The organism is Amazonocrinis nigriterrae CENA67 (assembly GCF_016056305.1).
GTDB lineage: Bacteria > Cyanobacteriota > Cyanobacteriia > Cyanobacteriales > Nostocaceae > Amazonocrinis > Amazonocrinis nigriterrae.
The window spans coordinates 14831-72501 of record NZ_JAECZC010000024.1; the positions used below are offsets into that span (position 1 = coordinate 14831).

At 42.3% G+C, this 57671-nt stretch carries 45 protein-coding genes and 2 pseudogenes (1 of these 47 cut by a window edge); 29 read left to right on the forward strand and 18 right to left on the reverse strand.

Annotated features, from left to right (window positions below):
• The 4 genes and pseudogenes from I8748_RS14350 to I8748_RS14365 form a co-directional block, all read left to right on the forward strand.
• On the forward strand, window positions 1–359 hold a 359-nt coding region (locus I8748_RS14350; protein ID WP_198125260.1), incomplete at its 5' end, for a transposase.
• A gap of 308 nt (window positions 360–667) precedes the next feature.
• Window positions 668–1996 carry an Nramp family divalent metal transporter gene (locus I8748_RS14355; RefSeq protein ID WP_198125261.1) on the forward strand — a complete coding sequence of 443 codons (1329 nt, stop codon included), beginning with the start codon at window positions 668–670 and terminating at the stop codon, window positions 1994–1996.
• 265 nt (window positions 1997–2261) lie between these two features.
• Window positions 2262–3378 (forward strand): annotated as a pseudogene (locus I8748_RS14360) (IS4 family transposase); the annotation flags it as partial.
• A gap of 179 nt (window positions 3379–3557) precedes the next feature.
• Complete coding sequence (locus I8748_RS14365; protein ID WP_225896408.1) at window positions 3558–3656, forward strand: tetratricopeptide repeat protein; 99 nt, start codon at window positions 3558–3560, stop codon at window positions 3654–3656.
• A gap of 87 nt (window positions 3657–3743) precedes the next feature.
• Here the strand turns inward: I8748_RS14365 and I8748_RS14370 are convergent, their stop codons facing one another.
• Together I8748_RS14370 and clpB are read right to left on the reverse strand one after the other, a co-directional pair.
• Window positions 3744–4112, reverse strand: coding sequence for a cupin domain-containing protein (locus I8748_RS14370; protein ID WP_198125262.1), 369 nt, complete (start codon window positions 4110–4112; stop codon window positions 3744–3746).
• A 114-nt stretch (window positions 4113–4226) separates the two neighbouring features.
• A complete protein-coding gene (gene clpB / locus I8748_RS14375) occupies window positions 4227–6845 on the reverse strand; it encodes an ATP-dependent chaperone ClpB (RefSeq protein ID WP_198125263.1) in 2619 nt (872 codons plus the stop codon).
• 288 nt (window positions 6846–7133) lie between these two features.
• On the opposite strand from clpB, the gene I8748_RS14380 reads away from it, so the two are divergent.
• The 4 genes from I8748_RS14380 to I8748_RS14395 all read left to right on the forward strand — a co-directional run bounded on the left by I8748_RS14380 (window position 7134) and on the right by I8748_RS14395 (window position 11319).
• Entirely contained in the window at window positions 7134–7403 is a 270-nt protein-coding gene (locus I8748_RS14380; RefSeq protein WP_198125264.1) for a TIGR02450 family Trp-rich protein, read from the forward strand.
• Window positions 7404–7960: 557 nt separating this feature from the next.
• Entirely contained in the window at window positions 7961–8827 is an 867-nt protein-coding gene (gene bchL / locus I8748_RS14385) for a ferredoxin:protochlorophyllide reductase (ATP-dependent) iron-sulfur ATP-binding protein (RefSeq protein WP_318781223.1), read from the forward strand.
• A gap of 30 nt (window positions 8828–8857) precedes the next feature.
• Window positions 8858–9598, forward strand: a complete 741-nt coding sequence (locus tag I8748_RS14390; protein WP_198125265.1) for a DUF5331 domain-containing protein — start codon at window positions 8858–8860, stop codon at window positions 9596–9598.
• Window positions 9599–9915: 317 nt separating this feature from the next.
• Window positions 9916–11319 (forward strand): ferredoxin:protochlorophyllide reductase (ATP-dependent) subunit N, encoded by a 1404-nt coding sequence (locus I8748_RS14395; protein WP_198125266.1) that lies wholly within the window; start codon window positions 9916–9918, stop codon window positions 11317–11319.
• A 327-nt stretch (window positions 11320–11646) separates the two neighbouring features.
• Here I8748_RS14395 and I8748_RS35090 read toward each other — a convergent pair whose 3' ends face one another.
• On the reverse strand, window positions 11647–12126 hold the full coding sequence (locus I8748_RS35090; RefSeq protein ID WP_225896409.1) for a hypothetical protein: 480 nt from the start codon (window positions 12124–12126) through the stop codon (window positions 11647–11649).
• A 102-nt stretch (window positions 12127–12228) separates the two neighbouring features.
• Window positions 12229–13050 carry a hypothetical protein gene (locus tag I8748_RS35095; RefSeq protein ID WP_225896410.1) on the reverse strand — a complete coding sequence of 274 codons (822 nt, stop codon included), beginning with the start codon at window positions 13048–13050 and terminating at the stop codon, window positions 12229–12231.
• A 286-nt stretch (window positions 13051–13336) separates the two neighbouring features.
• Here I8748_RS35095 and I8748_RS14405 point away from each other — a divergent pair.
• The 8 genes and pseudogenes from I8748_RS14405 (at window position 13337) to I8748_RS14435 (ending at window position 19031) form a co-directional block, all read left to right on the forward strand.
• Window positions 13337–13963: pseudogene (locus I8748_RS14405) on the forward strand (Uma2 family endonuclease).
• Between the two features lie 206 nt (window positions 13964–14169).
• Window positions 14170–14409: a type II toxin-antitoxin system Phd/YefM family antitoxin gene (locus I8748_RS35100; protein ID WP_318781226.1), complete on the forward strand. Its 240-nt coding sequence runs from the start codon at window positions 14170–14172 to the stop codon at window positions 14407–14409.
• Window positions 14384–14560, forward strand: coding sequence for a hypothetical protein (locus tag I8748_RS35105; protein ID WP_225896411.1), 177 nt, complete (start codon window positions 14384–14386; stop codon window positions 14558–14560). Before I8748_RS35100 ends, I8748_RS35105 begins: the two co-directional genes overlap by 26 nt.
• Window positions 14553–14915, forward strand: a complete 363-nt coding sequence (locus I8748_RS14415) for a hypothetical protein (protein ID WP_198125267.1) — start codon at window positions 14553–14555, stop codon at window positions 14913–14915. Before I8748_RS35105 ends, I8748_RS14415 begins: the two co-directional genes overlap by 8 nt.
• Before the next feature lie 4 nt (window positions 14916–14919).
• Complete coding sequence (locus I8748_RS14420; RefSeq protein WP_198125268.1) at window positions 14920–15351, forward strand: HNH endonuclease; 432 nt, start codon at window positions 14920–14922, stop codon at window positions 15349–15351.
• 122 nt (window positions 15352–15473) lie between these two features.
• Entirely contained in the window at window positions 15474–15863 is a 390-nt protein-coding gene (locus I8748_RS14425; RefSeq protein WP_198125269.1) for a glutaredoxin family protein, read from the forward strand.
• Between the two features lie 32 nt (window positions 15864–15895).
• Window positions 15896–17386, forward strand: coding sequence for a UDP-N-acetylmuramoyl-L-alanyl-D-glutamate--2,6-diaminopimelate ligase (locus I8748_RS14430; RefSeq protein WP_198125270.1), 1491 nt, complete (start codon window positions 15896–15898; stop codon window positions 17384–17386).
• Between the two features lie 241 nt (window positions 17387–17627).
• Window positions 17628–19031, forward strand: coding sequence for a DICT sensory domain-containing protein (locus I8748_RS14435; RefSeq protein ID WP_198125271.1), 1404 nt, complete (start codon window positions 17628–17630; stop codon window positions 19029–19031).
• Window positions 19032–19189: 158 nt separating this feature from the next.
• On the opposite strand, the gene I8748_RS14440 is transcribed toward I8748_RS14435, so the two are convergent.
• From I8748_RS14440 to I8748_RS14475, 8 genes are all read right to left on the reverse strand, one after another.
• Window positions 19190–20659 carry a sensor histidine kinase gene (locus I8748_RS14440; RefSeq protein ID WP_198125272.1) on the reverse strand — a complete coding sequence of 490 codons (1470 nt, stop codon included), beginning with the start codon at window positions 20657–20659 and terminating at the stop codon, window positions 19190–19192.
• 358 nt (window positions 20660–21017) lie between these two features.
• Complete coding sequence (locus I8748_RS14445; RefSeq protein ID WP_198125273.1) at window positions 21018–22862, reverse strand: alkaline phosphatase family protein; 1845 nt, start codon at window positions 22860–22862, stop codon at window positions 21018–21020.
• Between the two features lie 461 nt (window positions 22863–23323).
• Window positions 23324–23713 carry a response regulator transcription factor gene (locus I8748_RS14450; protein ID WP_198125274.1) on the reverse strand — a complete coding sequence of 130 codons (390 nt, stop codon included), beginning with the start codon at window positions 23711–23713 and terminating at the stop codon, window positions 23324–23326.
• Between the two features lie 230 nt (window positions 23714–23943).
• On the reverse strand, window positions 23944–26964 hold the full coding sequence (locus I8748_RS14455; protein ID WP_404800315.1) for a PAS domain S-box protein: 3021 nt from the start codon (window positions 26962–26964) through the stop codon (window positions 23944–23946).
• A 95-nt stretch (window positions 26965–27059) separates the two neighbouring features.
• Window positions 27060–29093: an ATP-binding protein gene (locus tag I8748_RS14460; protein ID WP_198125275.1), complete on the reverse strand. Its 2034-nt coding sequence runs from the start codon at window positions 29091–29093 to the stop codon at window positions 27060–27062.
• The gene (locus I8748_RS14465) at window positions 29080–31428 is read right to left on the reverse strand and encodes a GAF domain-containing sensor histidine kinase (protein WP_198125276.1); all 2349 of its coding nucleotides are present in this window, start codon (window positions 31426–31428) and stop codon (window positions 29080–29082) included. Before I8748_RS14465 ends, I8748_RS14460 begins: the two co-directional genes overlap by 14 nt.
• Window positions 31429–31667: 239 nt before the next feature.
• Window positions 31668–33662, reverse strand: a complete 1995-nt coding sequence (locus I8748_RS14470; protein WP_198125277.1) for a potassium channel family protein — start codon at window positions 33660–33662, stop codon at window positions 31668–31670.
• 385 nt (window positions 33663–34047) lie between these two features.
• Window positions 34048–34269, reverse strand: a complete 222-nt coding sequence (locus tag I8748_RS14475; protein ID WP_198125278.1) for a hypothetical protein — start codon at window positions 34267–34269, stop codon at window positions 34048–34050.
• A 649-nt stretch (window positions 34270–34918) separates the two neighbouring features.
• On the opposite strand from I8748_RS14475, the gene I8748_RS14480 reads away from it, so the two are divergent.
• Both I8748_RS14480 and I8748_RS14485 read left to right on the forward strand, forming a co-directional pair.
• A complete protein-coding gene (locus I8748_RS14480; RefSeq protein ID WP_198125279.1) occupies window positions 34919–35101 on the forward strand; it encodes a hypothetical protein in 183 nt (60 codons plus the stop codon).
• A 260-nt stretch (window positions 35102–35361) separates the two neighbouring features.
• On the forward strand, window positions 35362–36078 hold the full coding sequence (locus I8748_RS14485; RefSeq protein ID WP_225896413.1) for a pentapeptide repeat-containing protein: 717 nt from the start codon (window positions 35362–35364) through the stop codon (window positions 36076–36078).
• Window positions 36079–36181: 103 nt separating this feature from the next.
• Here I8748_RS14485 and I8748_RS14490 read toward each other — a convergent pair whose 3' ends face one another.
• The 3 genes from I8748_RS14490 to I8748_RS14500 all read right to left on the reverse strand — a co-directional run bounded on the left by I8748_RS14490 (window position 36182) and on the right by I8748_RS14500 (window position 38407).
• Window positions 36182–36496 (reverse strand): hypothetical protein, encoded by a 315-nt coding sequence (locus I8748_RS14490; protein ID WP_198125281.1) that lies wholly within the window; start codon window positions 36494–36496, stop codon window positions 36182–36184.
• Complete coding sequence (locus I8748_RS14495) at window positions 36497–36706, reverse strand: hypothetical protein (protein WP_198125282.1); 210 nt, start codon at window positions 36704–36706, stop codon at window positions 36497–36499.
• 372 nt (window positions 36707–37078) lie between these two features.
• Window positions 37079–38407: a tRNA nucleotidyltransferase/poly(A) polymerase family protein gene (locus I8748_RS14500; RefSeq protein WP_198125283.1), complete on the reverse strand. Its 1329-nt coding sequence runs from the start codon at window positions 38405–38407 to the stop codon at window positions 37079–37081.
• A gap of 85 nt (window positions 38408–38492) precedes the next feature.
• Here I8748_RS14500 and I8748_RS14505 point away from each other — a divergent pair, with 85 nt between their 5' ends.
• The 8 genes from I8748_RS14505 to I8748_RS14540 all read left to right on the forward strand — a co-directional run bounded on the left by I8748_RS14505 (window position 38493) and on the right by I8748_RS14540 (window position 46968).
• Window positions 38493–38741, forward strand: a complete 249-nt coding sequence (locus I8748_RS14505) for a Ycf34 family protein (RefSeq protein WP_198125284.1) — start codon at window positions 38493–38495, stop codon at window positions 38739–38741.
• Between the two features lie 115 nt (window positions 38742–38856).
• Window positions 38857–39540: a tRNA (adenosine(37)-N6)-threonylcarbamoyltransferase complex dimerization subunit type 1 TsaB gene (tsaB, locus tag I8748_RS14510; protein ID WP_198125285.1), complete on the forward strand. Its 684-nt coding sequence runs from the start codon at window positions 38857–38859 to the stop codon at window positions 39538–39540.
• Between the two features lie 427 nt (window positions 39541–39967).
• The gene (gene nifV / locus I8748_RS14515) at window positions 39968–41098 is read left to right on the forward strand and encodes a homocitrate synthase (protein ID WP_198125286.1); all 1131 of its coding nucleotides are present in this window, start codon (window positions 39968–39970) and stop codon (window positions 41096–41098) included.
• A 499-nt stretch (window positions 41099–41597) separates the two neighbouring features.
• The gene (locus I8748_RS14520; protein ID WP_198125287.1) at window positions 41598–42734 is read left to right on the forward strand and encodes an NF038130 family PEP-CTERM protein; all 1137 of its coding nucleotides are present in this window, start codon (window positions 41598–41600) and stop codon (window positions 42732–42734) included.
• 650 nt (window positions 42735–43384) lie between these two features.
• The gene (locus tag I8748_RS14525) at window positions 43385–43933 is read left to right on the forward strand and encodes a hypothetical protein (RefSeq protein WP_198125288.1); all 549 of its coding nucleotides are present in this window, start codon (window positions 43385–43387) and stop codon (window positions 43931–43933) included.
• A gap of 269 nt (window positions 43934–44202) precedes the next feature.
• Complete coding sequence (locus I8748_RS14530; RefSeq protein WP_198125289.1) at window positions 44203–44652, forward strand: hypothetical protein; 450 nt, start codon at window positions 44203–44205, stop codon at window positions 44650–44652.
• 134 nt (window positions 44653–44786) lie between these two features.
• Window positions 44787–45506 (forward strand): class I SAM-dependent methyltransferase, encoded by a 720-nt coding sequence (locus I8748_RS14535; RefSeq protein ID WP_198125290.1) that lies wholly within the window; start codon window positions 44787–44789, stop codon window positions 45504–45506.
• 379 nt (window positions 45507–45885) lie between these two features.
• Window positions 45886–46968, forward strand: a complete 1083-nt coding sequence (locus tag I8748_RS14540; protein ID WP_198125291.1) for a M4 family metallopeptidase — start codon at window positions 45886–45888, stop codon at window positions 46966–46968.
• Between the two features lie 133 nt (window positions 46969–47101).
• Here the strand turns inward: I8748_RS14540 and I8748_RS14545 are convergent, their stop codons facing one another.
• Complete coding sequence (locus I8748_RS14545) at window positions 47102–48028, reverse strand: cobalamin-binding protein (RefSeq protein WP_198125292.1); 927 nt, start codon at window positions 48026–48028, stop codon at window positions 47102–47104.
• A 1134-nt stretch (window positions 48029–49162) separates the two neighbouring features.
• Here I8748_RS14545 and I8748_RS14550 point away from each other — a divergent pair.
• Entirely contained in the window at window positions 49163–51511 is a 2349-nt protein-coding gene (locus tag I8748_RS14550; RefSeq protein WP_225896414.1) for a PAS domain S-box protein, read from the forward strand.
• A gap of 23 nt (window positions 51512–51534) precedes the next feature.
• Here I8748_RS14550 and I8748_RS14555 read toward each other — a convergent pair whose 3' ends face one another.
• Both I8748_RS14555 and pruA read right to left on the reverse strand, forming a co-directional pair.
• Complete coding sequence (locus I8748_RS14555) at window positions 51535–51969, reverse strand: GNAT family N-acetyltransferase (RefSeq protein ID WP_198125293.1); 435 nt, start codon at window positions 51967–51969, stop codon at window positions 51535–51537.
• 113 nt (window positions 51970–52082) lie between these two features.
• Complete coding sequence (gene pruA / locus I8748_RS14560; protein ID WP_198125294.1) at window positions 52083–55067, reverse strand: L-glutamate gamma-semialdehyde dehydrogenase; 2985 nt, start codon at window positions 55065–55067, stop codon at window positions 52083–52085.
• Between the two features lie 398 nt (window positions 55068–55465).
• On the opposite strand from pruA, the gene I8748_RS14565 reads away from it, so the two are divergent.
• Together I8748_RS14565 and I8748_RS14570 are read left to right on the forward strand one after the other, a co-directional pair.
• The gene (locus tag I8748_RS14565; RefSeq protein WP_198125295.1) at window positions 55466–56290 is read left to right on the forward strand and encodes an SDR family NAD(P)-dependent oxidoreductase; all 825 of its coding nucleotides are present in this window, start codon (window positions 55466–55468) and stop codon (window positions 56288–56290) included.
• Window positions 56274–57671, forward strand: partial view of a flavin-containing monooxygenase gene (locus I8748_RS14570; RefSeq protein WP_318781224.1) — the 5' portion only. The gene runs 78 nt beyond the window's last position; the window shows 1398 of its 1476 coding nt (coding positions 1–1398); the start codon lies at window positions 56274–56276; its stop codon lies beyond the right edge, outside the window. The genes I8748_RS14565 and I8748_RS14570 overlap by 17 nt, the downstream gene beginning before the upstream one ends.

Genomic DNA, 57671 nt, shown 5'->3' on the forward strand with positions numbered 1-57671 from the left:
TAGATGTAGACTATCCCCACGCGCGCAAAGTCAAGTTAGTTTGTGACAATCTCAATACTCATCACATTGCCTCACTGTATGAAGCTTTTCCTGCAACTGTTGCTCATCGATTAGCTCGCCGCTTAGAAATTCACTATACCCCTCGTAACGGTAGTTGGTTGAATGTTGCCGAGATTGAGTTAAGTGTCCTTTCTCAACAATGTCTTGACCGTCGTATTTCCTCTGCCACCGAGTTAGAAAAGGAGTTATCTGCCTGGCAGAACCAGCGTAATCGCACGAATAGCCAAGTTCAATGGCGCTTCACAACAGAGGATGCCCGTATTAAACTCAAACACCTCTATCCTATTGCACTATTTTAGCCCGGTCGTGCTAGTAGGGTGTGTTAGGCGCATATTTTCGATATGATTGCCAGGAAAAATTATCAAAGCGCCTAACGCACCACCACGCCACTACTTAAGATTTACTTTGCGGGAGATTGGGTAGGTGCAAGATCTGAGTTGATCGGTAACTCCTTTATAGGCAAAGATTGTTAATATTATCTCCTAGAGCGATCGCCTTCTTTTCTCTGCCTATATGCATATAGGAATATCTATATTGAGGATATTGATATTTCTGCCAGATTTTCGGACATTATGAGAAAATTATGAAAAGGTTTTCGGCAGAATAGATGACTATCCCAAACAACAAACCCAGCTTACCAGAGGTTCACCGCAGCATCAGAGTCCCTAACAGCAAGAGCTTTTGGCGCAAAATGCTGGCTTATGCAGGGCCAGGATATCTGGTTTCAGTGGGATACATGGATCCAGGAAACTGGGCAACAGACATCGCTGGGGGAGCTAAGTTTGGCTACACCCTGTTGACAGTAGTTCTGCTGTCGAACCTGATGGCAATCTTGCTGCAAGCGCTATGTGTGCGTTTGAGTGTTGCCACAGGGCAAGATTTGGCACAGGCTTGTCGAGACTATTTCAGTCCAAGGGTAAGTTTTTGTTTGTGGGTATTGTGTGAAATTGCGATCGCAGCTTGTGACTTGGCAGAATTATTAGGAAGTGCGATCGCATTGCAACTTTTATTCGGTATTCCCTTGATATGGGGTGTGTGCATCACTGCGCTAGATGTCCTATTCTTACTATTCTTGCAGCAAAAAAGCTTTCGCTATACAGAAGCTCTGGTAATAATTTTGGTAGCAACCGTAGGCATCTGTTTCACGGCAGAAATACTGTTCTCTCGTCCTGATACAGGTGGGATTTTGTTGGGATATCTTCCCAATAAAGAAATTTTACAAAACTCAGAAATGCTCTACATTGCCATTGGCATTTTAGGCGCAACAGTGATGCCTCACAACTTATATTTACACTCTTCTATTGTGCAGACCCGTGATTGGCAACCTAGTACTGAAAAAAGATGGGAAGCAATTAAGTTTGGCACAATTGATTCAACCTTTGCTCTATCGTTGGCACTATTTATCAACTCAGCCATTTTAATTGTGTCTGCCGCCACATTTCATTTTTCTGGGAATCAGAATGTGGCAGAAATTCAAGATGCTTACAAACTGCTTTCACCATTGTTAGGCGTTAGTGCTGCTAGTGCTATTTTTGGTATCGCCCTACTTGCTTCCGGCCAAAGTTCAACACTGACTGCAACCTTAGCTGGACAGATTGTGATGGAAGGTTTTTTGCAATTTCGCCTTCCTTCTTGGTTACGGCGTTTAGCTACCCGTCTGCTTGCTATCATTCCAGCGTTGATTACAATTATTATCTTTGGAGAACATAGCACAAGCAATCTCATCGTTCTCAGTCAAGTTATCCTCAGTTTGCAGTTACCGTTTGCAGTGATTCCCTTGGTGATGTTTACTAGTAATCGCCGCTTGATGGGTGAGTTTGTTAATCCCGTGTGGTTAAAATTTTTAGCTTGGTTAGTTGCTCTTGTGATCGTTGGCTTAAATGCTTGGCTGCTATTACAAAGTCTTTTGGGCTGGCTGTTACAAGTTCCCAGTTAAAATGCTAGCACTGCGGTTAAATCCCAAGCATACGGATGCTTATAATGCAATACGGTTCAGTTAAGGCTCAAATGTGTGTAGATTAAGGATTGTAATCAAGACCCAAAAGAAACTGTAGTGCATCTCAAAGATTTCAACTTGTTGTCTCCAAAGATACAAAGTAATGATTTGCTAAAAGCGATAGAGATAGCCATACCTGCAACTGCTGTAGAGCGAGCGATGCCTTCGGCAAGCCGCTAAGAGCGTCTACGCAAGCACTAAGGCTAATGAAGAAAGAAATCGTTCTTTACCAGCAGATTTGGTAGTTTGCTTGGTAATAGCAATGAGTCTGTGGTCAAGAGATTCGATGCGAGATGTACTCAAAAACTTAGTTGATGGTCTTTCTGTGGGATGGGTAAAAGTTGGTAAAAAAAGCGCGAGTACCTTGTAAATCAGCAATTACACAAGCTCGGCAAAGATTAGGGGCTAGGGTGATGAGCCAACTGTTTCATCAGTTGGTAAAACCGATGGCAAATAGCGAAACATTGGGTGGATTTTTAAATGGATTACGAATAGTGGTAATCGATGGTAGCTGTTTTGATGTTCCAGACAGCGAAGAAAATGCTAGAGTTTTTGGTCGTCCAAGTAGTCGTCCTGGAACAATTGCAGCATTTCCTAAAGTCAGGTTAGTAATCTTAGTAGAAGCAGGAACACACATAATCTTTGATGCTTTCATGTGTCCATATCGTATTGGAGAACGAGCGCGAGCATTAAAATTATTACGCTCTGTACAATCAGGAATGTTATTGATGTGGGATAGAGGATTGCATTCCTATGAAATGGTACAGAAAACTGTGTACAAGAGCTGTGATTATTTAGGAAGAATCCCGTTCAATGTGAAATTCTTAGCAGAAAAACCGTTAGAAGACGGCTCCTATTTATCGTGGATAAATCCTTCAGGAAAGTTACGAAAGAAAGGCTGTCAGCCAATTATGGTGAGAGTTATCGAGTACACAATTGAGCATCCCCAAAATCCGGCTGAACAACTTAGTTATCGCTTAATTACGAGTTTATTAGATATTGATAAATTCCCAGCAGAATTATTAGCAAAAGAATATCATCAACGATGGGAAGTAGAAAATATCATTGATGAATTGAAAATACATCTTTTGGGGCGTAAAACTCATGTTCGTTCCCAAAAACCGCGTGAAGTTGTGCAAGAAATTTATGGTTGGTTGTTGGGGCATTGGTCAGTACGAGTATTAATGTTTCAAGCTGCCACCAATAGTGGAGTTCCACCATTACGTCTGAGTTTTACAGGCACGTTACGAGTTATTCGTCGTGCTATTCCTAAGTTTCAAGACTTACAGCCAGAAGAGTTTCCTTTTTTTTCGATTGGTTAATTGTCGAGATTTTAGATACGTTGTTACCTGAACGTGTTCACCGTATTAATCCCAGAGTTGTGAAAAAGCCTGTATCAAAGTTTCGCTCTAAAAAACCGCAACACAGAGGTACTGGACAACGAGTAGAAGCTCCGAAATTTCACATCACTAATCAGCTTTCTAGGCTTAACTGAACCGTATTGGCTTATAATGGTCGGGGAATTTCTTATGTAGAACTAGGAGATTTTCAGAAAGCTATTGCTGACTTTAACCAAACAATAAAAATTGATTGCTACTAGCCTTGAAATAACTGGGTTTCCACTCAGCACGAGCGCACTTTGCTATAGAAGAACGCGAAAAAAAGGACTTTTGCAAGAAATCTAATGTTAGGTTGATGGTTGAGATGTAATATGTATTGTCTGGGGATTGAGGTCACTTACTTGCACCATGATCACGGTCATCCCCGTATCGCTTCCTTTTGAGTGAAATTCTCCTCGCTCAAAGTAAGCACCTTGACCTGCTGTTAGTTTCACGCGATGATCGTCTTCACCAGATGCCCAACCTTCACCACTAATCACCAGGAATAATTGACCATATCCTGCTTGATGTCTACCAATCACACTATTAGGCTCAAAGTAAATGCAGTACACATGAGCCTCACCGACACCATCACCAATATGCACACTGGAAGCAGATACACTTTCAAACAGTGTAATTGGTTCTGCGTGTTCGTGTGAGAATTCAATAACCTTCACAGCAATTTATAATTTACCCCTTGTGCATAACTGCATCTCAAATTTTTCTGTTTTCACGCCAAGACGCAAAGACACTCTCTGCGCCTTTGCGTCTTGGCGTGAGATAATTCTAAATTAACTGCTCAACACCTCAACAGGTAGGCGACTAAAAGAAAGACGCTCATTCTGTACATCCACAAAAATCATGTCGCCATCATTAAATTCGCCACGCAAGATAGCTTTAGCAATCTGCGTTTCCAACTCCCGCTGAATTGCCCGCTTCAGTGGACGCGCCCCAAATACTGGGTCATACCCTACTTCTGCCAAAAAGTCAAGAGCAGCATCAGATAATCTCAGAGATATCTTGCGATCGCTAAGTCTTTGGCGCAATCTCTCAACTTGCAACTGCACAATTTGGCGCAATTCTAGCTTATTCAAGCCGTGGAAGATGATAATTTCATCAATCCGGTTGAGGAATTCTGGACGGAAACTATTCCGCATCGCCTCCATCACCCGACGGCGCATTTCGTCGTAATGGGCGTTATCCCCTGCAATATCGAGAATGTACTGCGAACCGATGTTACTGGTCATAATAATAATGGCGTTCTTAAAGTCCACTGTATGACCTTGGGCATCGGTGACGCGACCATCATCGAGAATTTGCAGGAAAATATTAAACACGTCAGGGTGTGCTTTCTCGATTTCGTCGAAGAGAATTACAGCATAAGGACGGCGGCGAATCGCTTCTGTCAGTTGTCCGCCTTCTTCGTAACCCACGTATCCCGGAGGCGCACCAATTAACCGAGAAACAGCGTGTTTTTCCATATATTCGGACATATCAATTCGCACTAAGGCGTCTTCGGTGTCGAACATATAGGACGCTAACGCTTTGGCTAACTCGGTTTTACCCACACCTGTGGGGCCTAGGAAAATAAAGCTAGCAATGGGACGATTCGGATCAGCAAGTCCAGCACGCGATCGCTGAATTGCATCGGCTACCGCTGTGACTGCTTCGGCTTGTCCCACCACGCGACGGTGTAATTCGTCTTCTAAGTGCAGCAGTTTTTCTTTCTCGGATTCCACCAATTTACTAATAGGAATTCCTGTCCATTTAGAAATAACTTCTGCAATGTCAGCTTCGGTTACTTCCTCCCGTAATAAAGATTTACCACTTCTTTGGGCATTTGCTAATTCATTTTCTACAGCTTCCAATTGCCGATGCAAATTGGTTAATTTACCGTATTTCAATTCCGCAGCCCGGTTGAGGTCGTAGTCTCTTTCTGCTTGTTGAATCTCTAAATTAACTCGGTCAATTTCTTCTTTGACAGACTGAATTTTAGTGATGATATCTTTTTCTGACTGCCATTGAGCATTGAGAGTTCTTTGTTCTTCTTTGAGGTCTGCAAGTTCTTTTTCTAGTCTTTCTAAACGTTCACGAGAAGCGGCATCACTTTCTTTTTGCAGGGAAAGTTTTTCCATTTCCAACTGCAAAATTTTGCGGTCGATTTCGTCTAGTTCTTCTGGTTTGGAGGTAATCTCCATTTTTAATCTAGCGGCGGCTTCATCCACCAAGTCAATGGCTTTATCAGGAAGGAAGCGATCGCTAATATAACGACTAGATAATGTAGCGGCTGCTACTAATGAACTATCGGAAATCTTCACCCCGTGGTGGACTTCATAGCGTTCTTTCAACCCGCGTAAAATGGAAATTGTATCTTCGACACTGGGCTGACCTACATAAACTTGTTGGAAACGTCTTTCCAGAGCCGCATCTTTTTCAATATACTTGCGGTATTCATCTAAAGTTGTCGCCCCGATACAACGCAATTCGCCCCGCGCCAACATCGGTTTTAACAAGTTACCGGCATCCATTGCGCCTTGAGTCGCACCCGCACCGACAACAGTGTGAATTTCATCAATAAATAAAACTATATTGCCGCCGGATTCAGTAACTTCTTTTAATACTGCTTTCAGACGTTCTTCAAATTCTCCCCGGAATTTGGCCCCAGCAATCAAAGCACCCATATCTAAAGCGATGAGTTTACGGTCTTTGAGAGATTGGGGTACATCGCCGGCGACGATACGCTGTGCTAGTCCTTCAGCGATCGCAGTTTTACCCACACCTGGTTCACCAATTAGCACTGGGTTATTCTTGGTGCGACGAGAGAGAATTTGAATGGTGCGACGAATTTCATCATCTCGCCCGATGACTGGATCTAATTGACCTTTACGGGCGGCTTCTGTGAGGTCACGCCCGTATTTTTCCAGTGCTTCATATTTGCCTTCTGGATTTTGGTCGGTCACTTTTTGGCTCCCCCGAACTTGTTTAATAATATTTTTGAGCTTGCCTTCGTCTAACCCAAATTCTTGGAATAAACCTTTGCCAAAGCGGTCATCTTTAGCGTAACCCAGCAATAAGTGTTCTATAGAAATAAATTCGTCTTTAAAGTCTTGACGGTATTTGTCTGCTCGGTCTAAAAGTGTATCTAGGCTGCGTCCTAGGTATACTGAAGTGCTGTTACCTGAGACTTTGGGCTGACGTTGCAGAAATTGGTCGGTGCGATCGCTCACTTTTTGCAAGTTCACACCGGCTTTTGTGAAAATACTGCTAGCTAAACCTTCTTGTTCCAACAATGCTTTCATCAAGTGTTCGCTTTCTATCTGCTGTTGTTGGTACTGTTTAGCAATATCTGGGGTGTGGGCGATCGCTTCCCAGGCTTTTTCTGTAAATTGGTTAGGATTAGTAGGTTGCATAGGCTGATGAGGAACGAATCACTTAGCAAGCAGAACAAGAGTCAGCTTTGTTCTTATATGGACATTGTAAGGATAGCGGTACAATTAGCTAGATCGGTCTTCACGTCTTTGTAGAGTAGTAGTATTACTGCCGTGAAACAACTTACACACTCAGCTTATACCGAGTTGCATTCAAAGGTAGCGGCGAAGATGTGGGGGATGGGGGAGCAGAGGGAGATGGGGATAAAAACAACTGACAACTGACAACTGACAACTGACCACTGACAACTGACAACTGACAACTGACAAATGACTAAAAAACAAAAATTTCCTTACCTAGTTGGTTCTAAGTGGACAGCACAGCAAAAAGTAGACGGTTGGAGACACTTCCAAGTGGTTAACCGCAAAAATCAGGGTAAGTGGGTGTATGCCGAAATGGTCGCCGCCTGTGACCCTAAAGTCCGCTTCTGGATCAACGCCAAATTATTACAAGACGGCTCCCAGTGGCAAGCTGGCTGGCAAACATTACAGGAAATCGAGGCCATCTCAGCTGATTTACCCTCATCAGGGAAACTTTAATAGGCAAAGCTTTTAGTTAATTGCAGACGATATTTAAAACATTAATAATTTTTTACATAACCAACTGCGAGCGCACCACAAAAACTATTAGATATTCTTGGCAAATGTGATTTAACTACCAAAAACAGCCAATTGTGCAAACTTACAGGGCTATTGCCAGCCTAGAATTGCCCATATCCCCTGTCAACTTGAAACCTAGCCCATCTTTCTCGATTTGAATTTGTATCACAATCAGCTAAACCTATGAAAACTATATGTTGTAAGGTAATATATTAATTTGTCTATTGTAACTTTTTTTAGTAAAAAAGTTATATAAAAAACAATAATTTTGCTTTTTAAGCAATAAAACAAATTATATAAGATTAAATTTTCATAAATAACTAAATTTTTTCCTAAAAAGACTGATAGCGTTAGTTTTGAAATTTCAGCCCCCTTTATTTTCCATCTCATCTCGACAATAATGACACTCACATACCTCACACATCGCCATCAGAGGCTAGGTGAAGGCAAAAGTTGAAGCCACGAGTTTGACAAAAAACGATAAGAGGCAAACAAAAGTGAAACTAGCAGTTTACGGAAAAGGTGGTATCGGTAAATCCACAACGAGCTGTAACATATCTGTCGCCCTAGCCAAACGCGGCAAAAAAGTCCTGCAAATTGGTTGTGACCCCAAACATGACAGCACCTTCACCCTGACTGGGTTTTTGATTCCGACAATTATTGATACCCTGCAAGAAAAGGATTATCATTACGAAGATGTCTGGCCGGAAGATGTAATCTACAAAGGCTACGGCGGTGTTGATTGTGTAGAAGCAGGTGGCCCACCGGCGGGTGCTGGATGTGGCGGCTACGTAGTTGGTGAAACCGTAAAATTACTGAAAGAACTCAACGCCTTTGATGAATATGATGTAATTTTATTTGACGTTCTAGGCGACGTTGTTTGCGGTGGTTTTGCAGCGCCACTCAACTATGCAGATTACTGCTTGATTGTAACTGACAATGGCTTCGATGCCTTGTTTGCAGCCAATCGTATTGCAGCTTCAGTACGTGAAAAAGCGCGGACTCACCCCTTACGACTAGCTGGTTTAATTGGCAACCGTACATCCAAGCGCGACCTGATCGAGAAATATGTAGAAGCTGTACCCATGCCAGTTTTGGAAGTCCTGCCATTAATTGAAGATATCCGTGTTTCCCGCGTCAAAGGTAAAACTTTGTTTGAAATGGCAGAATATGACCCATCTTTGAACTACGTTTGCGACTATTATCTCAACATCGCCGACCAAATTTTGGCGCGTCCAGAAGGAGTTGTGCCCAACGACGCCCCAGACCGCGAATTGTTCTCTTTGTTGTCCGATTTTTATCTAAATCCGGGTAAACCCCAGGTTCCTAATTCAGAAGAGGAACTAGACTTGATGATTGTATAACATCATCTCGTTCTCAGGATGAGGGGACATATGGCTTTCTTTAATAGCTTTACAGATTCAATAAGACAAAAGTGGTTGCAATTTTTCCAAGTCAATCGCGACTGGATTACCCTGCACATGAAGACGGAATCGGTGTACACCCCTGATGGTGGGAAGCGACCACCTTCTTACCTCATCCTGGGCGTTGTCAACGCACTGGAACCGAAGCTGGCACAGTTAATGCTGCCTTTTTCTAAACTGAATGCCGACGCTGATACTTTAATTGAAGTGTTGGAATTGCATTTTGACCCAGACCTTGCTCTCGGCAACCGTTTTATTCCTCCAGCAGAAATGGATACAGATGTAGATGTTGTTGGGGATGAAAACTCCGAAGATGAAACTTTAGCGGTTTCCCATTCCAACGGCTATGAGGAAACAGCAGAGGTTCAAGAGTTTGCAGTAGAGGAACGCCAAAATGACCTGGGTGATATTTCATCAACCAACGGACACCACCCACAAGAAGAGTCTGAGCCAGCATCAAGCTTAGAAGCAGATGATTTTGGCGATATATCCTTTGAAACAGCAACTGCAAGCGAAGAAAAACCCGAAGAGCAAATTGCCGATGAACTGAATACAGTAGATGAGAATGCCTTTAGTGAGGTATTGTCAGATGTCTGGGGTGATGAAACATCTTTGCAAAAGGCTGAAGAAAATAACGATTTTTTAGGGGAAGAACTGCCAGCCGGCGTTTTTGATGAATCGGAAATTGCCCGTCTCTTCCCCAACAGTTAATTACTAAGTTAGGAGTTAAGAAAAGTGAGGAGTTAGGAGTTAGGAGTTAGGAGTTAACAAAAGTGAGGAGTTAGGAGTTAAAAGTTGATAATAAAAACTCATAACTCGCGGCTGGTGTGAATTAAAAATGCCTCTTATCCTGTAAAAGTTTTGAAAATTATCCCAAATTAGACTTTTGGAATTATCAATAAAATTACAAGGGCTTCAACACTTAATTTACATGCAATTTAACTCATAACTCATAACTCATAACTCATAAATCATAACTATTAAATCATGACTCCTAACTTAAAAAATCAAGGGGAGAAAAAACCAAAATGACTGTTGCTCAACAACCAGAAGCTTTAAACTTTGAGTGCGAAACTGGGAATTACCACACCTTTTGCCCCATTAGCTGTGTGGCGTGGTTATACCAAAAAATTGAAGACAGCTTCTTTTTAGTGATTGGCACCAAGACTTGTGGCTACTTCCTGCAAAACGCGATGGGAGTGATGATTTTTGCTGAACCCCGCTATGCAATGGCAGAGTTGGAAGAAGGCGATATTTCGGCACAACTGAATGATTACGAAGAGTTAAAGCGTTTGTGCTTGCAAATTAAACGCGATCGCAATCCTAGTGTAATCGTCTGGATTGGCACCTGCACCACCGAAATCATCAAAACTGACTTGGAAGGCTTAGCACCCAAGTTAGAATCAGAAATTGGTATTCCCATCGTTGTGGCGCGTGCTAACGGTTTAGATTACGCCTTCACCCAAGGGGAAGACACCGTGTTAGCAGCAATGGCTAATCGTTGTCCTGATAAGGCCCCTGTGGCGGAAACAGACAAAAACGAACGCAACGCCATTCAAAAGCTGCTCAATTTTGGTAAGAAGAAAGAAGAAGTCGCTCAAGAGGAATCTGAGTATGTAGATCATCCTCCCTTGGTTCTCTTCGGTTCCCTTCCCGATCCCGTAGTTACACAGTTAACCTTGGAATTGAAGAAACAAGGCATTAAAGTTTCTGGTTGGCTACCTGCAAAACGCTTTACAGAACTACCAGTTATTGAAGAAGGGTATTATGTCGCTGGTGTCAACCCCTTCCTCAGCCGTACCGCTACTACTTTGATGCGTCGCCGTAAGTGCAAGTTAATAGGCGCACCCTTCCCCATTGGCCCCGATGGTACCCGCGCCTGGATAGAAAAAATCTGTTCAGTGTTCGGTATTACTCCCAAAGGTTTGGATGAACGCGAAGCCCAAATTTGGGAAAGTTTGGAAGATTACGTGAAATTAATTCGCGGTAAATCTGTGTTCTTCATGGGGGATAATTTGCTGGAAATCTCTCAAGCAAGGTTCTTGGTGCGTTGTGGGATGATAGTTCACGAAATTGGTATTCCCTACATGGATAAGCGCTATCAAGCTGCTGAGTTGGCGCTATTAGAAAAGACTTGTCAGGAGATGGGTGTACCATTGCCGAAGATTGTGGAAAAGCCAGATAATTACAACCAAGTTCAGCGAATTTATCAGCTAAAACCAGACTTGGTAATTACTGGTATGGCTCATGCTAACCCATTGGAAGCACGCGGTATTAATACGAAGTGGTCTGTGGAGTTCACTTTTGCTCAAATTCACGGTTTTACTAATGCGCGCGACATTCTAGAGTTGGTGACTCGTCCGTTGCGTCGCAATAATAATTTGAAAGATTTGGGTTGGGATAAGTTGGTGAAGGAAGAAGCGAAGATTTAAGATTTGGGTTTGAATCGAGCAACACTATAACATTATGTTTAGGGCGAACACAAAAGGTTCGCCTTTTTTTTACGAACCGCAGAGGCGCAGAGGACGCAGAGGAAGAATTGAGAATAGTTTAGGGCTTACGTATAAACTCTCTAAAACTTTTATTTCTTTGTGTCCTTTGTGCCCTTTGTGGTTCGTTTTCTCATGATTTTGTGCAAGCCCTATAGTTCAAAGTATGAAAATTTCTTTATTAGGCTCAGTTTTGCGGTTGATACAAATATAAATTTTTGACTAACCGCAAAGCACGCAAAGAACGCAAAGGAACAAAGAGAAATTAATTTAAATGGAAGGCTGTAAAGCTAAAGGTTTAGATGGAATGATATACATGAATTCGGCACCATCAGGTTTAATTTCTGTGGATGGAGTTAATTGCAGCCAGCCATGAAAACTGATTCCTAATTGAGATATTGCTTGTACTTCTGTTTGATATGCTTCAAAACGATGATTGGTTTCAATCATAGATTCCATTACTTCAAATACTTGGGGAAGACGCTTGTAAGCTTCTTGCTTCAAATTGTCCTGACTCGGCCCAAACCAACCTCCTTGAACCTCTACACGATTTAAAATTGCCGCTGGCAGGTTATCTAACCATTTGTTAGGATTTTGTGCCATTTTAAACAAATTCTCTCGTTGCAGATCAAATACAGCATTTTCATCCAAATAAGGATCAATCCATTGGTAAATTCGTGTTAATCTTCGTAAATCAATCTGACCCTTGAATTCAGGTTGTAAATATACTCCTGGGTTGGAAGTTAGCAAAAGGTCAACATATTTTTGAATACGAGAACGGATAACTTTAGCCCCCTCTTGGAAACGGCGAAGTGCTGTATCGTGTTCTTCTAATTCTAAATAGCAACGTGCTTAAGCTAGATAGGCTAATGATAAAGTCAGCAAATATTCATCAGCAATTTGGCTTTTTTGCTCAATTTCAATATCAGTCAATTCAGTGTAAATATGTTCTGCTTCTAAAAAACGATTAATAGCTTGTAAAGCACTGCTTCTACGATTTTCTTGTTTGGTCATCGTAAAGGCATTAATAGCTAAATCAAGTGCAGCACGAAAGTTAGCATAAAAACTCAGGTCGATTTTACGATTAATCTTGTTTAACAATTCTTGAGCTTGTTGTAAGCGTTGTTCTAATTCTTTAAGTCGTTGCGATATTAACGCAAAAGACATCACAGAAACACCAAGATTAAGTACACTGGCAGCAGTAGCTACCTGCAAAATTCCCTGAGTTAGTTGTAGGCTTTGCCCAAGTTCGCCTATCTGATTTTCAATACCACCTAAACGTGTATTAACATCAGCAAATCCCTTCCCAGAAATAGCGGCGTTAGCAACTGTTCCAACTAGATTAGCGCCTGACATAGCAATATTGCCTAAACTTGCTTGTTCAACTTTGCTTAACCGTCCACTCACATCAGCTAATCCTTGTCTTGTGACAACAGTATTAGTCCCTGAAGTAAGAAGATTTGCTCCAGAGACAACAAGATTGAGTAAATTGTTAGAGGAAGTAGCTGCTGTTGAAACTTGAGAATTATTTACTCCCCCTTCCCGTAACCAAGTAACGATTTGTTTTGACGCTACATCTCGAATTACACCCCAAACTCGTTCATAAGTTCCATTTGCTAGACCTTTAACAATCCAATCTGCAAGTACAAAGGTTGCTGTAACTGCTAAACTCACAATATTCTCCTAATTGCTAAATCTTTAATAGCGTAATGTCAGGTGTTTAGCTGTTTTGTGTATAAGCAGCAAATACCCACGCTTTACTCAGTATTCCCAATTTGAATTTGATTTTGTCTAATTAGCGATCGCTCTTTTTCACAAACTCCTCCAGCCGCAGAAGAAAAACAGGCGATCGCTACATTATCGATGTCCATGCATACCGACTGGATTAGGAGTTTGAACTCACATATCCATCACATATTCGATTTGGTAGACTGAAGGCATTGATGGGACTAAGTTGACCATGACCATTGCGATCAACCAACCAATACAACAGAAGCCACTCAGCTTTGACGAGTTTCTCGCCCGTTATGGTGGCGATAACCGCTATGAACTGATCGATGGAGAGGTGTTCGATTTGGAACCAACAGGTCTACATGAAGAGGTTGCAGCCTTCATTACCGCGAAGGTCTGTGTCCAGATCGACAAAACAAGCTTACCTTAGTTTGTCCTTGGGCGTGGACTATTGCGCCCTTCTAACATTGGTATGACAGCATTTAGACCTGATGTTGCAGTTGTTGATCGTAATGAACTTACCAAAGAACTGCTTTGGTCTGACCAGTCGATCCTGACGCTGGGCAGTTCGATTAAATTTGTCGCGGAAGTTGTTAGTAGCAACTGGCAAAATGATTATGCCCGTAAGGTTGAAGACTACGCGGTTTTAGGCATTCCCGAATATTGGATTGCAGATTACGCAGGTAGTGACAGTACTCGACACATTGGAAAACCCAAACAACCCACCCTCTCTATCTGTACGCTAGTGAATGGGGAATATGAAATTCAGCAACTTCGGGGCGATCAGACCATCGTCTCTCTAACCTTCCCAGATTTCCAGCTAACGGCTGAACAGGTGTTGAGGGCTGGCAGGTAAAATCGCTGTGGTTCGACTACCTCCGATGTGATCTCCATACACGTTAACAAGCGATCGCGGCATAACTTAGTCGTTTACCCCGTTTAAAAGTAGCTGTTGAACGTGACTTAAAATCTGCTATTAATTAACAGCAATGGCTCATTTTACATTACTAGCTAAAATAATCTTGTGAAGATGGAAGTAATTATAAATTATACTTTAGTGGAATTAAACAAAAACCTATTGTAGGCAAAGATGGTAAGATTGAACTGTCTACAACGGAATTACCAGAAGGAACAGTTGTAGAAGTGATTATGCTAATTGAACCGCTAACAGAAGAAGATGAAACTACCTATCTTTTGAAATCGAAATCAAATAAAAAGCATTTACTTAAAGCTGTAGAAAATGTAGAAAAAAGAAACCTTATTTATGTAGATTTAGATGAATATGAAAAAAGTTGCCTTTGAACCAGAAGCTTTTGACCAACTGGGCCTGTGGGCAACAGAAGACAAAAAAATCTATCTCACCAAAAATGTCTGCACACCACTGCAACCCACTCCTGTCACAAAACATGGATACAATCAGAATATAAACAGCAAGCTAGTCACAAATGGCTGAAATTGTCACTCTTCAACTCCCTGAAACACTGGCACACAAAGCAAAGGAAATCGCTGCTTTGACAAATCGGCGGCTTGAAGATTTATTACTAGAATGGATTGACCGCGCCATTGCAGAATTACCTGTAGATTCACTACCAGATGAGCAAGTTTTGGCACTGTGCGATATGCAAATGGAACCAGAACAGCAAGAGGTTCTTAGTGAATTGTTAGCACGTCAACGAGAGGGAGAGCTTCAAGATGGGGAAGTTCGTCAACTAGATGAACTCATGGGGGTCTACCGACGTGGTTTGATCAGTAAAGCAAAAGCTTTAAAAGTAGCTGTTGAACGTGGTTTAATATCCCCTCTCAATTAAAGCAATGGCTCGCTTTTACATTCCTGTAGAGATAGAACGTCGTGTCCGCACTGCTGCTCGAAACCGCTGTGGCTATTGCTTGAGTCCCCAACGTTTAGTGATGGCTCGTTTGGAAATTGAACACATTATCCCTATTGCAAAAGGTGGCAGCAATGATGAATCGAATTTGTGGCTGGCTTGTCCACTTTGCAATGGCTATAAAAGTGATAAAACTACAGGCATTGACCCACAAACGGGTGAGGCAGTCAAGCTGTTTAATCCTCGTACTCAAATTTGGTCTGAACATTTCTGCTGGAGTGAAGATAGTCTACGCATTGTTGGCAAAACACCTATTGGTAGGGCAACTGTTTCATCGCTACATTTGAGTGATGATCCGGATGCTTTGGAAGTTCGTAGTTATTGGGTGCTTGCTGGTTGGCATCCTCCACAGGAATGAAGAGTACATCATATCTGTGTAATCGCAATATTTGATTTTTTTGCCACAACAAACAGCGCTGCTATCCAGTTTACCCCTATCATGACTTGTAGAGATGCGATCGCCAAAATTGGTTTAGGCAAATGCGATTAATTTTATACAGTAAACCTGGATGTCATTTATGTGAGGGTTTGCAGGAAAAGCTAGAACAAATCCAAAATCTCAGTTTCGAGTTGGAAATTCGAGATATTACAATTCGTGAAGATTGGTATCAGGCATATCAGTATGAAGTGCCTGTTCTTTATTTATCGAACCGCCCTTCGGGTACTCTTCGAGAACCCCTTCGGGGAACGCCAGTTCCCCATCTCGGCAGAAGCCAAGACGGGGACTGGACTCACCAAGACGCCGAGGGCACAGAGGAAGGGGTAACTGAGGAACCTTTGCCGCGTCCTTCTCCTCGTGCTACTGTGCAACAGTTGGAGCAAATGCTGTGTAAGTATATATCCAAGAATAAAAAAAATAATGCAGAATAGGCGCAAGGATAGTGTGTGACGAGGTTCACAAGATGAAATTGCGGGAATTACTAGCGGTGGTAGACGGTGTGGAATTGCCTCCTGGTTTTGAGGATGCAGAAGTTGAAGGATTAAAGACGAATTCCCATGCTTGCGGTGTGGGAGATTTGTTTATTGGAATGCCCGGAACGCGGGTAGATGGGGGAGAATTTTGGGCAAGTGCGATCGCATCCGGTGCTGTGGCGGCGATCGTTTCTCCTGAAGCCATCCAAAAAAATCCCCCGACATCGGAGGCTGTTGTCAGTGCTAACAACATGAATCAAGCCTGCGCCCAGATCGCATCTGCTTTTTATGGTTATCCTGGGCAAAAACTCAAAATGGTGGGTGTAACAGGTACTAATGGTAAAACTACTACTACGCATCTAATTGAATTTTTGCTCAATAAAGCAAATTTATCTACGGCTTTGATGGGTACTCTCTACACTCGTTGGGCTGGTTTTGAACAAACTGCTGCCTACACTACGCCGTTTGCTGTGGAACTGCAACAGCAACTCGCCCAAGCGGTGGATGCTGGTTGTGAGTTTGGGGTAATGGAAGTGAGTTCCCACGCTTTAGCCCAAGGTCGAGTTTTGGGTTGTCAGTTTGAGGTTGCAGTGTTCAGCAATCTCACCCAAGACCACTTGGACTATCACACCGACATGGAAGATTATTTTGCTGCCAAAGCGTTGTTATTTAGTTCTGATTATCTCAAGGGACGAGCCATAATTAATGCTGATGATGCTTACGGACAGCAATTAATTGCGGGGTTGAATGCCGAACAAGTTTGGAGTTATAGTGTTAACCACAACAGCGCTGATTTGTGGATGAGTGACCTGAATTATGAGCCGAATGGAGTTAGCGGTACGTTGCATACGCCAAAGGGTGATGTAGCCTTTCGTTCGCCCTTGGTTGGTCAATACAACTTAGAAAATTTGCTGGCAGCAGTAGGAGCAGTTTTACACTTAGGGGTAGATTTAAATTTAGTGGCATCTGTGATACCTGAGTTTCCAGGGGTTCCTGGACGGATGGAACGAGTGCAAATTACTTCTAAACAAGATATCAGCGTCATTGTAGATTATGCTCATACCCCAGATAGTTTAGAGAATTTACTGAAAGCAGCACGTCCGTTTATACCTGGTAAAATGATTTGTGTGTTTGGGTGTGGCGGTGATCGCGATCGCACGAAGCGCCCAAAAATGGGGAAAATTGCCGCTGACTTAGCTGATGTGGCGGTAGTGACATCAGATAATCCCCGTACCGAAGACCCAGAAAGAATTTTACAAGATATTCTGGCAGGAATTCCCCCAACAGCAAACCCCACAGTCATAGGCGATCGCGCCACCGCCATTCGTACTGCTATATTACAAGCACAACCTGGTGATGGAGTGTTACTTGCTGGTAAAGGACATGAAGACTACCAAATTCTCGGCACAGAAAAAATCCACTTTGACGACCGAGAACATGCACGCGACGCTTTACAAGAAAGACTAGGGATTAGAGACTAGGGATTGGGAAGATGGGGAGATAGGGAGATGGGGAGCAGAGGGGATGAGGGGGATGAGGTGATGGGTAATGGGTAATGGGTAATGGGTGATGGGTAGTGGGCCAGATGTGATAACTAATAGTAGAATCCAATTCCCAATTCCCAATTCCCAATTCCCAATTCCCAATTCCCAATTCCCAATTCCCAATTCCCAATTCCCAATTCCCAATTCCCAATTCCCATATTTTTGTTGTGCTTAACTCATGAATGATACTCAGCGTAAGGATGTGTCTATTTATCAGCTAGCTTTGCGAGTGGAAGCGCCTCCTCAACCATTGCACGTTAATCCTGCGACTCTGCTATCACTGGTCAGGTCACAAATAGACTTACTGATTGAGCAGCAAATCGCAGCAACTTTATGGGTTAAGCTACCACCAGGAAAAATCTGGCACGCAGAATTGTTGCGTTATCAATCTTCAGTGGGTGCGTCTGCTAATATTTATACTTGTCAGATTGGAAAGAGCAGGGAACCAGGAGCAGAAATCACTCCTTCAGCATCGCCTCATAGCTCGGTGCAGCTACTACCACATAGGCAACTACATCGGGAATATTTTCTGATAGTGTTGTCGCCGCAGTTTTGTAGTTTAATTTTGGCACATCGACCGTCCAAAAAAGGCAAAACTCGTGTCTTGGGAAAGGGGAATGTTAGTAAAACTCCATCTTTGCTGGCAATCACTTCTATGGAACCAAGAGTGATTCAGCCAGTGTTAAACAGCATTCAACAGGCAATAGTGCCAGAATCTTCAGCAATTATCTTAAGTGATTTTCCTTATAAAACAGTATCAAAACTAGCATTAATCAGTCAGTTGTTGACAAAACAACTCCAGCGACAGGATGAAATTAATCGTCAAAAGAGAACTGAACGCATAGCCAAGTTGCAGCAGCAAAATCAAAAGCTGCACGACAAAGAGCAACTCAAAGATCACTACTTGAACAATGTGTGTCAAGAACTGCGTACACCCTTAACCCACATGAAAACAGCACTCTCGCTGTTGAATTCTCCCACACTCAAGCCACCACAGCGACAACGCTACTTGCAAATGCTCAATAACGAGTGCGATCGCCAAAATACTCTGATTACAGGTTTATTGGATCTGATAGATTTAGAGCATAATTTGGAAAAGACAACTTTAGAGTTGGTACGCTTATCAGATATTGTGCCTGGAGTAGTCAGTACCTACCAGCCTGTAGCGCAAGAAAAAGGTATTATGTTAGCCTACACTGTTGCAAGCGAACTGCCAGCTGTTTGGTGTGTAACTGGTAGAATCAAGCAGATAGTCATTAATTTATTGCACAACAGCATCAAGTTTACCCCTAATGGTGGTCGAGTATGGGTAAGAGCGCGTGTTGTGGGTAATTATGTCCAATTAGAATTTCGTGACACCGGTATCGGCATCGCTGAAAGCGAAATACCTAAAATCTTTGACTGCTTTTATCGTGTGCGTTCAGGATTAACAGAAGAATTTGGTGGCGCTGGTTTGGGGTTAACAATTGTGAAGCGGTTGCTGTGGCGTTGTGGTGGTTCTATTTCTGTCAAGAGTAGGCTTGATGAAGGTTCTACATTTACATTGCAGTTGCCAAGTACACACAATGCACCAGTTGTTTAAACTGGGGACTGGGGAACTCGGGGCCCCCACGACCGAAAGGGAGGAGCCACTGCGTTGGACGGGTTCCCCGGCTTGAAGCAAGTGGCGTTGGGGATTAGGGGCAATGGGTACTGGGGACTGGGGAACTCGGTAAAAATTTTCTCCCTCATCTCCCCTGCTCAACTCCCAACTCCTAACTTTTGCTTATTACTAACTTCCAAGGGCAAGAAAATAGTTAAAACTTCGCCATAATGTGGACGCTGGCGCACAATCAATTTACCACCGATCGCCTGAAACAAATGCTTAGTTGCAGCAATATTCAAACTAATTGTACCTGTTTCCGGTTGGAACATCAGTAATTGCCCTAGAGCTTTGCGAATTGGTGGTGCAGGTGTGGCGGCAATGCTTGCATCTTCACATTGAAATTGGGGTAATAATTGTAACTTTAGTTGATCGCCAGCAGGAATAACCTGTACTTGAATACAACTGCCAGCAGGTAAACTGCGGGTAAAATTCTCCATTAAACCAGTCAGTACCCGATCCAACATATTCGGATTACTCACCACTGTGGGTAATTGCTGGGGTAACACCACATCTAAAGTTAAGTTCCGCCGATTTGCTGCTTGTTGCCAACGAGGAATACTCTGCTGCAAAATTTGATCTAAACACATCGGTGTAAGTTGAGTGTTTGCAGATTTTACCGATGTACTAGTCTCTAGTTCTGCTGCTTTAAACAGCAACTCCATGCGGTCAATTTGCTCGGTACACTCATGATCGATAATCTCTAAGCGGGTGATCACATTTGCAGGCAAATCTCGTCGCTTTAGCAGCAGGCGAGTCATAGTGCGAATCGTTGTCAAGGGAGTGCGGACTTCATGGGCAAAAGCCTGGAGTAATTCTACATCGGGACGATGAGGAGAGGGGAGAAAATTAGCTGTATCTGCATGTTGGCGTGTGCATGTTTCCTCTTTGGCCGTGTCTTCCTGTCCCCGTAACTCCGTCTCCTCTTTCGGTTCTGTAAATTGCTGAAGTAACAACTGGCTAAACTGAATTACAGTGCGGTAATCTGGTGCAACTGGGGAATATTTTTCTACCAATGCATCCAATTCGCTAAATAAATCTGGATTAGTTAATATTACACGCGCTCCCAGCGATCGCCACGCCTGTTGTACTACCTCTGGTTCAAAGGAAAATGAAAACGTTTTATTGCCGTTTTTATGTTCTGCCAAAACTAGTACTAATCTAAACTTATCTGTGAACACCAGGCAAAACTGTTCCGCCGCCAACGGATCGGCAGGTAGTAAAGGTAGTACTGATTCATGGGGAGTGACTTGTTCATCTGCGATCGCGATCGCATCTGGCATCTGAAATGGCATCAGTGCCAAAGGATTAAAGGGCTTTGCCGTAAAAGTGACTGTCTGTAAGCTTTGAGTCAGTATTGGCTGACTAAATAGGGGTGCAGGTGCAGCTAAAACTAATCCCTGCGATGCGTCAGATACAGCAGTTGTTAAAGAATTGATGAGCAGATGTTCTGTAGCTGCTAAACTGACACGCCACTGCCGTTCTGCTTTGGTTGGTGAACATTCAGCCACAGTTGATTCACTTGCAGCTAAAATTTCACTAAGACTTGGCAATATCCATTGGTACACAGGACTTCACCCCTTGGTCGAACAGCGACTTACAGCATTTACATTAAGCGTTTCCCTATAGTTATGAGGTTATAGTCATTTGTGTACTGGCGACAGTGGTAGAACCGAACAAAATAGGCGCAATTTCCCCTGACGAAGGGAGCAGGGGAGCAGGGGGAGCAGGGGAGCAGGGGAGCAGAGGAAGCAGGGGAGATGAGGGAGAAAATTTTTCCCAGTACCCAGTACCCAGTACCCAGTCCCCATTGCCCCTAATCCCCAACGCCACTTGCTTCAAGCCGGGGAACCCGTCCAACGCAGTGGCTCCTCCCTTTCGGTCGTGGGGGCCCCGAGTTCCCCAGTCCCCAGTCCCCCCATCTCTTCACAACCCAAGGGTACGACCTGTAAATCCTGCGCTATCAAAGTAGCGAATTGCTTCTATTGTTTGATACTTTAAGATAGTCTTTAAGCCATTAGCAGCAGGTTGAGATGTTAGGGTTTGAGAATTAGACTTAATACTATCAGGGCCACCAATCAAAGCTTCACTCATCACCCGACCAACTAACTTACCTTGAGCAGGCAAATTTAAATTTAACACCTTCGCTAGAGTTGGTGCTACATCTGCATTGCTCACCGGAGTGAGGTCTTGATATCCCTGCTTAAAGTCAGGGCCGATCGCTGCCATAGTATTGTAAGTATCAGCACGACTGAAACTACCATGTATTCCTTGACCCTGCTGCAAGCCTGTATCAGCCACATCTACGCCGCAGGCTGTAGGATTACCGCAACCTGTATCAAAAGAGCGAAAGTTAACCACAATTGATGGTATGGGAGTTCGTGCTGTTCCACGTAGGTAAACGGTACTCAAAGGCAAAGTACCAGGGATTGCACCCAAAGTATCATCTACAAATAAGCCACTGACATAATCCTGTTTCAGCAGAGAATCGATAATCTTTTGAGCATAAGCTTTGTTATTGGCAGCATTCACCAAGTAAAGCAAATCAGAACCACCATTGGCTGCAACAATAATATCGGGTTTATTGGGGTCTTTGCCAATCACACCGTTTTTAGAATATGTTCCCTGAATTGGATTAACAGGGGTATTTTGGGCATCAGGGTCAAACAAAGACAGTTTTAAGTCATGGGCTAAATCTATAGCTACAAAACCAGGCGGTAAAAATCCCTTTGGTACATCTGCATAAGTTAGCGTTGCTGCATAACTGGTTTTGCTTTCCTTACTCAAAGTTGAAAAACCGTGGTCAGCAGTCACAAATATATCTGTAGTCGCTTCTAAACCCAATTGTTTCAGGGCGGTACGAATTTGTGCTAAGTTCTTGTCAGTATTTTGCCGCGCTGCTTGTACAGTGGGGCCGTTAATGCCAGGAACAAGTTTATTGAGGCTATCGCCGTGGTTGTGCTGTGTACCATCAGGGTCACGCGACCAGTAAACTAACACAAACGGTTTTTGTCGTTGCTGGAACAATGGCAAGATGACCTTGGTTGTGACATCAGCAAAATATTGCTGTTGTACTGAGTTTGCAACTTTTGTACCTGGGGTCTTGCTGTCACCGGCTTTACCATTTGCTCCTCGTGATGGTGTCGCCAGTGGTAGAGAATTTTTAGTAAGTAGTGTAGTGATTTCTGAACTAAGGGGAATTCCTGTTGGTGTGCCTGTGGCATCATCAAAAAGGATAGTCGGTTCGCCATTTTGCTGGGTGACATCTTGAATTAAAACCGGGCCGATTTTTCCCACCACCGCAGTACTGAAACCAGCTTTTTTCGCAGTTGCTATCAGACTGATTTCATTGAGATAGTTAGCACCAAACTGTTTGTTCACTTCCTGGAGAACAGCATTGTTTTCTAAGAACGGAACTAAGCTGTTTTTGGCACTTTTGACTGGGGCATTGACTTTGATAGTATTGCTAAAGTCACCCGTATCACCTAAATAGTGCCCAGTAGCGATCGCTGAAGCATTAGCGGTGGTAAAAGTAGGAAACAGAGAGTGACTGTTGACAAAGTTTACTCCCTTCTCCCGAATTTCTTGTAAAGTTGGGGTATCAGTGGCATTAATTGAAGTTGGACGCAACCCATCGGCAACAAAAATCACCACATTGTGTTGTGTCGCTTGCTGATTGCCTTGCTTAATAAATCTTGTACACCCTACAACAACTGTAACCACACAAAGGATCAGAAGTATCCAGCGGCGATGGTGTGTGAAAATCCCCATAACCTCACGCATTGACAGGACAACAAGATTTTATACTAGGCTGCGGAATTATACTGTAATGTAACAGTTTTTGGTAAAGGGAATGGGGAATGGGGCATAGGGTATGGGAAGATGGGGAATGCGCTCGCCTTTTTTTTGATAAAGGAAAGCAGGGGAGCAGGAATAATAATTTATATCAGTAATTGAGTCAAATTTTATAATAAACTCTGAAAATTTTGTCTGAATTACGAATTACCCTTCGGGTGACGCTTGCGCTTCTCGCTACCGCTGCGCTAACGGCAGTCCCCCAGACGCTCGGAAAGCGTAGCGTCTCCCCTTGGGAGAAGACTCGCTACCGCTGACGCTCGTTCGCCTTTGGCGTCTCCCCTTGGGAGAAGACTCGCGCTTCGCTGCGCTAACGCTAACGACGGAAACCGCTCCTGTCGGGGGCTGCCTCAGGAATTACGAATTAAAAATTAGTATTAAGTTATTTCTGATAATCCCAAAACCTGCATTGATTTTTCCAGTACTTCCTTAGGGCGAAATGGTTTAGTCAGATACAAATCTGCACCAACATCAATTCCTTTTTGTTTATCAAATTCCTGCCCTTTTGCTGTCAACATCACGATGTAGATGTCACTCATTTGCAAGTCGTGTTTAACTGTATGACAGACTTCCAAACCACTCATTTTAGGCATCATCACATCGAGAAAAACCAAACTTGGTTTTTCGGTTTTAATGGTTGCGAGGGCTTCTTCTCCATTTTTGGCAGTTAGTAATTCAACTCCTTGATCTTCTAGTACTTCCAGGGCTTGTTCCATCAAAATCACGATATTAGGTTCGTCGTCAACAATCAAAATTTTCTGATTCATAAAGTCTCCTAGTTGGGAATTGGGAATGGGTAATGGGTAATAGGTAATGGGTAGTGGGTGAGATGTGATGAATAATAGTAGAATCAAATTCTCAATTACCAATTCTCAATTACCAATTCTCAATTACCAATTCTCAATTACCCTTCGGGTTCGCCAGTCGCTCATGGGGGAAACCCCCAAGACCGCGCTGGCTCACCAATTACCCATTCCCTATTCCCTAGTTGACTCAATTAGCGATCGCATAGCATGATGAAGAATACATTTTCTAACTCTTTTTCAAACCGTAGAGTTTTCACTAGGTCGGCTTGTTGAGAGAGGAGGGAATCAATAATGATCATGTCAGGTTTGGTTGACAGGGCTTTATGAATACATTCTTGTGGGTTGGAAGCTTCAATGACACTATATCCCTGAGTTTGTAGTACATCAGATAAAATTTTTAAGGTGGATGCATTTTGATCTACAACCATCACCTTTTTACTAGAAGTGCCTTGAGAAAGCAGTGAACCAATTTCGTGAATGAGTTTCTCTGTATTGATGGGTTTGGTAAGATAGCCATCGATGCCGATGTGCCAGCCCCGTTCTTTATCTTCGACAATGGACAAAATAATGATAGGAATATCGGCAGTGTAGGGATCATTTTTGAGGACGGCTGCCACGTCGAAGCCGTTAATTTGGGGCATCATAATATCCAAAAGAATCAGGTCAGGACGAGTTGTTTTACTCTGCTGAATGGCATCCATGCCATCTTTGGCTTCCCGGACATTGTAGCCTTCGGTTTCTAGTTGTTGACGAAGTAGTTCACGAATGTTGGTATCATCATCGACCACTAGAATGGTTTTGCGGTTTTGATTTTTGCTAATCGATGTGGTGATGACGTGTTCTTTGATCTGTTTGACCAGTACATCTAAATTGAGTTTGGTAGTTGTTTTATTTTGATTCTCAAAAGTGGGAACTATAAATGAAAATATGCTACCTTGGCCTAGTTCGCTTTCCACCCAAATACTGCCGCCGTGATGCTCGATAATTTGTTTGCAGATGGGTAGTCCTAACCCTGTACCTTTGGGTTTGTCGGTGAGAGTGTCACCCACTTGGCGGAATTTCTCGAACACCTTGGGCTGGTCAAGAGGCGCAATGCCAATGCCTGTATCGATGACACTAATGCAAATACCCTTATGATGTTGTTTGACACGGCAGGTAACAGAACCGGTTTGAGTGAACTTAACCGCATTAGAAATCAAGTTGATTAAGACTTGCAATAGACGATTGCGATCGCCCACCATTTGGGGCAGTCCGGGTTCAATTTCTGTCAGCAATTCTAAGCCATTAGTTTCAAACAAGGCTGCTGTGGAATTGGCTGCCCAATCAAGTAATTCCGTAGCCTCAAAAGGCTGCATCTGCCATTCGACTTTACCGGCTTCCATCTTGGCAATATCCAAAACATCATTAATCAGGGCGGTAAGTCTTTCAGCTTCTGCAATGATAATGTTGAGGTTATCATCCACCCGCTTGATGGTTTTTTGAAGCTTACGGTCTTCCGGGGAAAGGAAGGGGAAAACGTCGCGAGTGAGCTTATCTTTAATAATAGAAGCAAAACCGAGGACAGAAGTCAGTGGAGTCCGCAACTCGTGGGAAACGGTGGAGATGAAATCGGTCTTCATCTTGTCGATTTCCTTTTCTGCCGTTATATCCCGAATCAGTAGCGCCGAGCCAAAACAGACAGTTGGTTCGTTAGCAGTCCCCTTTTTGAAAATGGTAGTGGCAACTGCTTGACCAGTGCGTTCCTTTGCCAGTTCCACTTGTGCAGTGAACACTTCTTGGGGATGAGACTGGGTTTGTGAAATCAAGTTTGCTAAACCGAGTATTGGCAGTTTTTGGGAATTTTGACCGTTTAAATCCTCAGCTGTCAATGCATACATAGCTAAAAAGGCAGGATTGAAGTGAGTAATGTGTCCGGTGGTGTTTGTCACCAACAGCCCATCCGCCAAATTATCCAAAATAGCATTTAAACCTTGGGCTTCTGCCAGGGTATTTTGTAAGGCAGCCGTGCGTTCTGCAACTCTGGTTTCTAGTTGTTCATTTAATTGCCGCAGTGCAATTTCCACTTGCTTGCGGGCAGTAATATCAGTATTGATTTCCAGGGCGGCGCAGGGTTGACCAGAAGAGTCGCGTTGCAGAGTCCAACGGCTTTGGACAGTCATATGTCTACCATCATGGGTGATATGTTGCAGTTCTCCTTCCCAACTGCCTTGCTGTAAAAATGCTGCTTGAATTTCTGCTAGCGGTCTGGGAAAAGTTCTTTGCACAAATGTAGGCATGTGCTGGTCTTTGGCTTGCTGACGAGTCCAACCGTAGAGTCTTTCCGCTCCTTGATTCCAGTAGGAAATATGGTTGTTAATATCGCACACAATAATGGCATCGCTAGAGTGATTCAACATGTCCATTAGACGGTGATTCTCAGCTTCTGCCAGCTTGCGATCGTAAATATCAGTGCAAGTGCCAATCCACTCCCGGATGCTGCCGTCTGCTTCCAAAACTGGGACACCACACACCGAGAAGTGGCGGTAGTTACCATCCTTACCACGTATCCGATACTCGGTTTCATAGATACCTCTGTTTGCCACAGCCGTACTCCAGGCGTCAAAGGAATGGGCACGATCATCGGGGTGAATCACATCAATCCAGCCCCAACCCGCAACTTCCTCTTCAGTCTGACCTGTATAGGCCATCCAAGTAAGCATTTCACAGCTGATCCCTCGTCCTTGTGGAGTCGCCCCCCAAACGATCTGTGAGGTAGCAGTCACTAAAGTGCGATATCGTTCTTTGAGACGTTGATTTTCGGCTTCTGCCAGCTTGCGATCGTGAATATCGGTGCAAGTGCCAATCCACTCACGAACGCAGCCGTCTTCTTCTATGACTGGGGCACCCCACACCCAAAAGTAGCGATAGTTGCCATCTTTGCCACGAATTCGGTATTCAATTTGATATTGGCTCAGGTTTGCCACAGCAGCACTCCAGACTTCTGTGGTGTAAGCACGATCATCGGGATGAACAGCATTAATCCAGCCTCCGTTCTCAGCTTCAGCTCGACTTTGACCTGTATAGGCGATCCAGTCTTTGAGTTCAAAGCAAATTCCTTCTGGTGTACTGACCCAGACAATTTGCGTGTTAGTTTCCACCAGAGAACGGTATCGTGCTTCACTCTGTTTCAAATCAGCTACTGAGGAGCGCAAGATTGCCAACTCCTGAGTCATGGCTTGATACGTCGTCGTGTCTAAGGAAACCGTTGAATTAGACATTTTTAACAGGGAATAGGGAACAGGGAATAGGGGGGATGAGGGAGAAATAACTAATGCCCCATGCCCCATTCCCCTTTACTGTTGCCCGTTTCCCGTTCCCCCTCCTGAAGGGAGTTGATATTTCTTTGCTGGGGTAGCTGAACAGAGTTAGGACTGTAGAATCGGGACAATAATGTGGCGTAAAGCTTTAATGAAATTGGGTTACGTTGCAGCATCTGGTAAAACTGGTCTGGGGATGAATTGCCAATGTTAGGATTTTGCAGGTTTAGCCGCTGGATCAGTTGCACATGCTGAGACAGCAGGTTATTCGATCGCAGCTTGGGAGTAGCTGAGGAGATGAAACCGCTGGCATCGGCAGTAGGTGTTGACTTGGTAGGCAAATTTTGTCGAGCGATGGCGGGACTCTGCCTGAGAGCAGCATTGCTTGTTGAACAATTCAAGGGAATCTGAATCCAAAATTCTGTTCCTTCACCTGGTCTGGAACGACACTTGAGAATTCCTCGATGCTTCTCTACCACAATCTGGTGACTGATTGCCATGCCTAAACCCGTTCCCTTGCCCACTTCTTTTGTGGTGAAAAAGGGATCGTAAATGCGCCGAATCACATCCTCACTCATGCCTAAGCCATTATCAGCGATGTGAATCACAATCCATTGTTCATGGAAAAGTTCAGTGCAAATCCAGATTTGGGGAATACGGTTAGATTTCCCATTTGCCATTTCCTCTTCTATGGCATCAATGGCATTTGCCAGGATATTCATAAATACCTGATTCAACTGTCCTGGATAGCATTCAACTGAGGGAAGTTCTGCATATTCTTTAACGACTTCAATATCGGGATGATGGGGAGAGGCTTTGAGACGATGACGCAGAATCATGAGTGTACCGTTGATGCCATCGTGGATATTCACAGTTTTCATTTCGGCTTCGTCATGGCGGGAGAAATTTTTCAGCGATCGCACAATTTCTACAATGCGATCGGTGCCAAGTTTCATCGATTCTAGTAGTTTGGGGAGATCCTGCTGGAGAAATTCCCAATCTACAGACTCTAACTGTAATTGCAGTTCTTCTGGAGCAATGGGTAAGAACTCCTGATAGCTCCTAAGTAGGTTTAGCAGGTCTTGTGTGTAGTCTGCAACATATTTTAAATTACCGTAAATGAAGTTCACTGGATTGTTGATTTCGTGGGCGACTCCGGCGATTAGTTGCCCTAAACTGGACATTTTTTCGCTTTGAATTAACTGTGCTTGGGCTAGTTGCAAATCATCGAGGGCTTGCTGAAGTCGCTGTGTCTGGGCTTTAAATTGGGCAGTTGCTTGACAGCTTTGCTCATAAAGTAAAGCTTTTTCAATGGCGATCGCTGTTTGTGAGGCAAAGATGGTAACAAGTTTGAGGTGTTCGGCTGTGTAAACGTCGGTTTGATGGGCACCGATGGCGATGGCTCCTACTACCCGCTGTTTTGCCCGCAACGGCGCACAAACTAAAGCTTTAATAATTTTATTTCCGTCAGAGCGAGGATCGGCCTGGACATCATTAACCAATTCTGCGCGGTTAGATTCGACAATGTTGCCAATAATCCCTTTGCCTGGTTTTGGGCGATCGCGACCAAAAAATGCTCCAAATTCGGCTATAACTTCAAATGCAGTTGCATCTGCATTCAAAAGCAAAATCATCCCCGCAGATGAACAAATCAATTGACTGATTTCTTGAAGCACTAGCTGAGCAATTTCTCGCTTATCTAAACTCGTTGTCAGTTGAGTTAAGATATCTTCAAATAAATCAATTTCCTGATATCGCTCTAGCAATTCTTTAGCTAGTTCCTTCTTTTCAGCTTCCTGTTTTGCCAGTAACGAGAGCAAATTCGCCAGTATGGTTGCTTGTTCTGAGCCAACAACCCAACCGATCACTTCTGTTGATATCTTCACAGGATATCGGTTGTTTGCTGTTTGCTGACCAATACTAAGCAGTTTTCTACCGTCTACCTCCTCAACATCAACGGCAATGTTGAGCATACCCACTAAATCCTCAAGCAGAGATGACAACTCTTGTTTGTGAAGAATCTTTCTGAGGCTAATTGGCGACATGAAACACCTCTGCCTCTGCTGGGATATGGGGATTTTCGACTTTAGCTTTAACTGGAATCGTGATTATAAACTTTGTTCCCTGTTCTGGAACCGAATCAACGCTGATTTTGCCACCATGTTTTTCTACGATAATTTGATGAGCGATCGCCAATCCTAACCCAGTACCTTTACCGACTGCTTTAGTAGTAAACAAATGACCAAAGATACGTTGTTTGACTTCCTCAGTCATACCTATGCCATTATCGGCAATAGCAATCCTGACATGATCTTGATCCAGCATCGATGTCACAATCGTAATCCGATTGGGATTGGCTTCTATCTGCTCAAATGTACGCCCTTGGTTAGATTCTTCTAAAGCATCAATTGCATTGGCCAGCAGATTCATAAACACCTGATTCAATTGACCGGGAAAACACTCAATGGATGGTAATTTTCCATACTCCTTGAAAATTTCAATTGTGGGATGATTTTCATTTGCTTTCAAGCGGTGTTTGAGAATCAGAATTGTACTTTCAATTCCCTCATGAATATTGAACAGAACTTTGTAATGTTGGTCGGCTCTGGAAAAAGTTCGCAGACTCGTGCTGATGCTACCAATCCTTTCAATTCCAAGTTTCATTGAGTCAATTAACTTCGGCAAGTCTTCCCGCACATACTCTAAATCAATGGCTGCAATTTCGTCTGCAATGTCATCATCGGGATTGGGCAGTTTCTCTTGATACAAGTCAATCAATCCGAACAAATCATTAATATAGTCTTTAGCAGGCTGAAGATTTCCTGCAATGAAACCAACAGGATTATTAATTTCATGAGCAACCCCTGCAACCAAATTTCCTAAAGCAGACATTTTCTCGTTTTGTACTAGTTGCAGTTGCATAGTTTGGAGTTCTTTTAAAGTTTGCTCTAGCTGTTGCGATTTCTGACGTAGTTCGGCTTCAGACTCTAAAAGAGCAGCTTCAGCAAATTTGCGATCGCTAACATCTATAATGAAACCATCCCAAAGCATCGAACCATCTGCTTGCAGCTCCGGACGAGATGCCGCTTGCACCCATTTGACAATTCCCGATGGTGTGATGATTCGCCATTCGTGAACAAATGGCGTCCGGTTTTGGATAGAGTGCATCATCACTTGTTTAATGCCTGCAACATCATCAGGATGTTCCATGAACCCAGAGTTTTGTGTTCCTGCCATAATTTCTTCTGGTGTCAATTCGTAGAGGTTGTAGCAGCCAGAACTGACATAAGACATAAAAGCTGAACCGTCGGGGGTAGTGCAAAGCTGGTAAATCATCGCCGGAACATTATCAGCAAGCTTTTGGAAGCGGACTTTACTCAAGCGGAGTTTTTCTAAAGATTGTTCTAGCTGTTGGGCGTAGGTTTGCGACTGTTGATAAAGACGGGCATTTGCTAGGGAAATGGCTGCATGAGTACAAAGCAAGTTGAGAATTTCCACGCGATCGCGAGTAAATACCCCTTTGGTGGAGCCATTTTCCAGATAAACAATGGCTACTAAATGATTATGATTGATAATTGGGATACACAGCACACTTTTGGGCTGGTGCTGGAGGAAATACTCACCAATGATGCCCGAAATATTAGTTTTACCATCCTCAATTAGAACAGAATCGAGGGTATCTTTGACATAGTGAATCAGCTTGGTGGGAACAACTGTGCTTTCTGCTAAAGGTTGGACTTGCTGGTGAGCAATGACAGTATTATCCTGTGGGTTGAAGCTAGCGATCGCACTGATTTGCCATTCATCACTCTCAGGCAACAGCAGCACACAAGTTTCTGCCCCAGAATTTTCGAGAATAATTTTGCTCAGTCTGTTGATTAATTCGTCTAACTGAATCGTACTTGAGAGGACTTGAGCAGCTTTGAGAACAGAAGCGAAATCGAGGCTATCGGAAATACTATTGCTGCTTTTACTGGAAGTTGGAGAAGATTGATCAATTGTCGAGGGATTAATCGTTGTCAGCGATTCTAAGGGTTTAAAATTGAGTTTCTGCACTGCCTCTGGTTGCTTTTGGGCATGTTGTCTCAAGAAAATGCCACCGAAATCCTCCATCACCAGGGCATATTTGTTGTGGTATGGCTGCAAACTGTAAAAATGAATAATTCCTGGAATCTTTAAGCTTTTAGCGATCGCATATTGGTTGCGAAACTGCAACAGTTCCCTGCTAGTTCGACACTCCCGCACTAGCAATTTCAGCACCACCGCCTGCTGATCCGCCTCCCGCACCGCCCGATAAACCACTGTCTTGGAACCGCAATGCAGTTGCTCAACCAGATGGTATCCAGGAATTGCAATTTTCAAATCCACTGCTGCGTCCATTCGATTGACTCCATCTCAGACATTGACTTCTCTGAAGTCAGTATGCCCATCTATGTGTGGGGTCTAACGATAGTTTCAGTATAATAATTATATGGTATAAAAAATTTTACATGTAAAAAATTGGGAATTGGGAATTGGAAATTGGGAATTGGGCATTGGGCATTGGGCATGGGGAATTGTTATTAGTTATTTCTCCCCTGCTCCCCTGCTCCCCTGCTCCCCTGCTTACCACGTAGTATTCACGGTGAAATGATATGAGCGATAACTTGAGATTTACTCAATTCGCTCACTAAACGATGTGCTTGATGTTTATACAGGGGATGCTGTAGCGTTGCGGGTAATTGATTCATCAGCGTTCTTGCCAATTGCATATCACAGCCAGAAACCCGCGAGATGACCGCTGCTCCTTCAAATGCTGCTTCTGATGAATTAGCTTTTTCTACACGCACAAACCATTGACCAGTTGTGAGAGTTCCCCGTTCTACTCGTTGCAGCCCTTCAATTGTTGCCAAAACTACTAAGCGATCGCCTACAGCCAGTTTGATATCATCAGAGGGCATAAACTTAGGACTTTGATGACCGACTTTGGTGTGAAGAATTGGTACCACTCCATAACCATAAGCAATCTCCGCCAGCAATTTATCGTTGAGGGTATCGTCTGTTTCAATTTGATATTCAGTTACTAATGTAGTTTGCTTATTTAAGCTAAACAAATTGAGGATATTTTCACCAAACGCCGCTGCTGCAAAGGCTTCTGCCGCCAGTGCATAAGCACCCAAAACTCTAGCATAAGGCAACAGCCGAGCCACATTTTCGCTGAAACGCGGGTCGAAGGTACGAATTACTAAGTTGGCTGTAGGATTAGCAGCATGTGCCCTCAACCCAATTTCTAGGTTTGCCACTTCATCGTCGGTGACAACAATTACACTTTTGGCAGTGGTAATATTGACTCTGCTTAGACAATTTCTGATGTTTCCCACAATTAAAGGCATCTGGGATAACACACCTGGTTCTAGTTCCGTAGCGTGAACCCCTACTAACGGTTGCTTTAATTCTTGTAGCAGTTGTGCCACTCGTTGACCTACTCTCCCCAAACCAATCAGTACTACATGGTCTGCTTTGGGAACGGGAGGACGACGCCTGGAGAACTGGAATCTGGCAGCTAAGACGCGTTCAGTCATGAGGGCATAGAGAATGCCGACAAAAACTGTCCCTGCTACAGTCAGGCTGATACTGAACAAATGTAACCACCAGGGAATTGCAAAGGATAGTTGTAATTGTCCAAAAAGGTTGTCATAGCCGCCGAGGCTGAGAACTAGAGCCACATTGAGGGCATCTTGCAAGCTGATGTTGGGATATTGCAACTTATACAGCAGTGTTCCACATAAAAACAGGCTGACCATAAAAATGCCGCCAACAAAGGCAACACGACGGGTTTGGCTACTTTCCTCCCACAGCTCAGTCAGCCTTTGTTGCAAATTTTGCCACCTCATCTGTGTAATTACCGTTGCCCAGAATTGCCTGATACTTTTAACAGGTCGTGCTGAGTGAGTGACTAAATTTTCCTTAGCCTCAATATAAGCAATGGTGTCTCCTGGCAGGATTCGTGCATCTGGTTGCCATTGATAGAATGCTTTTGGTAAGGGTTTTCCTGCTCTGGTGTGGGCGAGAATTCGCCTGTTAGCATTATTGATTTCATCAACTTGGCGGCGAGAGTTCCAACGATGGGAAACGTCGATATGCACTCTCACCACTCGCAAAAACCGATTTTCTAGAGTGAAAAATCCTCTAGTTTCACTACTCAAGGCTGCCAGTGCAAAGCTTTTGGCTGGTAATTGTGTGGCCTCAAAAGCGACAAAGTTACCCAAGTTTTCACTGAGTAACTCATTGAGATTTTCTTGGGCTGAGCGAATCACTAGACGCACGTCTGGGTTAAGCGATCGCGCCGCAAATGCCGCTGCAATGTTAACTCGTTCATCACTTGTTACAATTAAAATTGCTCGACACTGCCGAATTCCTCCCTGTTCTAATATCTTGAGTTGACGGCAGTCACCAATCACCAATTTTTCTACTAAGTCTGGTAAATCAGGAATTTCCCATTTTTGAATATTTGCAATATCAATAGCATTTACCTTCGCTCCAAACTCTTTCAGCACAGATACACAATATTGCCCTAGATGACCAAGCCCACAAACCAAGAAAGAGTTTGCATTTGTTGTTGCATTCTGTCCCATAATCAATGCTGTCAAGCTTTATTAAGTAGCTTTTGTTTCTGTATAAGTGAAAATAATTATATTCTCAATAAAAATATTTCAAATTCCTGATTTCTAAAAATTACTTCCTTAGACTAGATACAGTTGCCCTAAATTCACCTCAGCAATGCATTCTAAATTAGTAAGCCATGACGCTGGCGCTGTTTACTTAAAACGAAATTATTAATCAGCAATGATCACTGCTAACTCAGACACTGTATCCACTAAAATATATGTACATAGCTAGGAAATTTTACAATTAGTCAATATTTTTAAGGAATCATAACAATATTGACTGCTAAGAGTATAGGCACAAAACCTTATACCCATAAAACAGTCAATGTACTTAGGTAATCGGCTTATTTATTCACTCACTAAGACCCATCATGTGATAAGCAAGAAAAGCAGTATCGAACGGTTTGAGGTAACCAACCTCTGTGAAATCATTACGTAAAGTGTTAGAGTTGATCGGTGTGTCAATCGCTAGCTGATGATTTTTATTAGTGACTATTTGATCTGTAACACTTTTGGATATCAGGTGATTAAAAGCAATAATATTTGCAGCCGTTAGCCCAGTTGTAACTTTCATAGATTTATCCTTCACGGGTATATCACAAGTAAGTTTGTGCTGGCTACGTTAAAATTTATTTTGAATTACTAGTCTCAATTATGCAGCCAGCAAAAGCTATTAATAATCAGATATTTGAAAACTAATTTTCAATCGCTTAGTATTATTGAATCACAAGAGGACAGGAGCTTCTGTCTTTGACTTCAAAGATTATACTACATATATAATACAAAAATATCAAGGGGTTTCAGAAAATTTTTGGCAGATTAGCTTATTAGCACTACAACACGGCAGAGCGCAATTCAGCAAAAATTTCAAAGTTTTTGCTCAGTAATACCAATTCTCTGTGAAGCTGCATATTATTTTGACCCCTCCAACCTCCCACCCCCCTCTGTCCCCCCTTACTAAGCTAAGGTGTACACAAAAGTAAACCTAAGCGAGTTTCCAGCCAAAAATTGACACAAGGCTTAAGATCTGCGACTGCTTCACCTCCTACCCCTGCCTTTCTTGGGACATAATACTTTACTTCAATCTGATAACTTTTAGTTTGCGTTCGTTAAACACGTACAATAATGGTCGGTTATCACATACACTAGTTTGATTGTTATTAGTCAGAATATAGTAGTGCAATATATTGCACTCTTACAAAAGCTAAATACAGAGGTAAACTATGTTTCCTTTTTGGGGTAACCCCTGTTATGGAGGCGAGCCAATTTCCCACAAAGCTAGCTTAGAGCGGAAACTGAAATTCTTGATTTGGATGCGAGATGATTTAGAATCCAAACTAGCTGGCATTAATGCTTCTATTGATACGATTCGGCAGCAAATAGAACGTTCAGATTCAGCTGCTTAGAACTTAGTTCTAGCAAACATTTGTACTTAAGCCGATTGCTACACAGTAGTGACTGAGCGCTGTAAACGGGCTGCATCACTGTTGTAGGTCTTTGTGCAGCACTCTGTCACTAACTGGCGCACAAAAGAAGCAGTATTGAAAAATGAAGCCCAGTATTTTGTGCTGATGAATGGTGAAACTAACCTCAATATTTAACTCAACAGATAGTCAAGTAAGCAGAGTTAATTAATATTTGGAAGTTAGAGCTTTCTTCGTCAATTATGGCGTCAAAAATCATAGAAATGAAAGATATTATCTCGACTGTTTGGAATAGTTGGTTAAAACGGGATAGAGAATTTATTCTACTATTTGACTCAATTGCTGCCGCTAATGAAATTGCCCTTATGCTTAACGGCCAGTGGGATGGCTGCAATGGTGTGATCATGGCTAAATGTGATGAAGTAGCTGTTAACACTGCTGCCAAACTATTAGAAGCTACATGGTGTTATCAAGGCACATCTAAAGCTGTTTTAGACAGAGTAACAACTGATGAAATTTTACGCCGTTATGCAATGGGAGAAAGAAATTTTGTTAATGCTAATTTGAGGTGTGCAGTACTTTCATCAGTGAAACTGAGTGAAATTAACTTCAGTTATGCGAAGTTGAGTTGGGCAGACTTAAGTCAAGCCAATCTCAGTAAAGCTGATTTAACAGCCGCAGACCTCAGCCAAGCTAATTTAAGTGGAGCCGACTTGCATAAGGCATACCTAATGAGGGCAAACCTAAAAAGAGCAGACCTGCAACAAGCTTCACTTCAGGGGGCTAATCTCAGTAGTGCGAACTTAAGTGAAGTTAACCTCACTGGTGCAGATTTAACAGGAGCTAATCTATCATTAGCAGACTTAAGAGGGGCAAATTTTCACTTTTGCAATTTGAGTGGGGCTAACCTCACAGATGCCAAGTTAATTGAAACTGACTTGGCTTTTGCACTTCAATGATATCACCTGCAAGCGATCGCCCTACCTAATTCTAAAAGGAGAACGGGAGAGCGGATCGCACCATGTCTGATGTCAAACTCAACGCACCCATACAGGCATCTAACTAAGACTTATGAGTCACTAACGTATCCTTACTGTTATTTAGCAGAGAAGGTGGAATAATCTTATGTGGAGATGTATTGAAGGAAAAAGACGAAATCTCCCAGCGTTGTGGGTTATGATAAACTACAAATTTCCAGAAAACTGGCGCTTTTTCATGCTCTGATTCGAGATAAACAATTTGCGTCTTCTCTGTTAAGGAGACTGAGCCAATCATTATATATCTTGTGCATTTGCCAAGCATTGTTTCTTGGGTATTAGCTAAAGACTCTTTTGATTGAGCCATCACATCTTGAAGTGCTGGAAAACTATTATTCATCTATAAATTGTAAGCATCTCTAGTACGTCCAGAACAAAGTTTATCAAATCCTTCAGTGACTATAGAGAAAGGATTTGGTTTAACGCTAGTTTGAGCAATGTTATTTACAAAATCGGGTGATATGGGCGTTTGCACTGCGTAACTAATAGTTCCTAAACCGCCCAATATAACTGTCGTCGCCAGACCAATATTTATTAATTTTTTCAGCATTTTAATTACCCTGCCTTGCGTTCTAGCCTTATTAGAGTCATCTCGACAGGGAATAGCTCTACTTTTATTATCGCTCAAATATTGACAATTAACACTAAAATCACTCTAAAAAATTGAATTTAATTTATTAACAAAAAAGAGTGCATTTCTTGTGGCATTAAACTTGACTTTTTTAACTAAACGCTTGCCCTCACAATCATGATAATAATATTTGTATATTTATTAGGACTTACGTATGGGAAACGAAAAATTAAGGGTTTGGGCTGGGCATCGGGCATGGGGCAGGAAAAAATCTTCAATGCCCTATGCCCTATGCCCTATTCCCGACCTCAACAAACAATCTAGCTGCGTAAGTCCTGTTTATATACAAATTCATCTTTCTTCAAGTAACTGACGTGCAAGATTTATCGCCTCCTTTGGTGTCGAGACTTTACCCTCAGCTTGGGCTATGGCAATCTCTGTGAGTAGCTCACCCACCAGTGGCGATGCCGGAATATTCAGTGCTATAATTAATTCTTTACCACTCACTAGTTGAGTGGGATGAGCGACCAGATCATCAGGGTTTAGGTAGCGGCGGATCAACGGTGCGTAGATGCCTAGGGTTAAGGCAGCACTGCGGGAACGAAATTCTTCGCAGCTCACTGTGAATCCCTTGGGCTTGTCGCCAGACATCGCCTCTACCAGAATATCATCTACTAAGGCTAAAATTATTGTAGCCGTAAATACAATACCTGCTTCTTGGAACAAAAAATACTGTTCTCGCAAGGACATATTGGCTAATTTTAGCTGCGGAAACAGTTTCAAAGCAGTGGTGACAGCACGAATTTCTACACGGCTGTAGGTGAGTTGCTGTAGTTCTATTTCCGCCACTTCTGGGTTTGGATGAACAAGACAAGCAAGTTTGGCAATACCTAACCAAGTGGTTTTGATGGTATCACGGACAAATTGTTGCAGTTCTTCTCCCAGTTGCGGCCAAGTTTCTGCAAGCAAGCTAGCTGCTGTGTCCACTGCTGCTAGTTTATTGAAACTTTCGCATGTAGCGTTTTTGAATAAAGGTGTAATTAAATTATCTTCTCCAGCATTGGCTATCCAAGGAGTACCTTGAGGGCTTGCTAGCAGATAACCAATTTCTAGGCGTACCCGTTCTGCTGCTACTTGAGTGATGTGTGATGCCAAAGAACGAATTGTTGCCTGGGTAACTGGCTCAATGGTAAAATCAAGTTGGGCAGCTTGGCGATAAGCCCGCATTAACCGCAAAGGATCGTCTTGTAGATTGGCTGGTGATATCATTCGCAATAAGCGCTGTTGTAAGTCTGCATAGCCTTGGAGAGGATCGATGATTTCTTGAGTGTGGGGATTGTAAGCGATCGCATTGATTGTAAAATCCCTTCTATGCAAATCAGTTTCTACACTATCGCCTTCAAGTTGGGCAAAGTCAGCAGTGGCGTGGGGAAACACCACACGCGCAATGCGGCGTTGGGGGTCAAGTAAAACAAAACCCGCTTGGTAATGACGAGCGATCGCTCTGGCTACCTTCACCGCATCAGATGGTATAATGAAATCTAAATCTAAGTATTCACGAGTTTTACCGAGAATCGCATCCCGCACGGCACCACCCACCATATAAGCTGGTTGTGGTAACCATTCCAAGCTAAAAGGCCAATTTTCTGGAACTAAGGTAGAAGGAATTGAAACACTCATTGTAATAAAAATCAACTTAATAGTAATGAATAAACCTTGGGCTTAAGCTAGATTAACAATAAAGGTTCTTGGAGTTGGTTCTATTATGTGTATTTGCGTGAACTGCCACTACGTAGACCGCTGTGTAACCTATCATGCCGTAGAAACGCAGCACCAACAGCCCCACTTGACTGAAACCCCCAATTTTGATCCCAATGAACCGTCGATTAATGTCAACATCCGTACTAAAGAGGATGTCATTGAAATGGAGTGGGATGTTGTAGGTTGTCTGAGTTTTAAACAGGAAATGGGTAAGTGGTCGAAGTTACGTCCGGGTGAATTAGTACCGACTTAATTAATAAAGGATGACGGATGACGGATGACGGATGACGGCTGACGGCTGAAATTTTACAGTTTATACCTCATACTTTAAAATTCAAATGAAACTTTCATAGCTTCAGGTATATCGCGTGGAATATTCAGCTAGTACTTCAGACTTCACACTTCACACTTCATCCTTCAATCAAAAATACGCTTTGTCACTTCATACCACCACTCCAGAATTAGGTTTAGTAATTAGTAATTTGGCTGGTGAGACTCGTTGTGAAGTCTGGAATTTGGGGCGTGGTTTATCGAGTTACATACATCAATATTTAACTGAATTCATTCAACCACAAACTTGGGCAGATCTAGCTTTTATTGCAGTAGCAAAAGGGCCTGGTGGTTTTACTGGAACTCGTATTGGTGTTGTCATTGCCCGTACTTTAGGACAACAATTAGATATTCCTGTATTTGCTATTTCCACTTTGGCAGCGGTAGCTTGGTCGGAGGAAAAAACAAGTAAAACAGCAAAACCTATTGCTGTGGAAATGCCGGCACAAAGAGGTAAAATTTTTGCTGCTATTTACCAGCCTCAGCCAGATGCTTCAAAAATCACAGTCTTATTACCGGATACCGTGTTGACACCAGAAGCATGGCAGGAAACTTTAGCTAACTGGCATACTGATTATGAGTTAATTGAGGCTAAATCAGGTTTAGCAGCAACAGTGACAAGCATCTTAGAACTGGCTGCTTTGGAATGGGAACAAGGTAAGCGTCCTAACTGGTCAGAGGCTTTGCCCTACTACGGACAACATCCAGTAGTTGTTGACTGATGACTAATGACTGTCGTGCCCAATACTCTGTTAGACTGTATACTGGCTCCTGAAATCAGGTTGGGGATATCAACACCCAATGAAGATTTTTCGGGAGACTATGCACAGGAGATATTCCGTTAAACTGAACGAGTGCGATTAGGAAGCTTTAACTAGCTCAACCCTAAACATTGCGCCTGGCTGGTGGGCGCGACTCTCCTATTATTTCACATCAAGAAAAAATAAATTAACTAGGAAAGTGCCCTCATAGAAAGTGCTGAGTAAGAAAAAGGCAAAAATGCAGGAAGCACAAAAAGGCACTTCCAAAGCAACTAAATTTAGCCTATAGATTCAAATTGGGAAACCCTAATTAAATCTAAATTTCTTAATTGCGAATTACGAATTAGCTTCAGCAACATACCCCACCATTATAGGAGACATTTGGCAAATGAATCAAGTGGTCATTAATGACACTACACTGCGTGATGGCGAACAAGCCGCTGGTGTTGCCTTTAACTTGGAGGAGAAAATTGCGATCGCTAAATTTCTCAATGCCATTGGTGTTCATGAGTTAGAAGTTGGTATTCCAGCAATGGGTAAGGCAGAACAACGAGCCATAGCAGCAATTTGTAATTTGGGTTTGCGGGCTGAACTGCTGGGTTGGAACCGTGCTGTCATCTCAGATATTCAGGCTTCCATAGCTTGTGGACTCAAACGAGTGCATATATCCATTCCTGTATCTCCAATCCAAATTGCTGCTAAATTTCAGGGACAATGGCAACTAGTTCTGCAAAAACTGAAAGATTCTATCAGCTTCGCACTCGACCAAGGACTTTTTGTATCTGTGGGCGGAGAAGATTCTTCCAGATCTGAGGAAAACTTTCTTTTGGATGTAGCTGCTTGTGTTCAAGAATGGGGTGCATCGCGGTTTCGATTTTGTGACACAGTAGGTATCCTTGAACCTTTCACCACTTACTCTCTGGTCAGGAAATTGGTGATATCCTTGTCCATACCAGTGGAAATGCACACCCATAATGATTTTGGGCTAGCAACTGCCAATGCCTTGGCGGGGATCAAAGCTGGGGCTTTATCGGTAAATACAACCGTCAACGGTTTAGGAGAAAGAGCCGGAAATGCTGCTCTAGAAGAAGTTGTTATGGCTCTTAAGCGCATCTATGGTACTGATTTGGGTATTGAAACTTCTCGGTTATTGGAAATATCCCGACTCGTTGCATCGGCATCAGGTTACAATGTCACGCCTTGGAAGGCAATTGTTGGTGAAAATACTTTTGCCCATGAATCAGGCATCCATGCTCATGGTGTACTGCAAAACCCCAACACCTACGAGCCTTTTGCCCCAGAAGAGGTAGGCTGGGAGCGGCGTTTAGTTGTAGGTAAGCATTCTGGTAAGCATTTATTATCAAGCTTGCTTCAGCAGCATAATATCATTCTCAACAATGAAGAAATCCAGTTTGTTTTAGAGGCAGTCCGACAAGAATCTGTAGAGAAAAAACGTAGTCTAACTACGCAAGAATTTTTACACTTAGCACAAGCTCAACAACATTCTCATACAAGTTGAGTTGTAGTATTTGTATTATAAAGGTATACTTATGGCGTAAATAGTACGCGATCGCGTGTTTATGCTTTGCTTTGAACTGTTCACATTATAGTAATCTTAAATCATTTTTCAACAACATTACCAACTTCTTGAAAAAGTTGAAATTTTTTGGTTTAAACTTTTCACAAATTAAATATGAGTTTTATATATAGCAATTCTAAATAATTAGTTAATTGGAAAAGTCGCCTTTGTGTAGTTTTCAACTTTCAAAAATATAATAGGGCTGCCATATCACCCTAAGTATTTTCTCGTAAATTTTTTAAATCATAAATTTGATTCCAATTTAACCAATGAGTATTATCTAGTTAAATTGCGTATAAGCACTAAATACTGTAAGTAATTAAATAGTTTTTTGTTGAACTAAAAATTGCGATAAATTCACCCTAACTTTACCCAAGTAAAGTAGACAGAACACTAAAGTAGCTAATGAGATGTTAGAGCCTATTTACCAGGGATAAAAATGACAGCATATATCAAGAAAATTTTGATTGGCACTTCGGTAGCAGCAAGCATGAGTGCGATCGCTACAACTCCAGCTTTCGCTATCAGCCTTACCAGACCTACTAATATTCAATTCACTACCAACGGTGTAGCAAACACATCTGCGAACAAACCCAATATCAACAGCTGGAATTATGCTCCAGGCGCTCCTGTATACGACAATACTGGCATTGGCGGTGTCAACCGACGAGTTTTAAACGATTACAACAACTACGGCAACATCGATAAAGCTACCGCAGCTTTAACAGATAGCGATAGTACTACCAACGTTGAACTGTTTACATCAGGTGAAAAAGTCACAGACCATGTAGGCTTTACTGCTAGTCTAGGCAAGAAAACCATCAAGATTGAAAGTGTCACCAAGGCTGATTGGGCTGATGGTACATTAGCAACAGGATGGCTAACAGGTTTTCGTGATGCTTACGGCGGACTCTTGTCAACCATCCCAACCAGTGGTGGTTCCAACTTACTCAAGGATTTGAATTCTAACTTCAATACCCTAGTCAGCTATCTCAGTACTAACGGTTTCAACGCGGCTGGCGATCCTAATATTGGGGATGTGGCATACAATCAACAAACTGGTGATTTAAAACTTGATTTAGTTGGACACATCGATGTCACCAGCGGGTATGTTGATACCCGTACAACAATTGTAGATACTCGCCCAACCATCGTTAAAAATGGCAAAACTGTTGCCAACCCAACTTACAACAAAAGTATTCCTAACCCAAATTATTTGGGATTATCGCCTGACTTTGCCCGTAACTCCACAGGAAATACGATATTGGATCTGGTAGTGTATAGTCTAGCAAAAACAGCATTCTTGCAACATAAACCTTTGCAGCTCAGTGAAATAGCCAAAGTCACTTTCAATAACGAAGTTAGCTATGCCTATAGCTTTGCAGCTATCGATTCAGGTGCGATCGCAGGCGATCGCAACAAGGTGACTGACACAACATCTCACACTGGTATTTACTCCTGGACTAAAAATTACCAAACTGCATCCGTACCAGAACCATCTGCATTACTTGGTTTGATGGCTGTTGGTGGTCTAGTTGTGGTCAGACGCAAGGTTCGGAAAAACGTCAGTTTTTAATAACTGCTGAAACGTCCCAAACCATATTCAGCTTGAGTTGGAGAAAATAGCAAAATTCTCAAATTATCCTACGGAATGTTGAGTTAGTGTCTTGAATGATTCGCCTTATTATTAATAACGAATAATTAAAGACACTAACTATTTTTTACATGAAACTTCTTGCAAAATTCCTTCTTATAACTTAGGCTAAATTACAGGCAGTAGGCATAATTCATCAATTAGCCTTACGTAAAACTAAGGAGTTCGGTTATTTTTGCCGTCAGCCATGATACTAATGATTTGACAGTAGCAATGAGTTTTAAATCTCTTAAATATAATAAAATTTTATTTTACCCATCTATCTCAAGAAGTGTATTTATTTAAATTCTTAATGAATATGGACTGTTGTATATAAAATCATGATGTTAGTTCTAATTTGTTAGATAAATTGTTAGCTTAATTAGTGTAATATGTTATCAATAAGCAATTAACAAATTGTTCAAAAATATCTAAATATCTAACAGTAAACATTGTTTATAAACTTAGTAAGATAATTTTATTATATTGACTAACCCATCTCAATTACTGAAATCATTCTGAAAGCGAAGTTAATCAGCACTGTAGACATCTTTAATCGGCTCACAGTTCAGTTAAATATAAGCATGAAATGAATGTGGTTAAGTACTAGAGCAATTCGTTCTACTGACGATGATGAATGGGCAGGCCATCTTGACTATCTAGGTCTACTTCAAACATGTGAAGTGAGGAGTATTGACTCTTGGTGTAATCCACACGTTGATTACTCTCAAAACTTTCGATTAACTTTGTTAGATGAAGTGTGGGAAATGCTCGATTGGTTACCAATTCCTGTTGGTAGACAATACTATCTACTATTTTTAGATGCTCGCAAAAAACAAACTCTACCAAAGCATTTGAGATTGAAGCTACTTGGTTATGATTTATCAAATCAGGGGTGGAGATCATCTTTATTTCATTATCAACGCTGGACAGGAGTCTTAGCTCCTTTTCTTCAAAGAGTAAACCAATTTGGACTCTTGAACTGGGAGGATGCCAAAGCTGCCCAAGCTATTCTTCCAGAGGCTTGGTGTTATAAACCTCAATCTTCGGTGACAATTTGGGTCTTATTTGAAGTTTTACCTTTTTATAATCAAGATGAGTATTTTCAGGAGCGGCCAAAAGCTAAAGTAGGGACTCGATAACAGCTATAGCTCCTCTTTCTAAACCCAAACAGCCAGAAGAATACTCATATGCATTGACTGTTATGTGGTTCAGCTCACATATACTGATAAAATACTCAAGAGTTCAAAATTCTCTACTCAAACCATTGTTGCCAAGTTTGTATCATGATTGTGGCGAATGGAGGAATTGAAGTTAACTTTCATACTTGGGAATAATCCAGACTTAATTAGCATATTTTTACAATAGTCGAAAAGTGTTTACTGATTACCTTATTTTCAGTGAGGTCAAATTGCATAACAAAACTCGTAAACATCGTAGACGTTCAAAACGACGAGCTATCTACTGCCCAGTTCACGGATGCTATTTGGATAGTGTCAGTCCCAAACATAAATTGTATGCTGATACGCCAGAGCAACTTCAACAAAGAGGCATGAAGCGGCAGAGTGCCCTAATTCTGATAGCAACTAAGACAGCAGTTGCTTTAGACAATGAATGGTTAGAAGCATTTTGGTGTGACCAGTGCCAGCAAACAAAGTGGTATCGAGTCAAAAAATACCCTAGTCCGATACCTGGACAAGAGGCTGACAAATATGAAATATCCCTAGCACCTCAACAACTTTGGCAACAAGCAACCGGAGTCATTTGTCCCCAAGGCAATGCTTCTGTAGGAGAGTTTACTCTCAGACAAGCTCGTATGGCTGATCATCACAACATCAGGGATTTCCATTTTAGGATTTAACAAAATGCACCATAGTTTCAAATGAACTTGAGCAAATGAATATTGTACGTTTTTCTCCATCAATAAAATTAAGAGCAGCAATCTTAAGCAATTAATATTACCCTAAGATTGATGTAAGACCGAATACCAGCAATATGCAACAGCTATTTCCTGGAGAAGTATTCCCCAACACTGCTGATTTTGACACAGGCATTCGCCAGCTATTACCTCGATATGACGAGATGCTGGAGGTAATTACTCGTTTTCTGCCATCCACAAGTCGTCGCATCTTAGAATTAGGTTGCGGTACAGGCGAACTTAGTCTCAAGATACTTAACCGCTATCCAGATGCCCAAGTGATTGCCCTAGATTACTCACCTCGAATGCTGCAATTCGCTGAAGATAAAATTACAGCAGCCGGGTATCAACAACGGTGGACTGGTATACAAGCAGATTTTGGAGACTGGGCAAATAATCCGCAGGAAGTAGATATTGGCAGCGAATTTGATGCCTGTGTATCATCTTTAGCAATTCATCATCTCCAAGATGAGATGAAGTTGAAGTTATTTCAACGCATTGCTGCCAGCCTTAGCCAAGATGGTTGTTTTTGGAATGCAGACCCCACTTTACCGGAATCACCTGTCTTAGCAGAACTTGACAACGCAGCCAGACAGGAATGGGCAGATCAACAGGGAATTAACCTTACAGAAATTCGTGCTAAGCGCGGCATTAGCAGTCCGCAAGGACACTCCAGTCAAGACCAACTTGCTACTTTGAATACTCATTTACAAATGCTCTCCACAGCTGGATTTAAGATAGTCGCAGTACCTTGGAAGTATTACAATTTAGCAGTGTTTGGTGGCTGGCTTCAGTAGTGCTGAGAAAAGAAGCAGTAGCCAGCATTACTGTTGATTTGATTGCATCAATTTATATAACAAATAGTATAACCACCCTTGGCAGGACTTATCATATAAAGCAAACGGGCTTGCGAGGGAGGTTTTGCTGTCTCATGCGAAATTTCAGGCTCAAACTTGCGGTATCCAAGCTTGTCTGATGATTTTTGCCATGTTACAAGATTTAATTACCCCATGAGGGTACTGTCACTCTCAACAGAATGATCCGACAATCAAGAGTAGACAATATCTTCAGAAAAGAAATCAGGGACTACCATTTGTATTAATTTTTTGCTTTCTTCAATACAAGAGTTCACGCTGCTATTTGCCATCACTTAGTTTGCAAAGGAGAATATGTTGGATGACTCGAAATAGAAAAAAATCGTCCGGGTTTAAGTGTGAGCATCCACAGATCAACAGATGCCCGATTTGTTGTATCGTACCACCTCACATACTTAAAAATGTTGTCGTGAATGGCAACCCCCAGCAGCGTAGTTGGGCTTTTCATACATTAGATGTTTCTGCACAACTTCGTGGGCGTAGAGACGTAGTAGGTAGTATATCGTTTGCACCTTCTCCTGGTGAGAAACGCCGCACAATTTACGATGCCAAAAATGGCCAGCAACTGCCTGGCACACTGGTGCGTGGTGAAGGAAGCCCTCCCTGCGGTGACGAAGCAGCGGATGAAGCCTACGATGCTGCTGGTGCTACTTATGACTTGTTTTATGAGTTATTCGATCGCAACTCTATTGATGATAAGGGACTGCGTTTAGACTCCACTGTGCATTATGGTGTCAAATATGACAACGCCTTTTGGAACGGCGACCAAATGGTTTATGGAGATGGCGACGGAGAACTATTCCAGCGCTTCACTAAATCAATTGATGTGATTGCACATGAATTAACTCATGGTGTAACTCAGCATGAAGCTGGACTCCAGTATTATGGAGAACCTGGGGCATTAAATGAGTCGTTTTCTGATGTGTTCGGTTCCTTGGTAAAACAAAAGGCCAAAAATCAAACAGCCCAAGAAGCAGACTGGATCATTGGCGAGGGACTTTTAGCATCGAGTGTTAAGGGTGTTGGCATCCGCTCTATGAGAGAACCGGGGACAGCCTACGATGACGATGTAATGGGTAAAGACCCCCAACCGTGGCATGTGAAAGATAAATATACTGGTGAGGATGATAACGGTGGGGTACACATCAACTCAGGTATTCCTAACCATGCTTTTTATCTAGCAGCGGTTGAGATTGGTGGCTATGCTTGGGAAAAAGCTGGTAAAATCTGGTACATAGGTTTGCGCGATCGCCTGCGTGCCGATTCAGATTTTAAAAAAGCTGCCAACGTCACTATTAAAATTGCTGGCGAACTCTACGGTGACGGGAGTAATGAGCAAAAAGCTGTTCAGAACGCTTGGCAAAAGGTAGGGGTTAAGAGTTAGGAGGCGCGGAGTTAACAGTTAGGAGTGAGGTGTGAGGAGTTAACAATGAGAATTCATAGTTTCCAACTGCTAATTTCTAATTAGTAAGTTTTAATTCCCAAATCCTAGCTTTTAACTCCTAACTCCTAAATTTTTACAACAGTTCCCAGGCTGTTCCTTTGTAGCCATATTCAAAAATCTCAGGATGCAAAATTTCTGCCAAAATTTCCAAAGAATCCACTAGTCGCGGCCCTGGGCGATTAAAGTAAGAATTCCCATCAGTAATGTAGACTCTGCCAGACTTAGTAGCGTGGAGTTTTTGCCACTCTGGACGTTGAGTTAACACCTGGGCTTCAGTGCGAGTGCGATTTAAATCAAAGCCACAGGGCATAAAAATAATTACATCTGGATTGGTGGCTATTAAAGTCTCCCACTCCAACTGAGGAGAAGGCTTACCTGTAACGCTAAACAGTGACTGTCCGCCAGCCAAGTTAACTAATTCGGGAATCCAATTTGCAGCAGTCATCAAAGGATCAGTCCACTCAATGCAAGCGACTGCGGGAAGTTCTGTTAAACTCAGTCCTTGGATTCTTTGCTGACAAATTTTGACACGAGCTTCTAAGTTTTCTAGTATCTTTACTGAGTCTACATTGAAGACGTTGCCTACTCGTTCAATATCAGTCCAAATATCCTGGAGAACATTCGGTTGTAAAGAAATAATCTCTGGTGAACTATGGATGAGGCTAGCAACTGCTTTTTCAACTTCATGGAAACTGACAGCACAGACATCACACTGGTCTTGAGTGATAATGTGGGTAGGCTGTAATTCCTCTAAAACATCTGTTTTGATTTGATAGATACTAAGAGCAGATTGTAACAAATTGTTTACTTCATCGTGAATATCGCCACTCTTAGCATTAGAGTTCAAACGTGGTTGGGTACAAATGGGGCGATTTTGGATTTCTGGAGGGTAATCACATTCATGCGATCGCCCCACAATGGCACTAGCCAGCCCAAGTTTAGCTAGAATCTCCGTTCCACCAGGAATCAAAGAAACAATTCTCACACTACTATTTGTCATGACTCCACCTCCACAACAGCTACTATTACTTCAATTCTTACAAATTTTTACTTTTCGAGTATCTTTCCCTAGAAGAATGCGTTGCTGTTTTGGTAGTCAACACTAACTTGTCAAGTAATTCTTAAGAAATTAGGCATAAATCACCAGACGTAATACTTGAACAAGTAATATTTATTACTAAATATAATAAAATAAATTGCTAGCTTAACTTAATGTTCTTAATTCTGTGAAAAAATCAGTATCCTAATTACTTACTTTGAACAACTCGCCCAAAGCCTTATCAAATCCAGCTTTTGATTCATGAAGTGTTTTTTCATTCGTAGCGAGGGGGTTTAATATTTTTAACTTTTGAACGGCAGTTGCTACAACGGGGAGGCAGTGCGGCCAAGAGGGGGTCTCCACCCACGCCACTTCCTTCAACGGGGGAGACCGCCGCAACGGAGTGGCTCCCCATAAGCAACTGCCGTGGGAACCCCAACGGACAGTTCGCTCAAGTCGGGAACCCGCCCACGCAACTGTCCTTTGCAACGCACTGCCTCCTTTTAACTTTTGACTTCCCACTCGTAGGGCGCTCATTTATCATCATGGGCGAATTTGCTCTTTTGCTGATGTCTTTATAAAGTAGCTAGATAAGCGTCGCTCTCGCAATCAAGCTAGTTTATAGCTAATAAACATGAAATATAAAATAATTAACCCTCTGCCGTTTCCTGACAATTACATAGCAGCTCGAGCTTCAGCTTTAGATTTATTCTTTAAGACTGATGCAAAGTTAATGTATTTCATGTTATTTCAAAGCAGGCATAAAGCACAATATCAGACTATCTCTTACCCAAAGTTTCAGATGATTCAGGAATTGTTAGAAGTTATACGTACTTTTATTCTGCAACTTAGTTTACTTCCACTCAATCTATCTTGGAAATATAGTAAATATTTAAACATTATTTCTTGTTGGCGTAGGCTCATAACACTGTGGCAACACTCGCTCTTTCATACCATAAAATTTATAACCCAAGAGCAACTGGTTTTTCCAGGCAGCTGCATTTACTGCGAAGCATAACCCGAATAATAGGCTATAGTAGAGTACCTGAAGGATGAGTCAAGAGGTATCGCTAGCTTCCAATGTGGCATTGTCTGATGAGCGATCTAGACAATGAAGTTGCAGAACTAATTAGCCAAAATTACTTTGAACTTACCAACACAAGAAAATCACAAAATTGGATGAGAACAAATATACCTGACCGTTGTGAAAAACCCTGTAAAGAAATTGTAGTTGCAAAAGACGGTTCTACTTTTCCCGTTGAACTGCAAAGTCAAGTGTTTTTTTACCAGAGGCGACAAACGCAAGTGATGGTAGTTAAAAATATTACAGAAGACAAACAAGCTCAAGAGGCTTTGCAGATCAAGGAAAACGAACGCCGAAAACAAAGCCAAGCATTAGAGCAATTAGCAAAGAATAAAAACTTCCAAACAGGCAACCTAAATACGGCATTAAAGGAAATCACAGAAGTTGCAGCAAAGACACTTTTAGTGCAGCGAGTTGGCGTGTGGTTATACAACGAAGAACGCTCTGTAATTCAATGCATCAATTTATATGATGTGAGTCAACAAGAGCATACCTTTGGTAGGTCTTTTTTAAAAGCGAATTATCCTATTTATTTTCAGGCTTTAGAAACAGAACGCACTATTGCAGTAAATGATGCTATTAAAGACAAAAGAACCCAAGAATTATCCACATCTTATCTTTCTGTATTTGGCATCGCTTCGCTACTGCATACACAAGTTTGGTTGGGGGGTAATTTAGTGGGAATAGTCAGTTATGAGCATTTTGGCAACATTCGCCAGTGGACATTAGAGGAAGAGAATTTTGCAGGCTCTATCGCAGATTGTGTGACAATAGCCATAGAAGCGAGTGAGCGCAACGCCGCACAAGAAGCACTGCGAAAAAGTGAGGCGCTATTTAGAGCGATTTTTGAGCGTTCCTCCATTGGCATCGGATTAATAGATATGAAAGCACGGATAGTAGATATTAATCCGGCGCTGTGTCAAATTTTGGGGTACAGCCGCCAAGAACTATGCGGCAAGCGTTTTACAGATTACATTTCACACCAAAGAGGAGATTTAGCACTTTACAGACAACTCATTTCAGGAACGCGAAAAGACGCAAAGCGAGGAGTCAACAAAGATGGCATTGAAATTGAAAGACGCTTTTTGCATAAAGATGGTGAGTTAGTGTGGACTCACCTTTGTGTTTCGATAATTCCAGGCAGTGATGGTGAGCCTGAGTTTTTCCTGGCTATGGTTGAGGATATTACTGAACGCAAACAAACAGAATCAAAACTACGTGCTTCTCAATCAGCAGCAGAAGCTGGGAGTAGAGCAAAAAGTGAATTTTTGGCAACTATGAGCCATGAATTACGAACACCTCTTAATGCAATTATGGGCTTATCTCAGTTGTTGCAACAAGAAATTGTTGGCTCTCTCAATGAGAAACAAAAAGAATATATAAGTTGTATATATGGTAGTGGTGAACATCTGCTGGCAGTGATTAACGATATCCTTGACTTATCTAAGGTAGAAGCAGGCAAAGAAGAACTTTCTTTAATACCTTTATCAGTGCCAGAATTATGTAATTATGTTCTATCATCAGTGCGCGATCGCGCTTTAGCAAAGGGATTAGTCATTACAAGTGAAATTGATCCAAAAGCTGATATCTGCATTGCTGATGCACGACGCCTCAAGCAAATGTTACTTAATCTGTTGACCAATGCCGTTAAATTTACCCCAGCAGGTCGGATATCTTTAACAATTAAAAAAGTGCCTCAAGGCATTACATTCACAGTTTCAGATACTGGTATTGGGATTGATCCAAATCAGTTTCAATTTCTCTTTGAACCGTTTAAACAACTGGATAGTAGGTTAAACCGCCAGTACGAGGGCACTGGCTTAGGTTTGGCTTTGACACGCAAACTAGCACGTTTGCATGGTGGAGATGTGACAGTTGTATCAACTTTAGGAGAAGGCAGCCAATTCACATTGTTTTTGCCAGACCAAGCGCAAAAAGATGAGGGAGATGAGGGAGATGAGGAAGTAATATTAACTCCTTCTGTTTCTATCTCTAAAAGACGCATCTTGATTGTAGAACAAGAAGAAAACACTGGTATTTTTTTGCAAGATTATCTACAAATAATTGGTTATCAAGTCGAGTGGATCAACAACGGTGACAGCTTTTTAGAACAGGTACGAAGCTTCAAACCAGATTTAATTTTGTTGGATGGTCAGTTAAGAGGAAATGTCTCTAGCTGGCATTTACTGAAAATAATCAGAGAAGAACCTGATCTGAAAAATTTGCCTGTAGTGATGACAAGTACTAAAGAACTGACTTTAGAAAAAGTTATTAATCTAGAATCTGGTGCTAATGAGTATCTCCTCAAGCCAATTCGTATAGTCCAATTAGAAACTATGCTGAAACAATATTTGAGTTGATAAAAAATTACAAAACTATAAATTTATAATTTCTTCCTCATTTCCACATGAGGAATACCAGCTTCTGCAAATATTTCTCCTACCGCGATAAAATCTAATTTTTCATACAAGCCTTTGATATATTCTTGAGCATGAACGACTACTTCTGAAATATTTTGACTAGCTATAACTAAGAGTGCCTTCTCCATAATTCTCTTACCAATACCGTAGCCTCTAGCGTTAGATAAAACCGCAAGCCTTTCTACTTTGGCAGTTTGATCATCCAAATATCTAATTCTGGCAGTACCCACAGCTTGCTCATCTAAATAAGCAATTAAATGCTGACATATATCATCTTTACCATCAAACTCTAAAGCCGAATCTACCCCTTGTTCATCCTGAAATACTGATATTCTAATTTGTTGAATTGCAGCAAATTCTTCAGGCGACTCCACAACCTTAATAACCACATCCCTCATAAAAAAACTCTCTGCGTTCTCTGCGCCTCTGCGGTTCGATAAAATAAGTAGGATATAGTACTAAGTATTGGGAACTGGGTATTAAAAAAACTCTTCCCCAGTCCCCAGTTTAATTAATCCGCACCATCAATTGGTGCAAAACCTTGACGCTGAATATTTTCCGTCACCGTGCGCGGTTCCAAAAACTGTAGCAGATAATCAGGGCCTCCAGCCTTAGAACCAACACCAGAAAGTTTGAATCCACCAAAAGGTTGCCGTGCAACAATAGCACCTGTAATGGTACGGTTAATGTATAAATTCCCCACTTCAAACTCTTCTTGTGCTTGCTGAATGTGAGAAGGCGTTCTGGAATAAAGTCCGCCTGTTAAAGCGTAGTTAGTTCCATTGGCGACTGCTAAAGCTTCCGCAAAATCCTTCACCTTAGTTACCGCCAACACAGGGCCAAAAATTTCTTGCTGAGCAATTATGCCATTTGGTGGCACCTCACTAAAGATCACAGGCCCGATAAAATAACCTTGTTCTGGTGCTGGTAACTCCAAAGCCAATTGTGCTTCCGCCTTACCCTTCTCAATATACTCAAGGATGCGATCGCGCGCATTAGCATCAATTACCGGGCCGACTTGAGTACTAGGTAACTCCGCCTCGCCAATATTGAGTGATTTTGTCGCTTCCACCAACCGACGCACAAAAGCATCATAAATTGGTTCCACCACGATCGCCCGCGAACAAGCAGAACATTTTTGTCCGCTGTAACCAAATGCTGACTGTACCACACCTATAACAGCTTGGTCTAAATCAGCACTTTCATCAATAATGATGGCATTTTTACCCCCCATTTCTGCAATCACCCGCTTCATGTGCCTTTGTCCTGGTTTGAGCGTTGCAGCTTCCGCAAAAATCCTGCAACCCACCTCCTGAGAACCAGTAAAAGCAATCACATGAGTATCAGGGTGATTTACCAAATAAGCACCAACTTGCGAACCCTTACCAGGCACGTATTGAAAAACACCTTTAGGAATGCCAGCCTCTACCAAAACTTCCGTGAATTTCGCCGCAATGACAGAAGAAGTTTCAGCAGGTTTGAGCAGAGTACAATTGCCAGTCACCAGCGCAGCCACAGTCATCCCGCAAGCGATCGCTAAAGGAAAATTCCAAGGAGAAATCACTACAGCAATTCCCCGCGGCTGGTAAATATAACGATTCGTCTCTCCCGCCACGTCATAAATTACACCTAAATCCAACCGTTCCATCTCATCAGCATAATAGCGGCAGAAATCTATCGCCTCAGAAACCTCAGCATCCGCTTCCTTCACCGGCTTCCCGACTTCCAAAACAATCCAAGCAGAAAATTCAGCACGGCGTTGTTCCATCAACTCAGCAGCCTTTCGCAACACCCCAGCACGTTGCTTCGCCGGCGTCTTCCGCCAACCAGGAAAAGCCGCCTGAGCAGCCTGCATCGCCTCTTGCGCCTGTTCAACACTAATCAGCCCAACCTTCCCAATCACCTCACTAAAATTAGAAGGATTAACAGAATCAACACTCTCCTGCGTACTAACATACTCCCCATTAATCAAGGGTAGATACGTTTTACCAAACTCCCGGCGAACAGATCGAAAAGCCTCATCAGCCACCTTCCTCTCCTCCACCACCGCATAATCCGTATCCGCCGCCCCAACAAACTTTAGATCTTCTTCTTTGCGCCTTTGCGCCTTTGCGTGAGACAATTCCACATCCGGCGCTGCAATCAACTCCTCAACAGGCCGATTTTCCAGATTTTGCCGTAAAAAAGAACTATTAGCAGTATTTTCCAACAACCGCCGAATCAGATAAGCCATCCCTGGAAGCAACTCCCCATAGGGACAATAAACCCTTACCCGATAACCCCGATCAACCAAAGCCTTCGCCAACTTATCCCCCATCCCGTAAAGCACCTGCATTTCAAAAGCACGGCGAGGGACATTTAAACTTTCAGCTATGGCTATAGCACGCGCTTGCGATCGCACATTATGGCTACCAATGGCAGCATACACATATTGATGATTTTCCAACAACAACTGAGTAATCGCTTCAAAATTTGCATCACTCGCCGCTTTATCGTTATAAACCGGTTGTGGCCAATGTTTTTGTGCAGCCTTGATAGTTTCCTGATCCCAATATGCGCCTTTTACCAAACGGATAGTCAGAGGATAACCGCGTTGCTTCAACCAAGCAATCACATCCTTAGCATCTTCCTCACTATCCCGTAAATATGCTTGAATGGTAATGCCAATATCTGTACGTTGCCTAAACTCATCTTCCAGCAACAACTTTTTAAGAATATTTAGAATTAAATCCTTATACGCATACTGTTCCATATCAAAATGCACAGATGCGCCTAATTCCTTAGCACGACGTAACAGAATGCGAATGCGATCGCTAACTCGTTCCTCGCTACCTTTAGCATCTAGAGCGTCAAATTGCGAGTAAAACGCCGTTAACTTCACAGAAACCTGGACTTTTGGTAATATTTCACCATCAGCCTCATCAATAGCCGGAATTTTTCCCCAGTGCTTCGATGCTTCTACCAATTGTTCCATCAACTCGACATAGCGTTCTAGATAAGACTGCGCCTCAGCTTCAGTAATCACCGCCTCACCCAATAAATCGATGGTGAAAGCCATTTTTTCTTTTCGCAGCCGTTCAACTGTTTTGATGACTTGTTTAATATTTTCACCAGAAATATATTTATGAGCTAATGTTTCCACAGCTGTATCAACAGTTGTAGCAGCAACTTGTGCCGGCATTGAGTCAGGGTTAGCATAGTTAAGTATGCCCTTCAAAGCTGCTGGTAATTCTACTGACTCATCCCCCAGATATTCTTGTAAATGGGCAGCAATTTCCGGTTTACTGCGTAACGCTGGTAGAGTGTCAATAAAGCGAAATAATTGCACCCGCAAACCCGGATTACTCATCGCCCAAGCGAGTAATTTATCATCCCAACGCATCTGATCGCGCAAGTTAGCAAAAAAAGAGCGATTTTCTTGAGTTGCTGCGAGAAGTTGTTTAGCAATTTCTTGAGTTTTAGCTTCGTAGGTGCTTGTTTTTACTTGTAATACCACTGTTAGTAATCTCCTTAATGTTGGGAATGGGGAATTGGGAATTGGGAATTGGGAATTGGGTATTAGTTATTTCTCCCCCTGCTCCCCTGCTCCCTCATCTCCCCTACTCCGTCTTCTATTTTGACTCTTTAATTTTGCTGCTACCACATATAAAACGTAACTCTACTGACGTTTTGTCCTAGAAAATTTTTACGTAAACTGTAATACAGTTTTACTGTGGTGCTGGTAAAGTAGCTAACCCTAGTCCGGAAACCACCGCAATAAGTATTTTTAATGTGTTTAAATTCCGATTTTTGCAAAAACTTAACTTTGATGTCTTTCATCATTTATTTTCAATTTATTAAAGCCATGAAACAAAGTATTTGCATTAATATTAATTAATAATTTGGAACAAAAATATGACTCAGTTAAACAAGGCAGTTGTACTCATTACTGGTGCAGCTGGTGGGTTTGGACAAGAACTAACTCGACAGTTGTTAGAAGCTGGTAGCCGACTAATTTTAACAGATCTTGATGCAACTGTTTTGCGTGAACAAATTGCAGTAATTCAGTGCCAAATTACTACAGGTGAAATACTCGCTTGCTTAGGAATTGATCTCTCTACCCATGAAGGATGTGAAATGCTTTATCGTCAGGTGAAAGCACTCAATATTCCCGTCGATATTTTGATTAACAATGCCGGGATTGCACTTTTTGGACGCATGGACGAAATTCCTAATGAAAAATGGGAACGTCTCATACAGATCAACCTACTAACACCGATGCGCTTAAGTGCTTTGTTTGCTACTGATATGATTGACCGTCAACAAGGTCACATTGTTAACATTTCATCGGTAGCAGGCTGGTGGGCATCACCTGGATTAACTGCTTACTCAGCAAGCAAATTTGGGTTGCGTGGATTTAGTGAAGGATTTTTCCATGAAGTAAAAGATTACAATGTAAAGGTGACGGCTGTTTATCCCTTTTTTAGCCGTACTCCAATTCTGCAATGCGAACGATTTGGCAGTTTAGGCAAGAATAGCCACGATTTAGCAGAATATGTGGCAACCGACCCGGCTAAGGTAATGCGTGCCACCATTCGAGGAATTATTCACAATAAATTACATGTCTTTCCCGATGCCACAGCTAAAAATGCTCATCTTATCAAACGATATTTTCCTCAAATATTGAACTCAATTAATAATGAACTCGTCAGGAGGTTGAAAGGTGGTCAAGGAAAGTAAATCTAGTAAAATTCAGAAGATGGTCGATACCGCTGATAGACATTTAGTTATCGGGGCTGGTTTTGTGGGATTGGGTATGGCTGGGGCACTCAAAGCTGCTGATATCCCATATGATCAAGTTGATGCCAGTGATGATATCGGTGGTAATTGGTATCACGGCGTTTACGAAACGGCACACATAATTTCGTCACGCAAGATTACCCAGTTTACTCATTTCCCCATGCCAGATGATTATCCCGACTTTCCCAGTGCCCAGAACATGCGGGATTATTTAAACGCATTTGCCGATCGCTTTGATTTGCGAGAAAATATTCAACTGAATCGTACAGTTAGTTATGTACGCCCAGTTGAAAACAATCTTTGGGAAGTCTCCTTTGCTGATGGAGAACAGCGAATCTATAAAGGGGTGGTGATGTGCAATGGCCATCACTGGTGTAAACGTTTTCCCAAGTTTGAGGGAAAATTCCACGGTGAAATCATCCATTCTAAAGATTATAAGCATCCAGATCAGCTGCGTGGAAAGCGAGTTTTGGTAATTGGGGCTGGTAACTCAGCTTGTGATATCGCCGCAGAAGCAGCCCGTATCGGTGCTAAGTCTGTTCTGAGTATGCGCGAATCAGTGTGGTTTATCCCCAAGACATTTGCCGGCATTCCAGTTGCAGATTTCCCTGGAGATAAATTGCCAAAATGGTTACAACGGTTGAAAAGTCTGGAAAGTATAGGTGAGACTTTCAGTCGCCATGTTGCTGGAGTTTCCATTACTGATGTACCGAAATTGCGATCGCCACAATGGTTAGCACGGCTAACAGTGTATGCAATCATACGTCTGAGTTTCGGTAGCCACGAAGATTATGGTTTAACCAAACCCAAGCATCGGCTTTTCGAGAAACACCCTACTGTTAACAGTGAAGTGCCCTATTATCTCAAACATGGTAGAATCACTGCCAAGCCTGCTGTAAAACGTCTTGATGGCTGGGAAGTTGAATTTGTTGATGGTAGTCGAGAAGCTTTTGACTTGATTGTCTGTGCAACAGGTTACTATATGGCTTATCCATTCCTACCTCCAGAACTTCAGCGCGTTGAAGGGTCAGTAGTCAAATGTTATGCAGATTCGTTTCTTGATGATTACAAAGGACTGTACTATATTGGATGGTCACAGATTAGAGGTGGGGTTGGTTCAGTGATTGCAGCTTACGCCCCAATGTTCTCTCGATATCTCAAACTCCAAGATGAAATTAATGTGCCTCTTGGTTTAGTTTTCAAAGAAATCGGATACCAGTTACCAACAACTCATCTTGTTGATACACAGGTATTGTTTAATCAATTAAAACTTACTAATCTGGCATTTGATCAGCTTGTGAAAAAAGCACATCAAATTGAT

What these genes read in the sequence shown, in the direction of transcription:
- I8748_RS14395 (WP_198125266.1), top strand. Translation starts at nt 9,916, where the DNA reads ATGACTGTTGCTCAACAACCAGAAGCTTTAAACTTTGAGTGCGAAACT.
- clpB (WP_198125263.1), bottom strand. Translation starts at nt 6,845, where the DNA reads ATGCAACCTACTAATCCTAACCAATTTACAGAAAAAGCCTGGGAAGCG.
- I8748_RS14455 (WP_404800315.1), bottom strand. Translation starts at nt 26,964, where the DNA reads ATGACTCAGGAGTTGGCAATCTTGCGCTCCTCAGTAGCTGATTTGAAA.
- I8748_RS35105 (WP_225896411.1), top strand. Translation starts at nt 14,384, where the DNA reads ATGAATATGAAAAAAGTTGCCTTTGAACCAGAAGCTTTTGACCAACTG.
- I8748_RS14550 (WP_225896414.1), top strand. Translation starts at nt 49,163, where the DNA reads ATGAGCGATCTAGACAATGAAGTTGCAGAACTAATTAGCCAAAATTAC.
- I8748_RS14555 (WP_198125293.1), bottom strand. Translation starts at nt 51,969, where the DNA reads ATGAGGGATGTGGTTATTAAGGTTGTGGAGTCGCCTGAAGAATTTGCT.
- I8748_RS14415 (WP_198125267.1), top strand. Translation starts at nt 14,553, where the DNA reads ATGGCTGAAATTGTCACTCTTCAACTCCCTGAAACACTGGCACACAAA.
- nifV (WP_198125286.1), top strand. Translation starts at nt 39,968, where the DNA reads ATGAATCAAGTGGTCATTAATGACACTACACTGCGTGATGGCGAACAA.
- I8748_RS14520 (WP_198125287.1), top strand. Translation starts at nt 41,598, where the DNA reads ATGACAGCATATATCAAGAAAATTTTGATTGGCACTTCGGTAGCAGCA.
- I8748_RS14355 (WP_198125261.1), top strand. Translation starts at nt 668, where the DNA reads ATGACTATCCCAAACAACAAACCCAGCTTACCAGAGGTTCACCGCAGC.
- I8748_RS14540 (WP_198125291.1), top strand. Translation starts at nt 45,886, where the DNA reads ATGACTCGAAATAGAAAAAAATCGTCCGGGTTTAAGTGTGAGCATCCA.
- I8748_RS14435 (WP_198125271.1), top strand. Translation starts at nt 17,628, where the DNA reads ATGAATGATACTCAGCGTAAGGATGTGTCTATTTATCAGCTAGCTTTG.
- I8748_RS14450 (WP_198125274.1), bottom strand. Translation starts at nt 23,713, where the DNA reads ATGAATCAGAAAATTTTGATTGTTGACGACGAACCTAATATCGTGATT.
- I8748_RS14420 (WP_198125268.1), top strand. Translation starts at nt 14,920, where the DNA reads ATGGCTCGCTTTTACATTCCTGTAGAGATAGAACGTCGTGTCCGCACT.
- I8748_RS14445 (WP_198125273.1), bottom strand. Translation starts at nt 22,862, where the DNA reads ATGGGGATTTTCACACACCATCGCCGCTGGATACTTCTGATCCTTTGT.
- I8748_RS14525 (WP_198125288.1), top strand. Translation starts at nt 43,385, where the DNA reads ATGTGGTTAAGTACTAGAGCAATTCGTTCTACTGACGATGATGAATGG.
- I8748_RS14500 (WP_198125283.1), bottom strand. Translation starts at nt 38,407, where the DNA reads ATGAGTGTTTCAATTCCTTCTACCTTAGTTCCAGAAAATTGGCCTTTT.
- I8748_RS14425 (WP_198125269.1), top strand. Translation starts at nt 15,474, where the DNA reads ATGCGATTAATTTTATACAGTAAACCTGGATGTCATTTATGTGAGGGT.
- I8748_RS14485 (WP_225896413.1), top strand. Translation starts at nt 35,362, where the DNA reads ATGGCGTCAAAAATCATAGAAATGAAAGATATTATCTCGACTGTTTGG.
- I8748_RS14460 (WP_198125275.1), bottom strand. Translation starts at nt 29,093, where the DNA reads ATGTCGCCAATTAGCCTCAGAAAGATTCTTCACAAACAAGAGTTGTCA.
- I8748_RS14545 (WP_198125292.1), bottom strand. Translation starts at nt 48,028, where the DNA reads ATGACAAATAGTAGTGTGAGAATTGTTTCTTTGATTCCTGGTGGAACG.
- I8748_RS14390 (WP_198125265.1), top strand. Translation starts at nt 8,858, where the DNA reads ATGGCTTTCTTTAATAGCTTTACAGATTCAATAAGACAAAAGTGGTTG.
- I8748_RS14430 (WP_198125270.1), top strand. Translation starts at nt 15,896, where the DNA reads ATGAAATTGCGGGAATTACTAGCGGTGGTAGACGGTGTGGAATTGCCT.
- I8748_RS14490 (WP_198125281.1), bottom strand. Translation starts at nt 36,496, where the DNA reads ATGAATAATAGTTTTCCAGCACTTCAAGATGTGATGGCTCAATCAAAA.
- I8748_RS14470 (WP_198125277.1), bottom strand. Translation starts at nt 33,662, where the DNA reads ATGGGACAGAATGCAACAACAAATGCAAACTCTTTCTTGGTTTGTGGG.
- I8748_RS14505 (WP_198125284.1), top strand. Translation starts at nt 38,493, where the DNA reads ATGTGTATTTGCGTGAACTGCCACTACGTAGACCGCTGTGTAACCTAT.
- I8748_RS14565 (WP_198125295.1), top strand. Translation starts at nt 55,466, where the DNA reads ATGACTCAGTTAAACAAGGCAGTTGTACTCATTACTGGTGCAGCTGGT.
- I8748_RS14380 (WP_198125264.1), top strand. Translation starts at nt 7,134, where the DNA reads ATGACTAAAAAACAAAAATTTCCTTACCTAGTTGGTTCTAAGTGGACA.
- I8748_RS14480 (WP_198125279.1), top strand. Translation starts at nt 34,919, where the DNA reads ATGTTTCCTTTTTGGGGTAACCCCTGTTATGGAGGCGAGCCAATTTCC.
- I8748_RS14475 (WP_198125278.1), bottom strand. Translation starts at nt 34,269, where the DNA reads ATGAAAGTTACAACTGGGCTAACGGCTGCAAATATTATTGCTTTTAAT.
- I8748_RS14535 (WP_198125290.1), top strand. Translation starts at nt 44,787, where the DNA reads ATGCAACAGCTATTTCCTGGAGAAGTATTCCCCAACACTGCTGATTTT.
- I8748_RS14495 (WP_198125282.1), bottom strand. Translation starts at nt 36,706, where the DNA reads ATGCTGAAAAAATTAATAAATATTGGTCTGGCGACGACAGTTATATTG.
- I8748_RS14465 (WP_198125276.1), bottom strand. Translation starts at nt 31,428, where the DNA reads ATGGACGCAGCAGTGGATTTGAAAATTGCAATTCCTGGATACCATCTG.